At 66.7% G+C, this 56,334-nt stretch carries 52 protein-coding genes, 3 tRNA genes, 1 other RNA gene and 3 pseudogenes (2 of these 59 cut by a window edge); 26 read left to right on the top strand and 33 right to left on the bottom strand.

Annotated features, from left to right (window positions below):
• Positions 1-1,194, bottom strand: partial view of an immune inhibitor A domain-containing protein gene (locus MF407_RS05605; RefSeq protein ID WP_275578446.1) — the 5' portion only. Its footprint begins 606 nt before the window's first position; 1,194 of the gene's 1,800 nt are visible here — the first part of the coding sequence; it begins with the start codon at positions 1,192-1,194; the stop codon falls past the left edge of the window.
• 261 nt (positions 1,195-1,455) lie between these two features.
• Between MF407_RS05605 and MF407_RS05600 the strand changes: the two genes are divergently transcribed.
• Together MF407_RS05600 and panB are read left to right on the top strand one after the other, a co-directional pair.
• Positions 1,456-2,538 (top strand): IS110 family transposase, encoded by a 1,083-nt coding sequence (locus tag MF407_RS05600; protein WP_192912052.1) that lies wholly within the window; start codon positions 1,456-1,458, stop codon positions 2,536-2,538.
• Positions 2,539-3,293: 755 nt separating this feature from the next.
• Positions 3,294-4,171: pseudogene (panB, locus tag MF407_RS05595) on the top strand (3-methyl-2-oxobutanoate hydroxymethyltransferase).
• 12 nt (positions 4,172-4,183) lie between these two features.
• On the opposite strand, the gene MF407_RS05590 reads toward panB, so the two are convergent.
• Positions 4,184-5,362 carry an MFS transporter gene (locus MF407_RS05590; protein WP_129626689.1) on the bottom strand — a complete coding sequence of 393 codons (1,179 nt, stop codon included), beginning with the start codon at positions 5,360-5,362 and terminating at the stop codon, positions 4,184-4,186.
• A gap of 3 nt (positions 5,363-5,365) precedes the next feature.
• A complete protein-coding gene (locus tag MF407_RS05585) occupies positions 5,366-6,424 on the bottom strand; it encodes an NAD(P)-dependent alcohol dehydrogenase (RefSeq protein WP_129626687.1) in 1,059 nt (352 codons plus the stop codon).
• A gap of 114 nt (positions 6,425-6,538) precedes the next feature.
• On the opposite strand from MF407_RS05585, the gene MF407_RS05580 reads away from it, so the two are divergent.
• A complete protein-coding gene (locus tag MF407_RS05580; protein WP_129626685.1) occupies positions 6,539-7,726 on the top strand; it encodes an MFS transporter in 1,188 nt (395 codons plus the stop codon).
• Positions 7,727-7,800: 74 nt separating this feature from the next.
• Here the strand turns inward: MF407_RS05580 and MF407_RS05575 are convergent, their stop codons facing one another.
• Positions 7,801-7,977, bottom strand: a complete 177-nt coding sequence (locus tag MF407_RS05575; protein ID WP_129626683.1) for a methionine aminopeptidase — start codon at positions 7,975-7,977, stop codon at positions 7,801-7,803.
• Positions 7,978-8,075: 98 nt separating this feature from the next.
• Between MF407_RS05575 and map the strand changes: the two genes are divergently transcribed.
• Both map and MF407_RS05565 read left to right on the top strand, forming a co-directional pair.
• Complete coding sequence (gene map, locus MF407_RS05570; protein ID WP_129626681.1) at positions 8,076-8,936, top strand: type I methionyl aminopeptidase; 861 nt, start codon at positions 8,076-8,078, stop codon at positions 8,934-8,936.
• A 20-nt stretch (positions 8,937-8,956) separates the two neighbouring features.
• Positions 8,957-9,721, top strand: coding sequence for an ROK family protein (locus MF407_RS05565; RefSeq protein WP_129626679.1), 765 nt, complete (start codon positions 8,957-8,959; stop codon positions 9,719-9,721).
• A 60-nt stretch (positions 9,722-9,781) separates the two neighbouring features.
• Here MF407_RS05565 and MF407_RS05560 read toward each other — a convergent pair whose 3' ends face one another.
• The 3 genes from MF407_RS05560 to MF407_RS05550 all read right to left on the bottom strand — a co-directional run bounded on the left by MF407_RS05560 (position 9,782) and on the right by MF407_RS05550 (position 11,919).
• Complete coding sequence (locus MF407_RS05560) at positions 9,782-10,921, bottom strand: peptidoglycan bridge formation glycyltransferase FemA/FemB family protein (RefSeq protein WP_141928778.1); 1,140 nt, start codon at positions 10,919-10,921, stop codon at positions 9,782-9,784.
• 102 nt (positions 10,922-11,023) lie between these two features.
• Positions 11,024-11,200, bottom strand: a complete 177-nt coding sequence (locus tag MF407_RS05555; protein WP_168990280.1) for a hypothetical protein — start codon at positions 11,198-11,200, stop codon at positions 11,024-11,026.
• A gap of 59 nt (positions 11,201-11,259) precedes the next feature.
• Positions 11,260-11,919, bottom strand: coding sequence for an MBL fold metallo-hydrolase (locus MF407_RS05550; protein WP_141928779.1), 660 nt, complete (start codon positions 11,917-11,919; stop codon positions 11,260-11,262).
• A gap of 144 nt (positions 11,920-12,063) precedes the next feature.
• Between MF407_RS05550 and MF407_RS05545 the strand changes: the two genes are divergently transcribed.
• Positions 12,064-13,506: a GuaB1 family IMP dehydrogenase-related protein gene (locus MF407_RS05545; protein WP_141929536.1), complete on the top strand. Its 1,443-nt coding sequence runs from the start codon at positions 12,064-12,066 to the stop codon at positions 13,504-13,506.
• A gap of 157 nt (positions 13,507-13,663) precedes the next feature.
• Here MF407_RS05545 and rnpB read toward each other — a convergent pair.
• Both rnpB and MF407_RS05535 read right to left on the bottom strand, forming a co-directional pair.
• An RNA gene (rnpB, locus tag MF407_RS05540) (RNase P RNA component class A) lies at positions 13,664-14,013 on the bottom strand.
• Positions 14,014-14,044: 31 nt separating this feature from the next.
• On the bottom strand, positions 14,045-15,484 hold the full coding sequence (locus tag MF407_RS05535) for an RNB domain-containing ribonuclease (RefSeq protein ID WP_239701701.1): 1,440 nt from the start codon (positions 15,482-15,484) through the stop codon (positions 14,045-14,047).
• Positions 15,485-15,566: 82 nt separating this feature from the next.
• On the opposite strand from MF407_RS05535, the gene MF407_RS05530 reads away from it, so the two are divergent.
• Positions 15,567-16,316 carry a peroxide stress protein YaaA gene (locus MF407_RS05530; RefSeq protein ID WP_239701700.1) on the top strand — a complete coding sequence of 250 codons (750 nt, stop codon included), beginning with the start codon at positions 15,567-15,569 and terminating at the stop codon, positions 16,314-16,316.
• Entirely contained in the window at positions 16,309-17,373 is a 1,065-nt protein-coding gene (locus MF407_RS05525) for an SLC13 family permease (RefSeq protein WP_239701699.1), read from the top strand. The genes MF407_RS05530 and MF407_RS05525 overlap by 8 nt, the downstream gene beginning before the upstream one ends.
• Before the next feature lie 48 nt (positions 17,374-17,421).
• Here the strand turns inward: MF407_RS05525 and MF407_RS05520 are convergent, their stop codons facing one another.
• From MF407_RS05520 to MF407_RS05490, 7 genes are all read right to left on the bottom strand, one after another.
• A complete protein-coding gene (locus MF407_RS05520) occupies positions 17,422-18,606 on the bottom strand; it encodes an O-succinylhomoserine sulfhydrylase (RefSeq protein ID WP_129626663.1) in 1,185 nt (394 codons plus the stop codon).
• A gap of 7 nt (positions 18,607-18,613) precedes the next feature.
• Positions 18,614-19,816: a bifunctional RNase H/acid phosphatase gene (locus MF407_RS05515; RefSeq protein ID WP_129626661.1), complete on the bottom strand. Its 1,203-nt coding sequence runs from the start codon at positions 19,814-19,816 to the stop codon at positions 18,614-18,616.
• Between the two features lie 7 nt (positions 19,817-19,823).
• Positions 19,824-20,564, bottom strand: coding sequence for a C4-type zinc ribbon domain-containing protein (locus MF407_RS05510; RefSeq protein WP_129626659.1), 741 nt, complete (start codon positions 20,562-20,564; stop codon positions 19,824-19,826).
• Positions 20,561-21,445 carry a Nif3-like dinuclear metal center hexameric protein gene (locus MF407_RS05505; RefSeq protein ID WP_129626657.1) on the bottom strand — a complete coding sequence of 295 codons (885 nt, stop codon included), beginning with the start codon at positions 21,443-21,445 and terminating at the stop codon, positions 20,561-20,563. Before MF407_RS05505 ends, MF407_RS05510 begins: the two co-directional genes overlap by 4 nt.
• A 316-nt stretch (positions 21,446-21,761) precedes the next feature.
• Positions 21,762-21,834: transfer RNA gene (locus MF407_RS05500), tRNA-Val, on the bottom strand.
• A 46-nt stretch (positions 21,835-21,880) separates the two neighbouring features.
• Positions 21,881-22,348, bottom strand: coding sequence for a peroxiredoxin (locus MF407_RS05495; protein ID WP_129626656.1), 468 nt, complete (start codon positions 22,346-22,348; stop codon positions 21,881-21,883).
• Positions 22,349-22,361: 13 nt separating this feature from the next.
• A complete protein-coding gene (locus MF407_RS05490) occupies positions 22,362-22,781 on the bottom strand; it encodes a DUF3052 domain-containing protein (RefSeq protein WP_129626654.1) in 420 nt (139 codons plus the stop codon).
• A 201-nt stretch (positions 22,782-22,982) separates the two neighbouring features.
• Between MF407_RS05490 and aceE the strand changes: the two genes are divergently transcribed.
• A complete protein-coding gene (gene aceE, locus MF407_RS05485) occupies positions 22,983-25,769 on the top strand; it encodes a pyruvate dehydrogenase (acetyl-transferring), homodimeric type (RefSeq protein WP_239701698.1) in 2,787 nt (928 codons plus the stop codon).
• Between the two features lie 73 nt (positions 25,770-25,842).
• Here the strand turns inward: aceE and MF407_RS05480 are convergent, their stop codons facing one another.
• On the bottom strand, positions 25,843-26,964 hold the full coding sequence (locus tag MF407_RS05480; protein WP_239701697.1) for a glycerophosphodiester phosphodiesterase: 1,122 nt from the start codon (positions 26,962-26,964) through the stop codon (positions 25,843-25,845).
• A 103-nt stretch (positions 26,965-27,067) separates the two neighbouring features.
• Here MF407_RS05480 and MF407_RS05475 point away from each other — a divergent pair, with 103 nt between their 5' ends.
• From MF407_RS05475 to MF407_RS05445, 7 genes are all read left to right on the top strand, one after another.
• On the top strand, positions 27,068-28,030 hold the full coding sequence (locus tag MF407_RS05475) for a hypothetical protein (RefSeq protein WP_239701696.1): 963 nt from the start codon (positions 27,068-27,070) through the stop codon (positions 28,028-28,030).
• On the top strand, positions 28,030-28,221 hold the full coding sequence (locus MF407_RS05470; protein ID WP_239702854.1) for a helix-turn-helix domain-containing protein: 192 nt from the start codon (positions 28,030-28,032) through the stop codon (positions 28,219-28,221). The genes MF407_RS05475 and MF407_RS05470 overlap by 1 nt, the downstream gene beginning before the upstream one ends.
• An 82-nt stretch (positions 28,222-28,303) precedes the next feature.
• Complete coding sequence (locus tag MF407_RS05465) at positions 28,304-29,479, top strand: acyltransferase domain-containing protein (protein ID WP_345770833.1); 1,176 nt, start codon at positions 28,304-28,306, stop codon at positions 29,477-29,479.
• Positions 29,479-30,528, top strand: coding sequence for a beta-ketoacyl-ACP synthase III (locus MF407_RS05460; RefSeq protein WP_129626644.1), 1,050 nt, complete (start codon positions 29,479-29,481; stop codon positions 30,526-30,528). Before MF407_RS05465 ends, MF407_RS05460 begins: the two co-directional genes overlap by 1 nt.
• A gap of 89 nt (positions 30,529-30,617) precedes the next feature.
• The gene (locus MF407_RS05455; RefSeq protein ID WP_129626642.1) at positions 30,618-30,866 is read left to right on the top strand and encodes an acyl carrier protein; all 249 of its coding nucleotides are present in this window, start codon (positions 30,618-30,620) and stop codon (positions 30,864-30,866) included.
• Positions 30,867-30,982: 116 nt separating this feature from the next.
• Positions 30,983-32,227: a beta-ketoacyl-ACP synthase II gene (gene fabF, locus MF407_RS05450; RefSeq protein ID WP_129626640.1), complete on the top strand. Its 1,245-nt coding sequence runs from the start codon at positions 30,983-30,985 to the stop codon at positions 32,225-32,227.
• The gene (locus MF407_RS05445; RefSeq protein ID WP_239701695.1) at positions 32,227-33,675 is read left to right on the top strand and encodes a carboxyl transferase domain-containing protein; all 1,449 of its coding nucleotides are present in this window, start codon (positions 32,227-32,229) and stop codon (positions 33,673-33,675) included. Before fabF ends, MF407_RS05445 begins: the two co-directional genes overlap by 1 nt.
• A gap of 57 nt (positions 33,676-33,732) precedes the next feature.
• Here the strand turns inward: MF407_RS05445 and MF407_RS05440 are convergent, their stop codons facing one another.
• Both MF407_RS05440 and MF407_RS05435 read right to left on the bottom strand, forming a co-directional pair.
• Positions 33,733-34,245, bottom strand: a complete 513-nt coding sequence (locus MF407_RS05440) for a DUF3145 domain-containing protein (RefSeq protein ID WP_129626636.1) — start codon at positions 34,243-34,245, stop codon at positions 33,733-33,735.
• Between the two features lie 174 nt (positions 34,246-34,419).
• Positions 34,420-35,886, bottom strand: coding sequence for a protein kinase (locus MF407_RS05435; RefSeq protein WP_239701694.1), 1,467 nt, complete (start codon positions 35,884-35,886; stop codon positions 34,420-34,422).
• 288 nt (positions 35,887-36,174) lie between these two features.
• On the opposite strand from MF407_RS05435, the gene MF407_RS05430 reads away from it, so the two are divergent.
• A tRNA-Ile gene (locus MF407_RS05430) sits at positions 36,175-36,248 on the top strand.
• Between the two features lie 346 nt (positions 36,249-36,594).
• Positions 36,595-37,026: a DUF4145 domain-containing protein gene (locus tag MF407_RS05425; protein ID WP_239701693.1), complete on the top strand. Its 432-nt coding sequence runs from the start codon at positions 36,595-36,597 to the stop codon at positions 37,024-37,026.
• Positions 37,027-37,043: 17 nt separating this feature from the next.
• On the opposite strand, the gene MF407_RS05420 is transcribed toward MF407_RS05425, so the two are convergent.
• From MF407_RS05420 to MF407_RS05400, 5 genes and pseudogenes are all read right to left on the bottom strand, one after another.
• A complete protein-coding gene (locus MF407_RS05420; protein WP_239701692.1) occupies positions 37,044-37,505 on the bottom strand; it encodes a tyrosine-type recombinase/integrase in 462 nt (153 codons plus the stop codon).
• A pseudogene (locus MF407_RS05415) lies at positions 37,502-37,678 on the bottom strand (transposase); the annotation flags it as partial. The gene MF407_RS05420 and the pseudogene MF407_RS05415, both read right to left, overlap by 4 nt.
• A 58-nt stretch (positions 37,679-37,736) precedes the next feature.
• On the bottom strand, positions 37,737-38,768 hold the full coding sequence (locus MF407_RS05410; RefSeq protein ID WP_239701690.1) for an HNH endonuclease: 1,032 nt from the start codon (positions 38,766-38,768) through the stop codon (positions 37,737-37,739).
• A gap of 5 nt (positions 38,769-38,773) precedes the next feature.
• Positions 38,774-39,043 carry a hypothetical protein gene (locus MF407_RS05405; RefSeq protein ID WP_239701688.1) on the bottom strand — a complete coding sequence of 90 codons (270 nt, stop codon included), beginning with the start codon at positions 39,041-39,043 and terminating at the stop codon, positions 38,774-38,776.
• A 238-nt stretch (positions 39,044-39,281) separates the two neighbouring features.
• Positions 39,282-39,824 carry a hypothetical protein gene (locus MF407_RS05400; protein WP_239701686.1) on the bottom strand — a complete coding sequence of 181 codons (543 nt, stop codon included), beginning with the start codon at positions 39,822-39,824 and terminating at the stop codon, positions 39,282-39,284.
• A 345-nt stretch (positions 39,825-40,169) separates the two neighbouring features.
• On the opposite strand from MF407_RS05400, the pseudogene MF407_RS05395 reads away from it, so the two are divergent.
• Positions 40,170-40,535, top strand: a pseudogene (locus MF407_RS05395) (DUF1349 domain-containing protein); the annotation flags it as partial.
• Between the two features lie 85 nt (positions 40,536-40,620).
• Here MF407_RS05395 and MF407_RS05390 read toward each other — a convergent pair.
• The 3 genes from MF407_RS05390 to MF407_RS05380 form a co-directional block, all read right to left on the bottom strand.
• Positions 40,621-42,054: an HNH endonuclease signature motif containing protein gene (locus MF407_RS05390; protein WP_239701683.1), complete on the bottom strand. Its 1,434-nt coding sequence runs from the start codon at positions 42,052-42,054 to the stop codon at positions 40,621-40,623.
• 202 nt (positions 42,055-42,256) lie between these two features.
• Positions 42,257-43,444: an acyl-CoA desaturase gene (locus MF407_RS05385; protein ID WP_239701681.1), complete on the bottom strand. Its 1,188-nt coding sequence runs from the start codon at positions 43,442-43,444 to the stop codon at positions 42,257-42,259.
• Positions 43,445-43,468: 24 nt separating this feature from the next.
• Positions 43,469-44,554, bottom strand: a complete 1,086-nt coding sequence (locus MF407_RS05380) for a ferredoxin reductase (protein WP_129626620.1) — start codon at positions 44,552-44,554, stop codon at positions 43,469-43,471.
• A 95-nt stretch (positions 44,555-44,649) separates the two neighbouring features.
• Here MF407_RS05380 and MF407_RS05375 point away from each other — a divergent pair, with 95 nt between their 5' ends.
• The 6 genes from MF407_RS05375 (at position 44,650) to MF407_RS05350 (ending at position 49,064) form a co-directional block, all read left to right on the top strand.
• Positions 44,650-45,834: a PucR family transcriptional regulator gene (locus tag MF407_RS05375; protein WP_239701679.1), complete on the top strand. Its 1,185-nt coding sequence runs from the start codon at positions 44,650-44,652 to the stop codon at positions 45,832-45,834.
• Between the two features lie 114 nt (positions 45,835-45,948).
• Positions 45,949-46,503, top strand: a complete 555-nt coding sequence (locus tag MF407_RS05370) for a DNA starvation/stationary phase protection protein (RefSeq protein ID WP_239701677.1) — start codon at positions 45,949-45,951, stop codon at positions 46,501-46,503.
• A gap of 86 nt (positions 46,504-46,589) precedes the next feature.
• Positions 46,590-46,943, top strand: coding sequence for an FAD-dependent oxidoreductase (locus tag MF407_RS05365; protein ID WP_239701672.1), 354 nt, complete (start codon positions 46,590-46,592; stop codon positions 46,941-46,943).
• Complete coding sequence (locus MF407_RS05360) at positions 46,882-48,177, top strand: NAD(P)/FAD-dependent oxidoreductase (protein ID WP_239701670.1); 1,296 nt, start codon at positions 46,882-46,884, stop codon at positions 48,175-48,177. The genes MF407_RS05365 and MF407_RS05360 overlap by 62 nt, the downstream gene beginning before the upstream one ends.
• Positions 48,178-48,224: 47 nt before the next feature.
• A complete protein-coding gene (locus tag MF407_RS05355; protein WP_239701668.1) occupies positions 48,225-48,674 on the top strand; it encodes an SRPBCC family protein in 450 nt (149 codons plus the stop codon).
• 150 nt (positions 48,675-48,824) lie between these two features.
• The gene (locus MF407_RS05350; RefSeq protein WP_239701666.1) at positions 48,825-49,064 is read left to right on the top strand and encodes a hypothetical protein; all 240 of its coding nucleotides are present in this window, start codon (positions 48,825-48,827) and stop codon (positions 49,062-49,064) included.
• Here the strand turns inward: MF407_RS05350 and MF407_RS05345 are convergent.
• Complete coding sequence (locus MF407_RS05345; protein ID WP_345770832.1) at positions 49,058-51,094, bottom strand: PhoX family phosphatase; 2,037 nt, start codon at positions 51,092-51,094, stop codon at positions 49,058-49,060. The two genes, MF407_RS05350 and MF407_RS05345, sit on opposite strands and share 7 nt — an antisense overlap.
• Positions 51,095-51,301: 207 nt before the next feature.
• On the opposite strand from MF407_RS05345, the gene MF407_RS05340 reads away from it, so the two are divergent.
• Positions 51,302-52,354, top strand: coding sequence for a nitronate monooxygenase (locus tag MF407_RS05340; RefSeq protein WP_239701665.1), 1,053 nt, complete (start codon positions 51,302-51,304; stop codon positions 52,352-52,354).
• Between the two features lie 43 nt (positions 52,355-52,397).
• Here MF407_RS05340 and MF407_RS05335 read toward each other — a convergent pair.
• The 5 genes from MF407_RS05335 to MF407_RS05315 form a co-directional block, all read right to left on the bottom strand.
• Positions 52,398-52,470 (bottom strand) — tRNA-Asn (locus MF407_RS05335).
• A gap of 75 nt (positions 52,471-52,545) precedes the next feature.
• Complete coding sequence (locus MF407_RS05330) at positions 52,546-53,076, bottom strand: hypothetical protein (RefSeq protein WP_239701662.1); 531 nt, start codon at positions 53,074-53,076, stop codon at positions 52,546-52,548.
• Positions 53,077-53,111: 35 nt separating this feature from the next.
• Entirely contained in the window at positions 53,112-54,989 is a 1,878-nt protein-coding gene (gene dnaG / locus MF407_RS05325; RefSeq protein ID WP_129625681.1) for a DNA primase, read from the bottom strand.
• Positions 54,990-55,086: 97 nt separating this feature from the next.
• Positions 55,087-56,316 (bottom strand): deoxyguanosinetriphosphate triphosphohydrolase, encoded by a 1,230-nt coding sequence (locus MF407_RS05320; protein WP_239701660.1) that lies wholly within the window; start codon positions 56,314-56,316, stop codon positions 55,087-55,089.
• Positions 56,313-56,334: the final stretch of a hypothetical protein gene (locus MF407_RS05315; RefSeq protein WP_205744736.1), read on the bottom strand. 455 nt of this gene lie beyond the right edge of the window; 22 of the gene's 477 nt are visible here — the last part of the coding sequence; its start codon lies beyond the right edge, outside the window — the gene reads right to left on this strand; it ends in the stop codon at positions 56,313-56,315. The genes MF407_RS05320 and MF407_RS05315 overlap by 4 nt, the downstream gene beginning before the upstream one ends.

Raw genomic sequence — 56,334 nt, 5'->3', positions numbered from 1 at the left:
GGTGGTGACGATGTCGTCCAGGAACGCGCCGGCCTCGTTGTAGGCCTCGTCGGTCACGTAGGCGAAACGGAACTTGATCTTCTGTCCCTTGTACGCCGACAGGTCGACCGTCTTGGTCGCCCAGTTGAGGTTCTTACCCGTCAGCGGCGCGGCGACGTTCTTCCACGTGGTGCCACCGTCGGTGGAGACCTGCGAGTACAGGTAGTCGTAGTTCGTCTCGATGTCGTAGGCGACAGCAGCCGAGACGGACGCGGTCGAGGCGTTGGTCAGGTCGATGTCGCGGGTGAGCGACGTGGTGGTGCCATCGGTACGACCGCTCCACCATTCCATCGTTCCGGTCTTGGGCTTGGTGTACTGCTCCACGAGCGTGCGGTTCGGCAGGTTGACGGCGACAGCCTGCGGAAGCTTCTTGTCGTCCAGGTCGGCCGGTCCAGTGGTGACAGTCTGGCTCGTACCCTTGGCGTAGTTCACCGTCTTGGTGTCGGACCAACCGAGGAACATCTTCTCCCAGGCACCCATATAGCCCGGAATCGTGCCGATGCCGTCGGGGCCACCGTCGTTGAGGTAGGAACCGGCGCTCATCAGCGACCAGAACGCGGTGCTGTTGTCGCCACCCGCGGTGTCGTACAGGTCCGGCAGGCCGAGGTCGTGGCCGAACTCGTGCGCGAACACACCGAGGCCACCGTTCTCCGGCTCGGTCGTGTAGTCGCGGATCCAGATGCCGGTGTTACCGATCTGCACACCGCCGGCCTTGAAGTTGGCCGGACCGGTGGTGCCGGTACCCGACTGGACGGACCAGCGGTGGGACCAGATCGCGTCCTCGCCCTGTGCGCCGCCTCCGACTTCTTCGCCCTGGCCGGCGTGGATGGCCTGGAAGTGGTCGATGTAGCCGTCCGGCTCATCGAAGTTGCCGTCACCGTCGTAGTCGTAACGGTCCCACTTGTCGAACTGCGCCAGGTAGGTCTTGATCTGCTGGTCGGTCTTGCCGGCAGCCTTCTGCGCGTTGTACCACGCGGTGGCCGAGTCGCCGATGAACGACCAGTAGCCCTCGGCCTCGCTGGTGCCGTCGCCCGGGACCGGATTGTGGCCGTAGCGCGCCTCGTTGTAGGGCAGCTTGACCCAGTCGCTGACGTCACCGGTGACGTTGAAGCGCCTGTAAGTCTTCGTCTCGGCTGGCCTGGGGCTGGCTGGCAGGGTTGGCGTCGGTCACCCGGTGCGCGTTGTGACTCCTGAATCGCCTGACCCCCTTGGGGGTGTCATGCCTGGGATCTGTCCAGCGTGCGCTGGGTGCCGGCGCCGACCCTGGCCCACAACGATGGCTTGATCAGAAGCATGTCCACCAACGGGATTGCCGTCCCGGTGGTGTGACTCATTACAGGCCCGCCTCGTCGTGACTTCTCACCCGGGCTGACGCCGGCAACGACGTCCAACCCGAACAAGTGAGGAGAACATCGCATGCCCAGTCTGCCGGTCACGGTGGCTGAGACCTACCGCTACGTCGTAGGGGTCGACACCCACGCCGCAACCCACAGCTACGCCGTCGTCGATGACCGCGGGGCACTGCTCGACCAAGCCACCTTCCCGACCTCCCCGGCCGGGCTGCGTCGCGCGAGGGACTGGATCGGTCGCCGCACCCAAGGTGATCTCGACTCGGTGCTGATCGCCGCCGAAGGAACTGGCTCCTACGGGGCTGTTCTCAGCGACGTCCTGTCTGATGCGGGCTACCGCGTGGTCGAAGCACCAACCCCTCGGCGCGAACGTGGCCGCGGGAAGACCGACGCTCTTGACGCTGTCCTCGCTGCCCGTGCCAGCTTGGTCATGCCGCTGGCCTCGCTACGTGATCGCCGCGCCGGTCAAGCGCACACCGCGCTGCGGGTCCTCACCGTCGCCCGTGAGCACCTCAACGTCGAGCGGACCAGGTGCATCAACGCACTGACCTCGATGCTGCGCAGTCACGACCTCGGCGTCGATGCCCGAAAGTCTCTGACTTCCCAGCAGGTCACCACCATCGCTGGATGGCGACGTCGCGAGGAAGGGATCGGGACGGCGACCGCCCGCGCTGAGGCAGTCCGACTGGCCAAGCGCGTGCTCGTGCTCGATGAGGAGCTGTTCGAGAACCGTCAGCGACTGACCGAGATCGTCACCGCCGAGGCGCCCGAGCTCCTCGAATTGCGCGGCGTAGGCGCCGTCACCGCAGCCATCATCCTGACCGTCTGGTCCCACCCTGGACGCATCCGTAGCGAAGCGGCCTTCGCCGCGATCGCCGGCACTGCACCAATCCCCGCCTCGTCCGGCAACACCGTGCGTCACCGCCTCAACCGCGGCGGCGACCGCCGGCTCAACCGGGCACTGAACACCATCGTGCTGACCCGCATGCGAACTGACCCAGACACCCGGGCCTACGTCCAACGGCGCCTGGCCGAGGGCAAGACCAGCAAGGAAATCCGACGCTGCCTCAAGCGCTACGTCGGACGGCAGATCTTCCGCACCCTCGCCGCGACCCACCCAGGACCAGAAGTGCTCGCGCCAGCTGCTTGACACGACATAGAAGCATCCCTGGGACTGCGCCTTGTAGAAGTGCTGCATCGAGTTCGTCGGACCGAACATGAGGTCCTGGAAGTGTGCCCGGTCGAAGTTCGGCTTCCAGATGGTGCTGTTGTCGACCGAGCGGTCGGGCTGCTCGATCTGGTTGTGCATCGGACCTGCGCCACCACCCTGGGCCGGCTTGGTCTGGTCTCCGAACTCGGCGAGGATCGTGAAGATCGAGGCGGTTCGGTTGACGTCGTACTGGACGTACTTGCCCTTCTGAGCGCCCTTGGCCTTCTTCATCTCGACAACACGCTTGCCGTTGATGGTCTTCAGGTTGGCCTTGCCGGCGACGACCTGCTTGACGGCGTCGTTGCGCAACTTGCCCTGCGCCTCGTGCATCGGGTCGGGCAGGTTGTCGCGCTGGACCTTCGAGGGTGCGTCGTCACCGGGCACCGCCGAAGTGGCCACCTGGCCCACGACCGGGGCCGCGGTCGCTGCGCCTCCTGCGCATGTCATTGCCGTCACGGCAGCTGTCGTGCCCACCACGGCACGGAAAATCCGTCGGTTCACTGTTCCTCCAGGGGATCCCGGGCTGCGGGGGTGGAGCCCGGTCATCCAGGAAGTTTGGCTCCAAATCATCGCCACAGCGATAGGCGATCTGATTTCTTTAACATCTTCTTACCTTTCCCCACCCGTAGAGGTGGAACTTTCCCGCACGTGGGCTCGTCCGTGCACACGGCGGCACGCTCGCTAGCCTTGCGGCCATGAGCGAAGAGCCCGCACCCTACGGTGGCAGCCCGGCCAAGTCCTCCGATGCTCCACAGGGCGACGGCATGCGTCCCCGCCGTCGCACCCGCACCGTCCATCTGCACCAGATGAAGGAGCGGGGCGAGAAGTGGTCGATGCTCACCGCGTACGACCAGTACGCGGCCGAGATCTTCGACGAGGCGCAGATCCCGGTGCTGCTGGTCGGTGACTCGGCCGGCAACAACGTGTTCGGGTACGAGACCACTCTTCCGGTGACTCTCGACGAATTCGTTCCGCTGGTGCGCGCGGTGTCCGGCGCGGTCAAGTACGCGATGGTCGTCGCCGACCTCCCGTTCGGCACCTACGGAGGCAGCGTCCAGCAGGGCTTCGACTCCGCGGTCCGGTTGATGAAGGAAGGGCGTGCACACGCGGTCAAGCTCGAGGGGGTGCCGCGATGGCGCCGCTGGTGCAGACCCTCACGGCCGCAGGCATTCCGGTCATGGCGCACATCGGGTTCACTCCACAGAGCGAGCACAATCTCGGCGGCTATCGGGTCCAGGGGCGAGGCGAAGCGGCAGCCAAGATGATCGCCGACGCGCGAGCGCTGCAGGACGCGGGCGCATTCGCGATCGTGATGGAGATGGTGCCGACCCCGGTCGCCGCAGAGGTGACCAAGGCGTTGCGTATCCCGACGATCGGCATCGGTGCCGGGCCGGAATGCGATGCCCAGGTGCTGGTCTGGCAGGACTTCGCCGGTTTGCGTGGCGGCAAGGCTCCCCGCTTCGTCAAGCGCTACGCCGACATTCGCAGCACCTTGCTGGAGGCCGCGCGTGAGTACCGTGAGGACGTCGCCGCCGGCACCTTCCCCAACCAGGAGCAGTCCTTCGCCGAGTGATGCCCGCCTCGATCAGCGAGACGGGTGGTTCGGCACGTAACGCCACAGCACGGCCGCCGCGGCGAGTCCGACCGCCCCGGTGGCTGCGATCGCCGGACCGAGGGCGAGCGCCGCGGTGACTCCGGAAAGCAGCGCCGGTCCCCCGACGGCTCCCAGATCCGACAGTTCTCGCCAGATCCCGAGGAACTGTGCCCGTCCGACGTCCGGGGAGAAGTCCGCGCCGAGCGTCATCACCATGCCGGCGCCGATGCCGTTGCCGAAACCGAGGACGCAGCACACGATCGTGAAAGCGATCGGGTTGTGCGTCAACGGAATTGCCAGCAATGACACAGCCATCACGATCATCGACGGGATGGCCACCCAGCGACGTCCGCGCACGTCCATCAACTTGCCGGCCGGATAGAAGACCAGCATGTCGATTCCACCGGAGATGCCGTAGATCACCGAAGCCTGCTGCGGGCTGAGACCGAGGCGTTCGGCCCACAAGGGGATGACCGCTTGCCGGGAGGCACGCACGGCGGCGATCAACAGGACACCGAGACCGACGGTAAGGAAGACGCGCGCGTGCTCGTGGAGCACGTGGGCGACGGTCACCCGGGATTGTCCGGTCGAGGCAGAACCCTCGAGGTCGGGCAGCGTCATCGCGAGCACACCGGCCAGCAGCAGTCCCACCGAACAGACCAGGTACGCCGCCGGCAGGCCCCACACCCCGATCGCCGCGGCGCCGAGGAACGGACCGGCGAAGACTCCGATGCGCATGACCCCACCGAGCGTCGACAGCGCGCGTGCCCGGTAGGCGATGGGGACGGCTTCGGTGAGGTACTTCTGCCGAGCCAACATGAAGACGGAGGCCGCCGCGCCGAACACGAGTACTCCGACGACCAGGTGCCACAACTGGCTTGCGCCCCAACAGATCCCACCGGCGACAGCACCGAGCAGGGCGGCTGCGACGATCGCCTTGCGCTCCCCCACCCGATGGGTGATCACGGACGCCGGCACGTTGCAGACCAGCGACGAGACGTACGTCAGCATCACCATCAAGGCCGCGACCGGGACGCTCGCCCCGAGCGAGCGTGCGGTCAACGTGACGACCGGGAGAATCGCGCCTTCCGCGAGCCCGAACAGCAGCGACGGGCCGTACGCCGGAACAGCGAGCCGGCGCAGGTCGAAACCTGCGCCGGACTCACTCACGGGTCAAGCCTTCTCCGATGCGCCGATGGTGGCGGTGTCGATGACGAAGCGGTACCGGACGTCGCCGTCGACGACCCGCTCGTACGCCTCGTCCACCTGGTCGGCGCTGATCGTCTCGATCGTCGCGCCGATACCGTGCTCGGCGCAGAAGTCGAGCATCTCCTGGGTCTCGGCGATGCCGCCGATCATCGAGCCGGCCATCGCGGTGTTGCCGCTGAACGCGCGCGGCGGCAGTTCGTACGTGCCGTTCGGCAGACCGACGTTCACCATCACACCGAACGGCTTGAGCAGCTTCATGTAGTCGAACATCGGCAGGTCCGCACTGACGGTGTTGAGGATGATGTCGAAACTGCGCTTGTGGTCGGAGAAGGTGCGCTCGTCCGAGGTGGCCAGGTGCGCGGTCGCACCCAGCGCCTCGGAGTCCTCGGCCTTGGCCATGCTGCGCGAGATGCCGTACACCTGCGCACCCATCGCGGCCGCGATCTTCACGCCGAGGTGTCCCAGGCCGCCGACGCCGACGATGCCGACCTTCGTACCCGGACGCGCACCCCAGCGCTTCAGCGGCGAGTACGTGGTGATGCCGGCGCACAGCAGCGGCGCAGCTGCATCCAACCCGATCTCGTCGGGGATGCGGCAGGCGAAACGCTCGGTCACGACGATCTGCTGGGCGTAGCCGCCCTGGGCACGCTCACCGTCATAGTTGAGGGAGTTGTAGGTGAAGACCGCAGGCTTGGTGCAGAACTGCTCGTGGTCGTTCTTGCAGTTCTCGCACTCGCCGCACGAGTCGACCATGCAGCCGACGCCGACGCGGTCGCCGACCTTGTACTTCGTCACGCCGTCGCCGACAGCCGAGACCACACCGGCGATCTCGTGACCGGGGGTGATCGGAAACTCGATGTCGCCCCACTCCTGGCGCACCGTGTGGATGTCGCTGTGGCAGATGCCGGCGAACTTGATGTCGATTCGGATGTCGTCGTCGCGCAGGGCGCGGCGGTCGAGGGAAATCGTTTCGAAGGAACCGTTGGCCTGGGTCACCGCGAGCGCGGGTGTTTGCGTAGTCATCGCCTCCCACCGTACGACTGCGAGCGCCCGCCGGAGGACTTTCATAGTCCGACAATGCAGTGGCGCGCGCCACTCGATTCGTCGACGCCGCTGATCGGGTGATGAGATGACCCGGTGCTGTCGACGTACACCCCCTTGCTGAAGGACTCCGCCACCCGCCGTTTCATGATCGGCTCGGCGATCGGACGCCTCGGCGGTGCGATGTTCGGCATGTCCTTGGTGGCGATGATCTCCACCCGCACTGGTTCGTTCGCGCTCGCCGGGGCGGTGTCGGCGACCGGTCTGGTGCTCCTGGCCTTGACCGCGGTCGTCGCCGGACGGCTCACCGACCGGTTCGGTCAGCGCCGCGTGACCTACCCGTTGTTGGTCTGGTCGTCGGTGTGGTGCGCGGTGATGGTTGCGGCGTCAGCGCTGGAATGGCCGACCTGGACGTTGTTCGGGGCCTACGCGATGGCGACGATCGTGGCGAACGTCGGCACGCTCAGCCGCGCACGCTGGGCGCACAAACTGCGCGACGAGCCGAACAAGTTGCACACCTCCATGTCGCTGGAACAGGTGGTCGACGAACTGTCGTTCGTACTCGGCCCTGCCCTCGCCATCGCGCTGGCCACCCTGTGGTTCCCCGAGGCCGGCTACATCGCTGCGGCACTGTTCTATCTGGTCGGCACGCTCATCTTCCTGTCCGATCGCAGTACCGAACCTCCGGTCGACGAGGTGGCCCACCACGGCAGTGCGCTGGCCATCCGCACGCCCGGGATCCTGATCCTGACCTGCGTGATGTTCATGACCGGGGCGATCTTCGGATCCAACGAGGTGACCGCGATCGCCGTCGCAAAGGACCAAGGCAACCCTTCGGCGTCCGGACTCATCGTCGCGCTCTTCGCGGTCGGTTCGGCCGCTGCCGGGCTCTGGTTCGGCAGTCGAACCCTCACGCGATCGCTGCAGTCTCTGCTGGTGGTCGGCACCGCCGGCATGTTCCTGCTCGAAGCGCCGATCCTGCTCACCGAGCATCTGGTGCCGATCGCCCTGGTGATGATGGTCGCCGGCGCGGCAACGGCGCCGACGCTGATCATCTCCATGCAACTGGCGCAGAAACTCGTGCCCTCATCGCAGGTCAACGAGGCGATGAGCGTGGTACTCACCGGTTTGATCATCGGGATCGCGGCCGGCTCGGCGCTGTCCGGCATCGTGATCGAGCAGGTCCGTCCGCACGCCGGATTCTGGGTGCCGGTCGCCGCAGGAGGCATCGCGCTGCTGCTGGCCGTGGCCGGGCGCGCGTTCCTGCGCCGCAAACGGGCCTGAGCTGCCGGGGGAAGCCCGAACAACGGTGAAGGGCGTGAGGCCGTCGCCTCACGCCCTTCAGCTCGAAGGCAGGCTCAGCCTTCCTTCCACGCCCGGTCGGCCTCGTCGGCCAACTCGTTCTTCTTGCGGGACAACTCGATCGCCGAGCGCGCCTCGTCCTCGGACGCGTACGGACCCATCAGGTGGTCCTTGCTCTCGGTGCTGCCGTCCTGCTCGATCTGGCCCGTGTTGACGTTGTACCAGTAGGCCATCATCACTCCTTCGTCCACCGTTGTCGGTTCATGTGCGGCGATGTCCGGGTCGACCGCTTAGGACGTAGCCCGTAGGTCCGCGTCCTAAGCTGAACCTTATGCCGCTACGCAGTCCGATGGTCGCCGGAACGATCAGTCCTCGCCGTCCGGTGCCGTCCTCAATCGCCCGCCCCGAGTACGTCGACCGGCCGGAACCGACGCCGTTCGAGGGATCGGAGATCAAGGACGCCGCCACGATCGAACGCATGCGGCTCGCCGGACGCCTCGGTGCGCAGGCGCTGCAGGCCGCCGGTGCTGCCGTCCGGCCGGGTGTCACCACGGACGAACTCGACCGCGTCGCACACGAGTTCCTGCTCGACCACCACGCCTACCCCTCGACGCTCGGCTACCGCGGCTTCCCCAAGTCGCTGTGTACCAGCGTCAACGAGGTCATCTGTCACGGCATCCCCGACGATCGCGAGTTGCAGGACGGCGACATCGTCAAGATCGACGTCACCGCCTACATCGACGGCGTCCACGGCGACAACTGCGCCACCTTCCTGGTGGGCGACGTCGCCCCCGAAGTACGCGACCTGGTCGACCGCACCCAGGAAGCGATGCTGCGCGGCATCAAGTCCGCGATGCCGGGTCGGCAGTTCAACGTGGTCGGACGAGTGATCGAGAAGTACGCCGCCCGTTTCGGCTACGGCGTGGTGCGCGACTACACCGGACACGGCATCGGCACCAGTTTCCACTCCGGCCTGATCGTCCCGCATTACGACGCAGCGCCGGCGTACGACGACGTCATCGAGCCCGGCATGACCTTCACCGTCGAGCCGATGATCACCCTCGGCACCCACGAATGGGAACTGTGGGATGACGGATGGACGGTCACCACGGCCGACAAGTCGTGGTGCGCACAGTTCGAACACACCGTCCTGATGACGCAGGACGGCCCGGAGATCCTCACCCTCCCGTGACGGAGAAGGAGAACGACACAATGGCAAAGGCCAAGACCTACGCCCTCGGCATCGACGTCGGCGGCAGCGGCATCAAAGGCGCCCCGGTCGACCTCGACAAGGGCAAGTTCGCGACGGACCGTCTGCGGATCGACACTCCGAAACCGGCCACCCCGGACGCGGTTGCCGAAGTCATCGAGCAGATCGCCGAGAACTTCGCGGACGAGACCAAGGGCGAGGCGATCGGCATCACCTTCCCCGCCGTCGTGATGCACGGCGTGGTGAAGACCGCGGCGAACATCGACAAGTCCTGGATCGAGACCGAGATCGAGCAGAAGCTGGAGAAGAGGCTCGGCCGCGACATCAGCGTCCTCAACGATGCCGACGCGGCCGGCGTGGGCGAACTGCACTTCGGCGCCGCCAAGGACCAGAAGGGTGTGGTCGTGATGACCACGCTCGGCACCGGCATCGGCACCGCGATCTTCAACAACGGTGTGCTGGTTCCGAATTCGGAACTCGGACACATCGAGATCGACGGTCACGACGCCGAATCACGCGCTGCCGAGAGCGTCCGCGATAAGGAGGACCTCTCCTGGGAGAAGTGGGCCGAGCGCCTGCAGAAGTACTACTCCACCCTGGAGAACCTGCTGTGGCCTGACCTCATCGTCGTCGGCGGCGGGGTGAGCAAGAAGCACGAGAAGTTCCTGCCGCTGCTCGACCTGCGTACCAAGATCGTGCCGGCGAAGCTCCAGAACGACGCGGGCATCATCGGTGCCGCATGGACCGCCCGCCACAAGCGCGACTGACCCCGAGCGCCGAATCCGCGCATCCTGCGGTGATCCGCGCACCTGTCACGGTGCGCGAATCTACTTTTCCTGCTCGGATTTGTTCGGACGCAGCTTGGCGAATGTGCCCTTCGGGTCTTTGACCGCCGACTTCACCTGCGGCACACCCTTCTTCAGCACCGTGCGCACCTTGGGCAGGGCCTTGGCGAACGCGGGGTACAGCGGCGAGAGCGGCCGGTCCCAGGTGCCGATGAGCATGTTCTCGTGCTTGGCGAACTGCCGCTTGAAGTCGCTGATGCCGTCGTTGAGCAGGCCGTTGAAGTCGTAACGGGACACGCCCTGCTCACGGACATGCTTCATCGCGTGGAACTTCAGGCCGTAGTTCAGGCGCAGCTTCATGCCGCGCTCGTTGACGCCGCCGTACAACTCGAAGGCCGTCGTCGCCGAGACCACCAGCCAGACGAACGCGACGACCTGGTCGCCCTCCCAGGCCGCGATCAGCTGGGACCGCTCCCCCATCAGGTCGCGGATGCCGCGGTGGTAGTCGTCGCTGTGCACCGCGAAGCCCGCTCGCCGCGCGGTCTCGTTGTTGATCGCCAGCACCTGGGCGAGGTCCTCGTCGGTCTCGACCAGTCCGAAGCGGACGTTCTCGGCCTTGAACGACTTGCGCACGTTCTGTCGCGCACTTGAACCGAGGCCCTTCATCAGGGCATCGTCGTCCTGGCTGCAGTCGACGACGAGGGTCCGTGGGATCAGACCGGTGTTCTCGCTGGGCGAAAAGGCCTTGGCTGCAATGTCTTTCAACCATTGCGGCGCCGGCTGCGACTGCAGCTGTGCGAGAGCTTCGTCGTCGGTGCCCTTCGGCATCGGCGAGTAGCCGGCCTCCCAGTCGGGCTCGATCGACAGTGCGATCGGCTGCCGCTCGCGCTTCACCCAGCCCGCGAGCGCGTCGAGCACCTCGGCGCGCCGAGCCTCATCCTGCACCTGGGGCCCGCGCGGGATGTAGGACAGGCTGCGGAACGGCTGCGGCAGCTTGCGGTGCAGCACCTGCGCCGACCCGACGATCCGGTCACCGTCGCGGACGACGAGCCGGTCTGCGGTCCACTCATACCTCGACTTCAGCTCACCCCAGCCCCAAAGTTGCAGCGGGTGTCCCCCGGCGGCGTCGACGAGTTCGTCCCATTCGGTCTGATCGGTGCACAGGGCGACGCTCAAAGTCATGCGGTCAGGCTATCCACCAACTGACTGCGACGGGTGGGCAGAGGCCGTGCGCGGTCGCAACAGCGGCCGACGTTCTTTACTAAGGGCGTAGTTGAAGGTTCTTCACCGGACGCGGGCGCGCTTGCGCACCTTCTTGGGCACCGACTCGGCGAGCTCGTAACGGCGGCGGTCGATCCGCTCCGCGTGTCCCCACTTGGCCAGACGCGATAGAACGACCGGGCACTTCTTGCACCGGGTGTCCTTCTTGCAGCACTTCTTCTTGGCGGTGAGTTGGGGCACCGTTCGAGCTTAGGTCACCTGAGCCCGGACGGTGAATCCGACGGCGCGAGGTTACGGCGTCAGAGGGTGAACTCGGTGGCCTTCTCCCGGCGCAGATCACGCACGGGGACGCCACCGTCCAGCCCGAAGTCGCCGATGTGCTGCAGGTACATCGCACGACCGGCCTCCGACAGGGTGCCGTCGTGGATCGGGACGACCTCGCGTGGTGCGATCCGCCGGACGAAGGCGATTGTTTCCTTGACCGCGCCCCACGGCGCGGAGACGGGCACCGCGAGGATGTCGATCCGGTCGAGGGGCTGACCATCCAGTGCGTCGCCGGGGTGGAACAGCGTCGGCTCTCCCTCCACCTGGAACATCAGGCCGAGGTTGGGGATGCGGTCGACGTACGGGTGGATCTCGGCGTGCTGCTGCCCGATCGGGGTGACCCGCACCGAGCCGATCTCGAAACTCTGACCGGCGCGGTTCTCGGTCGCTTGGATGTCGTTCTCCTGCAACGTTCTCAGCGATCCTGTGTCGGCGAACACCGAGGCGTCCGGGTTGCGTTCCAGCACACCCCTCAGCTTCGTGACGTCCAGGTGATCGGCGTGCTGGTGGGTGATCAGGACGGCATCGACGACACTGACGGCCGCGACGTCCGAGAACGAACCCGGGTCGATGAGCATGCGTGCGTCGGCGTACTCGACCAGGAGGCAGGCATGACCGAGGTGGGTGATCTTCATGCCAGCCACCGTACGAGTCGGCGCACGGACGCGGAGGCGTTCCGGGCGAACAACTGACGAGCGCCCACATCGCGAACACGACACGAACGCGCGGGTGTTCCTGGGCGCGACGTACCATTACCTCCCGTGAAACTCCTCGGTGAAATGCCCCCGTTCGATCTCACGTACAGCGACGTGTTCATGGTTCCGTCGCGGTCATCGGTGACCAGTCGCCTCGACGTCGACCTGTCCACGCCGGACGGTGTGGGCACCACCATCCCGCTGGTGGTCGCGAACATGACCGCGGTGTCGGGTCGACGCATGGCCGAGACCGTCGCTCGACGCGGCGCGATCGCGGTGCTGCCCCAGGACATTCCGGTGCACGCGGTCACCGAGACGATCGACTACGTCAAGGCGGCACACACCGTCTACGAGACCCCGGTGACGGTGTCGGCCGAGGCTCCGGTGGCGTCCGCGATCGCCCTGCTGGGCAAGCGCGCGCACAAGGCCGCCGTGGTCGTGGACGCCGACCACCGTCCGGTCGGAGTGGTCACCGAAGGCGACCTGCGCGATGTCGACCGCTTCACCACCGTCGGTCAGGTCATGTCCTGCGACCTGTTCAGCGTGACTCCGGACGCCGACCTCGACCAGGTCTACGACGACCTCGCCAAGCACCACCTCGGCCTCGCGCCGGTGGTGAAGGACGGCGAGCTGCAGGGAGTGCTGACCCGCAAGGGCATCCTGCGCAGCGCGATCTATCAGCCCGCGCTGGATGACCGGGGGCGCCTGCGGATCGGCACCGCGATCGGCATCAACGGCGACATCGCCGCCAAAGCGAAGGCGATGCTCGAAGCGGGCTCGGACGTGCTGGTCGTCGACACCGCGCACGGCCACCAGGACAAGATGCTCGACGCACTCGACGTCGTGAAGTCCGCCCGTGACGAGCACGAGGCGTCCACCGGAACCCGTATCCCGATCGCCGCCGGCAACGTGGTGACCGCCGACGGCGCCCGCGACCTGGCGAGCGCCGGTGCCGACATCATCAAGGTCGGAGTCGGACCGGGCGCCATGTGCACCACCCGCATGATGACCGGCGTGGGACGCCCGCAGTTCTCGGCGGTGCTCGAATGTGCAGCTGCGGCAACGGAACTCGGCGCGCATGTCTGGGCGGACGGCGGCGTGAAGTACCCGCGCGATGTCGCTCTCGCCCTTGCCGCCGGAGCCGGTTCGGTGATGATCGGCTCGTGGTTCGCGGGCACCTGGGAGAGCCCCGGTGACCTCAACCGGGACGCGTCCGGCAGGTTCTACAAGGAGTCGTTCGGCATGGCGTCCGCCCGTGCGGTGAGCAACCGGACGCAGGGACGCACCGCGTTCGACCGCGCCCGCTCGGCGTTGTTCGAGGAAGGCATCTCGTCCTCGAAGATGTACCTCGACGCCCAGCGCCCCGGCGTGGAAGACCTCATCGACTCGATCATCGCCGGTGTCCGCTCCAGCTTCACCTACGCGGGTGCCCGCAACATCGCCGAGTTCCGCGAGCGCGCGACGGTCGGTGTGCAGAGCGCGAGTGGTTACGACGAGGGCCGCCCCCGCGAGACCTCCTGGAGCTGAGGCCGCTACACCCGTAGTCAAGGGATCCGGTCGCAATGGCGACCGGATCCCTCCGCTGTGGCGGCTTTCAGCGGTTGCTGAGGAAACTCCGTAATCCGGCGAGGTCGTCGGTGTCGTGCGTGGGTGTTGATCCGGTTCCGCAGAAGTGGGCGTGCCGGGGATGAGCCGGCCGATACGCCGGGTTCAGTCATTGGGCGACCATCCATCTAGGACGACTGTTGCCAGTCGCCTCCAGCGGCCTACCCGCATGCTCGGGCGAGCAGCCCTCGGGCGCATGCTGTCTGGCCTTGCTCCGGGTGGGGTTTACCTAGCCGCCCCAGTCACCTGGGGCGCTGGTGGTCTCTTACACCACCGTTTCACCCTTACCTGCGCGAGCGCAGGCGGTCTGCTTTCTGTGGCACTGTCCCGCGGGTCACCCCGGGTGGCCGTTAGCCACCACCCTGCTCTTCGGAGCCCGGACGTTCCTCGGCGGGAGCGAACTCCCGACGCGGCCGCCTGGCCGGCTCATCCGTGGTCGAGTCTATCGGTACCCGTTCACTCAGGCGAGCGCGAACTCCACCTTGCCGGCCGCGATGTCGGCGGAGACCACCTTCACCTGAACGGTGGAACCGAGCTCGGCGGTGCCGGGCACCGGCTGGATCACCGCGTGCTCGGTCAGTTGCACCAGCAACCCCTCCTTGCCGTTGTTGTCGACCACGACGGCCTCGAAGGACTCTCCGACGTGGCCGGACATGAACGCCGCCTCGATGATGTCGGTCGCGGCCCGTTCGGCTTTGCGGGCCAGTTCGTCGGACTTCTTCATGTCGTCCGGAAGGGTCGCAAGGGCCGATCGCACCCATTGCGGCACCTCGGCGTCACGGCTGAGCGCCTCACAGATCACCAGGCCGTAGCGGTCCACGAGGCGCCGAAGCGGCGCGGTGACGTGGGCGTACGGCGCTGCCACCGCAGCCTGCTGAGTGACCTCGGGGATGTCGCCGTCGAAGCAGGTGTAACCGGCTCCGCGGAACAGCCCGGTGGCCTCGTAGATCAGCGCGAGGTGCTTGGGGTTGTCGCGGTCGAGGGTGCGCAGGAACTCACCGTAGGTGAGGTCCGAACGCCACTCGGCGCCGAGCGCCTGAGCGGCCCGCTTGAACCGTGCGACCGCGTTGCCCTCAGGTTCGGGCATCGTGCGCAGCACGCCGATCTGGTTGTGCAGCATCATCTCTGCGGCCGCCATGCCCGTCAGCAGCGAGATCTGTGCGTTCCAGTCCTCGGCGGGTACCGGCGGACGCATGGTCAGCTCGTACCCGTTCTCCTTGCTGGTGACGACCTGCTCGGGCATCGGCAGGCTCGCGCCGCCACGGGCACGTTCCATGTCGATCCGCTTCTCGCCGATCTCCTTCAGCAGCATCAGGGACTCGTCGGCGTTGCCGGAGTCGACCTGCTCCTGGACGAAGTTGTAGTCCAGACGCTTCTTGCTGCTCACCATCGCCCGGTACACCTCGTAGGCGGTGCAGTCGCCGGACGCGTCCAGCTTCATGTTCCACACGAACGCGGGCCGCGTCTGCCCTTCGAGCAGGCTGGCTGCGTCCTCGCTGATCGTTGTGGGGTGCAACGGAATTCGTTGATCGGGCAGGTAGATGGTCTGTCCGCGTCGGTGCGTCTCGGCGTCGAGTGCTCCCCCGGTCTGCACGAACGCGGGGACGTCGGCGATCGCGTACCTCACGCGGTAGCCGTCGCCGTCCCGTTCCAGACACATTGCCTGGTCGAGGTCGGTCGAGCCTTCCGGGTCGATGGTGAAGAACGGCACGGCGGTCTCGTCGCGCTCCGGCAACTCCGGCGCGGCGACAGCCCGCCTTGCTTCCTCCTCCACCTCGGCCGGGAACTGCGCCGGTAGCTCCAGACGCTGCCGCAGGCCGTCGAAGGCAGCGGCGAGCTCAGGGCTCTCGACCTGATCCGAGGGGACTTCGCTGGTGACCTTGATGACGCGTTTGACCATGGCTCACACCCTAGGGAGCCGGACGTAGGTCGCGCGGGTTAGTGACTGAACGGATGGAGGCGCCCGCTCGTAGACTCACCGGGTGCTCGTGCTGCTGCCTCCCTCGGAATCCAAGACTCCCCGCTCCCGAGGTGGGGCGTACCGACCGGAGGCGATGTCCTTTCCCGAACTGGTCGACGCCCGGGAGGCTGTCATCGCGCGGGCCGGCGAGCTGAGCGAATCCGACACGGCTGCAACGGTGCTCGGGGTGAGCCCGAACCTCACCGAGGAGATAGCCCGCAACACACGTCTGCGGTCCGCGCCGGCGGTACCGGTCGCGGCCCTCTACACCGGCGTCCTGTACGACGCGCTGGATCTTCCTTCCCTCGACGCTGCCGCGCTGCGACGGGCGAACCGCTGGCTCGTCGTGCAATCCGCGCTGTTCGGAGCACTTCGGATGAAGGACAAGGTGCCGCCGTACCGGCTCTCGATGGCAGTCAACCTGCCGGGCGTCGGTCCACTCGCGTCGTTCTGGAAACCCTTGCTCGACGAACCGATGACCTCGGCTGCGGGCAAGGGTCTGATCGTCGACTGCCGCTCCAGCACGTACGCCGCCGCCTGGACACCGTCGGGCGACCTCGCTGCCCGCTGGGTGCAGATCAAGGTGCCCGGAGCCACCCACATGGCCAAGCACACCCGCGGTCTGGTTGCGCGCGCCATCTGCGAACTCGGACTCGACCCCCGTCGTCCCGAACAACTCGCCGATGGCCTCTCCGAGCAGTTCGAGGTGTCATGGGACGCCCCCACGAAGCCGGGCAGGCCCTGGGTTCTGTCGACGACCACGCGTGGTTGACCTGATCGAGCGCGTCGGACCGGTCATCGGGTTCCTGGTCGCGCTCACGATCGTCGCAGAGATCTCCGAGCGGGCCGGCGTCTTCGACGTGGCCGCCCACTGGGCCGCACGAGTGGCGCGCGGAAGCGTTCTTCAACTCTGGCTGCTGATCGTCGTGCTGGCTGTCGCGAGCACCATCGTGCTCAGCCTCGACACGACGGCTGTCCTGCTCACTCCGGTGGTACTCGCGGTCGCCCGCCAGGCCAAGCTCGATGGCACACTGTTCGCGCTGACCACCGTGTGGCTGGCGAACACGGCGTCGCTGCTGTTGCCGGTCTCGAACCTGACGAACCTGCTTGCGTTGCACAGCTTTTCCCGGATCCCCGACCATCCGTCCTACCTGAGCGTGATGTGGCGTCCGGCTCTCGCGGCCATCCTCGCGACGGTCGTCGTAGCCGCGATCCTGTACCGCAGACAACTACGTGGACGGTACGTGACCGCGCGTCCTGCGGACCCGCACGACCGCGTTCTGCTGCTCACCGCAGCCGGGGTCTGTGTCGCCCTCGGCCCGCTCTTCGTCAGCGGGATCATGCCGGTGTTCCCGGCGGCTGTCGCGGCGGCGTTTCTGCTGGTCGTCCTGGCGGTCCGAGACCGTCCCGGGCTGCGCGCGCTCGACCTGCCGTGGCGCACCGTCGCAGCGCTCGTCGTGCTGTTCGTGGTGGTCGACCTCGCCGGACGACACGGCCTCACCGACGCGATCGGAGCACTCACGGGCCAGGGTTCGTCGGTGACTGATCTCATGCGGCTCTCGGGTGTTTCCGCAGTACTCGGCAACCTCGGCAACAATCTGCCCACGTACCTCGCGATCGAGCCGGTCACCGGATCGCTCGATCGGCACGCTGCCCTGCTGGTCGGGGTGAACACCGGATCGATCGTCACGGTCTGGGGCACCGTCGCGACGCTGTTGTGGCGGCAACGCTGCCGCCGTGCCGGGGTGGAGGTGCCCCTGCGCACCTACACCTGGCAGAGCGCGCTGGTCGCCGTGTGCGCGGTCGTTGCAGCAACCCTCGTGATTTGAGGGGGAGACCGCCTCCGCGCTCCTCGGACCACCGGTCGGACGCCTGTGTCAGGTCGCCTTGTCGAGAGCCTGGGTGAGGTCACGCACCAGGTCGGCGGCGTCCTCCAGGCCGACCGAGATGCGTAGGACGCCGTCGGTGATCCCGATCGCCAGCCGCGCTTCCTCGCCCATGCGGCGGTGAGTGGTGGTGGCCGGGTGGGTGATCAGCGACTTGGAGTCGCCCAGGTTGTTGGAGATGTCGATGATCTGCAGCGCGTTCATCAGCTTGAACGCCTCGGCCTTGCCGCCGGCCAGGCGGAAAGTGACGACCGTGCCGCCCCCACCCATCTGCTTGCGTGCCAACTCGTACTGCGGGTGCGATTCCAGGTATGGGTACCAAACCTGTTCCACCGCAGGGTGATTCGCCAAGGTGCGCGCAACCTCGATAGCCGACCGGGCCATCTGATCCACGCGCAGACGCATGGTCTCCAGACCCTTGACCAGGACCCACGCGTTGAAGGGCGACAGCGACGGGCCGGTGTGCCTGATGAGGTTCTGGACAGGACCTTCGATGTAGTCCTTCGGCCCCAGGATCGCGCCACCGAGGACGCGTCCCTGTCCGTCGATGTGCTTGGTCGCGGAGTAGACGACGATGTCGGCGCCGTGCTCGAGCGGCTTGGAGTAGACGGGCGTGCCGAACACGTTGTCGACGACCACCTGGGCGCCGGCAGCGTGGGCGAGATCGCAGACTGCGCGGATGTCGACGAGTTCCTGCATCGGGTTGCTCGGCGTCTCGAAGAAGACCGCCGTCGTAGGAACGCTGAGGGCCTCGCGCCACTGATCGAGATCGGGACCGTCGACGAACACGGTCTCGACGCCCCAGCGCGGGAGGATCTCGTCCAGGATCACGAAGCAGGAGCCGAACAGTCCGCGGGATGCCACGACGCGGTCGCCGGCACCGAGCAGAGCCGCGAGTGCCGTGAAGACCGCGCCCATGCCTGAGCCGGTCGCGTAACAGGCCTCGGCGCCCTCCAACTGACGTAGGCGCTCCTCGAACACGGCGACGGTCGGGTTCCCGTAACGGCTGTAGACGAACCGATCCACCTCTGCCTTGAACGCCGCCTCGGCGTCCTCGGCGGTCTCGTAGACGAAACCCGACGTCAGATAAAGGGCTTCCGCCGTCTCCTCGAAACCGCTGCGGGACAAGCCTCCTCGTACCGCGACGGTGTCGGGGGCAAACTGCTGGTCGTCCATCTCGCTCCTACTGCGCTCGAGCACCGCGCGTCGCGCGAAGGTGATTCGTATCGTTCACGAAGCTCACCGAGCCGTGCCCGTCGGCCCAGAGTTCGAGACCTGTGAACGAACCCGGACCGATCGCGAGCATCCAGGCGTGTGCCAGATCGAGGCCGAGCACCTCGGCAAGCACGACCATGATCGGCTTGCGGTGCGTGGCCACCACGACCACACTCCCGTCGGACGCCGACTCGACGGCCCGGCGCAGGGCGTCCCGGACGCGGGACGTGAGTTGCTCGTGCGTCTCTCCCCCGCCCGGCGCCGCGTAGGTCGGGTCGTCACGCAGTCGCGCGAAGTCCTTGTGCTGCACCAGATCCCGCACGAGCTCGCCGTCCCACTCGCCGAAGTTCTGTTCGTCCCAGTCCGGGTCGATCTCGACCTGCCGGCCACGAGCTTCAGCCGCCGGACGGATGGTTTCCTGGGCGCGCGACAGGTCAGATGCGATGAACCGCACCGGCAGGTCGCCCGTCTTGGCGGCGATGCCCGCAGCGACCGATCGGGCTTGGGCGAGCCCTTGCTCGTTGAGGTCGGGGTTCGGTCCGCCGCGACCGTCGAGTCTTCCCTCGACGGTGAAGTCGGTGACTCCGTGGCGCACCAGCAGGACGCGAACCGGACGACCTGCCTGCGCAGGCGCCGGTGCGGGGGCAGCGGCTGCCTCGGCGTCGGTGGCATCGACGGCGGGCTCACTTACCTCGGCGGGGTCGTCGCGGTCGTCGGGTTCGGTTGTCCGCCAAAGATTCCGGACGACCGTTTCGCCGTCCATCGCCACATTGGACAGCTTGTCGGCGTCCTTGTTCTTCTCGCGCGGGATCCACGTCCAGGTCACGGTGCCGCCCGCGGTCGTCAATGACCGGACGATCTCCTGCGCCTCGAGGGCGAGGCGCTTCATGTCCTCGTGCTTGATCTTCCAACGACCGGCCATCTGCTCGACGACCAGCTTGGAATCCATCCGCACCTCGACGCGCGCGGACGGGTCGATCTCGGCGGCAGCCTCCAACCCGGCGATCAGACCGGAGTACTCGGCGACGTTGTTGCTGGCCGAACCGAGCGGCTCGGCGCGTTCGGCAAGCAGTTCTCCGGTGGATGCGTCCCGGACGAGGGCGCCGTATCCGGCCACCCCCGGATTGCCCCGAGAGCCGCCGTCGGCCTCGACGATGAGAGCCCGTGCCATCGAGCGCTTACAGCCCCGACTCGGATGTGCGGACGACGATCCGGCGGCAGTCCTCGCAGCGCAGGATCTCGTCCTCGGGTGCGTTCTTGAATTTCGCCAGCTCGGTCGCGTTCAGCTCAAGACCGCAGCCGCCGCACCGACGCTGCGTGAGCGCCGCTGCTGCGAGTCCGCCGCACTGCTCGCGCACCTTCTCATAGAGGCCGAGCAGATCGGTGCCGAGTCCGGGCGCGATCTGATCACGCTGCGCTGCAACGCTGTTCGACTCTTCGTCGATCTCGGCGATCGCCTGGTCGCGGTCGTTCGCGAGGGAGACGATCTTCTCGTCGAGCTCCGCCTTCTGTGCCTCGCGCCGGGCGAGAACGGCGCGCAGCTCCTCGGCACGCTCCATCACGGCGATTTCCTCGTCCTCGAGTTCGGCCTGTCGGCGCGCGAGGGTCTGCAGTTCGTGCTGCATGCCCTGCAGGTCCTTCGGCGAACCCTGGCCGGCGTCCAGGCGCTGCTGGTTGCGAGCGGCACGGTCGCGGACGAGCTGGACGGCGTCCTCGGCCTTGGTGATCTCCCGCTCGACGTCCTGGGCGGCCGTGCGAGCGAGCACGACCTCCTCGAAGAGTTCGTCCTGCTGCTTGGTCGCCTTCTCGATCTCGGCGAGCACCGGCAGCGTGCGCTTCTTGTGGGCGAGCTGCGTCAGGCGCGTGTCGAGCGCCTGCAGGTCGAGCATGCGCCACTGCTTTGCGAGGTCGGCTTTCATTCCTGGCTCCCAGAGTCCGGTGTCGAGTCGGTTGTCGAGTGGGTGCTGCCGACGAGGAAATCCCACGGATCGGTGCGCACTGTGCAGATGTCGGTGTCAACTGTAAGTCCGTCGCAGGCCAGGCGCTCCCGCAGCCGGTCGGCGGCTGCGTCGAGCCAGAGCGATTCGGTGGCCCAGTGGCCCGCGTCGATAAGGTAGGGCGGCCCGCCTCGCGCCTCTTCGCGCGCCTCGATGGCGGGGTGGTGACGCAGGTCGGCGGTCACGTAGACGTCCGCACCCGAGCGTCGCACGGCCTCGAAACGGTCGTCGCCGGCACCACCCAGGACGGCGACCCGACGGACCTGTGCTTTCGCTTCCCCACTGACCCGGATGCCGACCGGGGCAGGCGGCAGTGCGGACGCAAGATGCTCGGCGAAAGCCTTGAGCGACAACGGTTGCGGCAGGTCGCCGACGCGCCCGATGGGCTGGCCGTCCTCGTCGTCGAGGGCCTCGCAGTCATCCGGTAGACCGCACGCGGCCGCCAGCGCGTCGTTGACGCCGGGCCGCGCCACGTCGGCGTTGGTGTGCGCGCAGTACAGCGCCATGTCGGCGACCACCAGGGAGGTGATCGCCGCACCCTTGGCCGTGGTGGTGGCGACCGAGTTGATGCCGCGCAGCAGCAGAGGGTGGTGGGTGACCAACAGGTCGATGACGTCGTCCCGCGCTTGTTCGATGACGGCCAGCGTCGGGTCGACCGCGAACCTGATGCGCTGCACGGGTTGTTCGGGGTCTCCGGTCACCAGGCCGACGCGGTCCCAGGAGGCGGCGGTCGAGCTCGGGAAGAACTCCTCGAGCACCGAGATGACCTGCGCCAGAGTGGGACTCGTCGGGTCGGAAGTCATGGGTTCCTTCGAGCGGTTCGGGTTTGCGGGCGTCGCCAAGCCTACGGGTCGGGTGGCCGTCGAGTGTCACCGTGGTTTCGACACCGGACGCTGCTCCTTCGTCGCTGCATCCAGGCTCAACCAGCGGGAAAGGTGGGCCCCTGCGCCACGGAGCAGCGAAGGTGTGTGTAGCGAGCGAGGTTGGACCGCGAAGCCGGTGGTGGCACCTGGGCGACCACACTGGAAGGCTCAAGCCGCGGAACGGCGAAGGCGGGCAGCCGCCACGAAGTGAGCGGCTGCCCGCCTTCACGCCGAGGGAGCGGCAAATGTCATCGAGTGGGCCCGGCCGGCCTCGAACCGACGACACCCGCGGTGTAAACGCGGTGCTCTACCAACTGAGCTACAGGCCCTCGCCACGCACCGTCGGGTGCGGAGCTCGGTCAAGGGTAATGGGGTTCAGGACAGCTTCGCGACGGCCTCGTCGTAGCCGGCGAAGTCGCGGGCTTCGCCCGGGCCGTTGACCTGCGACCAGGTGATCGTGGCGCTGCCGTCGATGAGGAAGGTGCCGCGGATGGCCATGCCGGCGTCCTCGTTGAACACCCCGTAGTCCTGGGCGATCGAACCGTGCGGCCAGAAGTCGGACAGCAACGGAAAGTCGTAACCCTGGTCGTCCGCCCAGGCGCGCTGGGTGAACATCGGGTCGCAGGAGATTCCGACGACCTGCACCTTGTCGTTCGCGAAGCGCGACAGGTCATCGCGGATGGAGCACAGTTCGCCGGTGCAGATGCCGGAGAACGCGAACGGGTAGAACACCAGGAGCAGTGCTTTTTCGGAGGTCAGACCGGTGAGGGTCTGCTCCTGGCCGAACTGGTCCTTGGCGGTGAACGCGGCAGCCTGTTCGCCGACCTGCTTGGGGGAAGTCATGTGTCGCCTCTTCTCAGCGTTGCTTCTGGTGGCCGCCCTGGACCAGTTTGGTGGCGATCCAGTCGCCGGCTTTCGCGGTCGAACTCGCCTTGAGTCCAACGGTTTTCGCCGCCTCTTCGATGTCTGCGGCCTGAACGTGTTCCGGGTGGCCGGCCTTCGGCACCAACACGACCAGGAAACCCTTGTCGGCCAGCATGGCGAGTGCGTCGACACAGTCGTCGATGAGATCACCGTCGCCGTCGCGCCACCACAGCAGTACCGCGTCGACGACGCCGTCGAACTGGTCCTCCTCGAGGGCCGATCCGATGAGGTCCTCGACGTTCTCCCGGAGGGCGTCCTCGACGTCCTCGTCCCAACCGATCTCGAGTACGACCTGTCCTTCGGTGAACCCGATGCGGTTCGCCCAGGTGCCGCCGCCTGCGTCGTTAGCCATGTTCCTTCCCAGAGTGTTCGATTGCACCACCCGCTCGATCGTGCGCCGGTGATGCCGCCCCACGGTAGTGGACGCGCGGCGCCGACTGCGATCACCGCACGAATCGGGTCAGATGCGGGCATATATGCCCACGTACTAGAAGGTAACCGGACTCGCTTGTACGTACACGCCTTCCGCGGTGTTTGATGGAGATTGCGAATCATGTACGCGAAGGAGCCAATCGTGTCACCAGAGCCTGCCAAGGGCCCGATCCTCAACGGTCTACCCAGCCAACTTCCGGACGTCGATCCGGAAGAGACGCAGGAATGGTTGGAGTCCCTCGACGGGATCATCGACGCCGGCGGTCGCAACCGCGCGCGTTACGTCATGCTCAAGTTGCTTGAGCGAGCTCGCGAACGCCAGGTGGGCATCCCGTCGTTGACGACGACCGACTACATCAACACCATCCCTCCGGAGGGCGAACCGTGGTTCCCCGGTGACGAGGAGGTCGAGCGCCGCTACCGCGCCTGGCTGCGCTGGAACGCTGCGATCATGGTGCACCGCGCCCAGCGTCCTGAGATCAGCGTCGGTGGACACATCTCGTCCTACGCATCGGCCGCGACGCTGTACGAAGTGGGCTTCAACCACTTCTTCCGCGGCAAGGACCACCCCGGCGGCGGCGACCAGGTCTTCTTCCAGGGCCACGCCTCCCCCGGCATGTACGCCCGCGCCTTCCTCGAAGGCCGCCTGTCCGAGGACCAGCTCAACGGATTCCGCCAGGAGAAGTCGCACTTCATCGACGGCAAGCCGTTCGGTCTGCCGTCGTACCCACACCCGCGGAACATGCCCGACTTCTGGGAGTTCCCGACGGTGTCGATGGGTATCGGTCCGATGAACGCGATCTACCAGGCGCAGTTCAACCGCTACCTGCACAACCGCGGCATCAAGGACACCAGCGACCAGCACGTGTGGGCGTTCCTCGGTGACGGCGAGATGGACGAGCCGGAGTCGCGCGGTCTCCTGCAGCTGGCGGCCGGCGAGGAGCTCGACAACCTGACGTTCGTCGTCAACTGCAACCTGCAGCGGCTCGACGGCCCGGTGCGCGGAAACGGCAAGATCATCCAGGAGCTCGAGTCGTTCTTCCGCGGCGCCGGCTGGAACGTCATCAAGACGGTCTGGGGACGCGGCTGGGACCCGTTGCTCGCTGCCGACCGCGATGGCGCCCTGGTCAACCTGATGAACACCACGTCCGACGGCGACTACCAGACCTTCCGCGCCAACGACGGAAAGTACGTCCGCGACAACTTCTTCGGACGCGACCCTCGTACCAAGGCGATGGTCGCCGACTGGAGCGACGAGGACGTCTGGTGGCGCCTCAAGCGTGGTGGCCACGACTACCGGAAGGTCTACGCGGCGTACAAGGCGGCGACCGAGCACCACGGTCAGCCGACGGTCATCCTCGCCAAGACGATCAAGGGCTACAGCCTGGGCACCCACTTCGCGGGGCGCAATGCGACCCACCAGATGAAGAAGCTCACGCTGGACGACCTCAAGATGTTCCGCGACTCGCTCAAGATCCCGATCTCGGACGCGCAGTTGGAGGAGAACCCCTACCTGCCGCCGTACTACCACCCGGGTGAGAACGACGAGGCGATCAAGTACATGCGTGAGCGCCGCGCTGCCCTCGGTGGTGGCCTGCCCTCGCGCCGCACGAAGTCGAAGGAGATCAGCCTTCCGGCCGACTCTGCGTACGCCCAGGCCAAGAAGGGCTCGGGCAAGCAGATGGTCGCAACGACCATGGCGTTCGTCCGCATCCTGAAGGACACGATGCGCGACAAGGAGTTCGGCAACCGGATCGTGCCGATCATCCCGGACGAGGCACGTACGTTCGGCATGGACGCGTTCTTCCCGACGCTGAAGATCTACAACCCGCACGGCCAGAACTACAAGTCGGTCGACGCCGAGCTGATGCTCGCGTACAAGGAGTCGGAGCAGGGACACATCCTGCACACCGGCATCAACGAGGCGGGTTCGGTGGCTGCGTTCACGGCTGCCGGCTCGGCCTACGCGACGCACGACGTGCCGATGATCCCGATCTACATCTTCTACTCGATGTTCGGGTTCCAGCGCACCGGAGACAGCATTTGGGCGGCCGCCGACCAGATGGCGCGCGGGTTCATGATCGGCGCCACCGCCGGTCGTACCACGCTGACCGGCGAGGGTCTGCAGCACGCCGACGGTCACAGCCTGCTGCTGGCGTCGACCAACCCGGCCGTCGTGGCTTATGACCCTGCGTACGCGTACGAGATCGCGCACATCATGCAGAACGGTGTGGAGCGCATGTACGGCGACGAACCGGAGAACGTCATTTACTACATGACGGTCTACAACGAGCCGATGCAGCAGCCGGCCGAGCCGGACGACCTGGACGTCGAAGGTCTGCTCAAGGGCATCTACAAGGTGTCCGAGGGCAGCACCGAGGGTGTCGGTGACGACGCACGTCGCGTGCAGTTGCTCGCGTCCGGTGTCGGTGTGCCGTGGGCGCTGGAGGCGCAGCAGTTGCTCAAGGACGACTGGGGCGTCGTCGCCGACGTCTGGTCGGTGACCTCGTGGGGCGAACTGCGCCGCGACGGCCTGGCCGCCGACGAGCACAACTTCCTGCACCCGGACGAGGAACCGCGGATCCCGTTCATCACGCAGAAGTTGCAGGGTGCTCCGGGTCCGGTCGTGGCAACGTCCGACTGGATGCGCACCGTGCAGGACCAGGTTCGCCAATGGGTTCCTCAGGAGTTCGCCTCGCTGGGTGCCGACGGGTTCGGTTTCTCCGACACCCGTCCGGCTGCACGACGTTTCTTCCACATCGACGGTCCGTCGATGGCGGTGCGTGCGCTGCAGATGCTGGTCGAGCGCGGTGAGCTGGACGAGAGCTACCCGAAGAAGGCCGCCGAGAAGTACCAGCTGCTCGACGTCCGCGCGGGTACCTCCGGCAACGCGGGCGGCGACGCCTGACTTCGCGACACCGATCGATGAAGCCCCCCGGCACATGCCGGGGGGCTTCATCCCGATCGACCGGGACCGGCGGTCAGGGTGCCTCGATGCCGAGCGTCAGTTCACGCGAGAGCACACCGAGGTCGGGGTTGTCGGTGAAGATGCCGTCGATGCCGGTCTTCCACAGTTGCGCGAAGAAGTCGAGCACGCGACCGTAGTCGGCCGGGTTCGTGCCGATGCGGTAGTCGGCGGGAAGGAAGGTGTTCTCCGCGCGGACCGTCCACGGGCAGACCGTAAGGCCGTTGGCGTGCGCGTCGGCGACCAGCGAGGTCGGCTTGCCGAGGGTGCCGTCGGAGTTCCAGGAGATGACGCGCTTGGTGTCCGGGCCGACGCCGTCGATGTACTTGGCCCACTCCTTCATGCCCGAGCGGGACAGCAACTGGTCGTAGCTGCGGGTGTCACCGTACGGCGTGCCCTTGACCGTGGCCAGGAAGACCAACGGAGCCTTGACCCGCATCTCGGTTCGCAGATCGATCAGGTTCTGCAGTTCGAACGACTGGATGAAGATCGGGGCATTGGGCGAGTCGAGACGGAAACGACGGATCAGACGAACAAGCTTCTCCTCCAACGGGTTTCCCATCTCCCGGAAGTACGTCGGGTGCTTGGTCTCGGGGTAGACCCCGATGACACGACCGAGCTCACGCGACAGTTTCTCGCGCAGCTTCAGCACCTCCTCGAAGGTCGGGATCTGCCACAGACCGTCGTACGCGGTGTTCTCCTGCCGCAGTTCCGGCAGGCGCTCCACCGCTTGCAGCGTGCGTAGTTCGGCGAGGGTGAAGTCCTCGGCGAACCATCCGGTGACCGGGACACCATCCAGACTCTTGGTGGTCTTGCGGGAGGCGAACTCCGGGCGTTCGGCAACGTCGGTGGTGCCACCGATCTCCGGCTCGTGCCGACAGACCAGCACACCGTCCTTGGTGATGACCACGTCGGGCTCGATGAAGTCGGCGCCCATCCGGGCGGCGAGGGTGTACGCGGCAAGAGTGTGCTCGGGGCGATAGCCGGACGCACCTCGGTGTCCGACGACGATCGGACCCTTGCGGCGGGGTCCACGTCGACGACCGGAGTCGGCGTACGCGCGGTCGGTCAAGGCGGGGGCAGCAACAACGGATGCGGCGCCGGCGGCGACGAGGCCGGCGAAAGAACGTCGATTCATGAATCCATGCCAGCCCATCAAGTCGCCGTAGGGGTGACATCGAGGTGTCCAATCGACGAACGGTCGCCCGTTTTGGTAAAGGTTCTACAAATAAGCTGGCCCCATGCCCCAGCCCCGCAGCACCCAGCGCCGACTCGAGGCCGCAGCCGGTGGTCTCGCAACGACCGCGGTGCAGCGGATGGAGGACGAACTGCCTTGGTACCGGGCGCTGCCCGCCGAGGACCGGTCCTGGGTGGGCATGGTCGCCCATGCGGGCATCGCGGCCTTCATCGCCTGGCACGCCGACCAAGACACGTTGCCTCCGATCGCGGCCGACGTCTTCGGCACCGCGCCGCGTGAACTCACTCGATCGATCACGCTCCAGCAGACCCTCGACCTCGTCCGCACCACGATCGATGTCGTCGAACAGGCCGTGCCCGAGGTCGCTGAGCCGGACGAGCGAGTCGAGATGCGCGCCGCGGTGCTCACCTATTCACGCGAAGTCGCGTTCGCGTGCGCCCACGTATACGCGCAGGCCGCCGAGACCCGCGGCGCGTGGGACGCGCGACTGGAGTCGTTGGTGCTCGACGCGGTGCTGCGCGCCGAGGCCGACGAGGCGTTGCGCTCGCGGGTGTCGGCGCTGGGCTGGGACGAGGTCAAGGACATCGTGGTGATCGCCGGGAACGCACCCCCGGTGCGGGCAGCGAGACGGTGGACGCCGTTCGCCGGGTCTCGACCCGGATCGGTGCCGAAGCGCTGGCCGCTGTGCAGGGACGCAGGCTCATCGCCATCCTCGGCAATGTCGCCGACCCCATGCCGGTCGCCGGTGACCTGGCCGACCTCTGGGCGCCCGGCCCGGTCGTCGTCGGCCCGCTGGTTCCGCATCTGTACGCGGCCGGACGCAGTGCCAGGGCCGCGCAATCCGGGTATGTCGCGGCGGCCGCCTGGCCGAATGCACCGCGTCCCTGTCACGCCGAAGAACTGCTCGCCGAACGCGCACTCGGCGGCGACCACCGCGCCCGGCGACAGCTCACCGACCGGGTCGACGAAGCACTCGAACGACGTGCCGGCACCCGACAAACCGTGATGGCCTACCTGGAGAACGGCAGCCTCGAGGCGACCGCCCGTGCGCTGTTCGTGCACCCCAACACGGTCCGCTACCGGCTCGGCAAGTTCGAGCAGGACAGCGGCTACGACATCACCGATTCCCGTGACGCCTTCGCCGTCCGGCTCGGTGCCATGTATGCCGTGTTGCCATCTCCGTCCGAGCGTCGTTGACGATTCCTACAAAGACGGACCGCCGACTTTCGTCGGTTTCGGTGACCTGCTCCCCCACGGTCGGCAAGGGAGAGTTGAGGACGTGCTCGCAATCGTCTGCCCTGGACAGGGCTCCCAGACCCCCGGCTTCCTGGCTCCCTGGCTCGAACTGCCCGGCTTCCAAGACCGTCTGAACTGGCTCTCCGCCGTCGCCGCAATGGACCTGGTGGAGCACGGCACGACGTCCGACGCCGACACCATCAAGGACACCGCGGTCGCGCAGCCGCTCATCGTCGGCGCCGGCCTGGTTTCCTTGTTGGCCCTGTTCAGTCACCCGGCCGACGGCTTCCGCCTGGTCGGGGCCGGCGCCGGTCACTCCGTCGGTGAGATCACCGCCGCATCCGCTGCGGGCGTGCTGTCGGCGGAGCAGGCAATGGTGTTCGTCCGTGAGCGCGGCAAAGGCATGGCAGCTGCGAGCGCCGTCCTGCCGACCGGGATGGCCGCCGTCGTCGGTGGCACAGAGGATGATGTGTTGTCGGTGCTCGACAAGCACGGGCTGACACCGGCCAACCGCAACGGTGGCGGACAGATTGTCGCCGCCGGCACGATGGAGCAGTTGGACGCGCTGAAGGCCGACCCGCCGGCCAAGGCTCGCGTGATCCCGCTGCAGGTCGCCGGTGCATTCCACACCGAGCACATGGGGTCGGCCGTCGAACAACTGGGCGGATACGCCCGTGCGATGTCGACCCACGATCCCCGCGTCGCCCTGGTCTCGAACAAGGACGGGCAGGTCGTGCACAGTGGCGTCGACGTGCTGCGCCGCCTGGTGACCCAGGTCAGCAGCCCGGTGCGCTGGGACCTCACGATGGAGACGATCGTCGGGATGGGTGTCACCGGCATCATCGAGATCCCGCCGGCAGGCACCCTGGTCGGTCTCGCCAAACGCGGCATGCCGGGCGTCGAGGCACTGGCCCTGAAGTCGCCCGACGACCTCGACGCCGCTCACCGGATGATCCGGGAGCACGGGGACCCGCAGCAGGCGATGGACCCCACCTGGCGCCTGGTCATCTCGCCCGCCAAGGGCACGGTCACGATCGCCGACCTCACCGCCGGCGAGGACGTCCGACCCGGCACCGAGATCGCGACGGTCAACACCCTGCGCGACTCCTACCCGGTCAGCGCACTGCACGGCGGACAGGTGCTGGAGTGGCTGGTCGACGACGGCGATCCCGTCGCACCCGGCCAACCGATCCTTCGCCTCTACCCGACGGAACTGTGATGAATTCCCCTGTGTCCCAACCCAAGAAAACCGGCAAACTCCAGGTCGCCGACAGCGTCCGACACTCGCGCATCCTCGGAGTGGGCGCCTACCGCCCCGACCGAGTGGTCACCAACGACGAGATCTGCCAGTTCATCGACTCCTCCGACCAGTGGATCCGCGAACGCTCGGGCATCATCACCCGACGCATCGCCGGTGACCACGAGACCGTCACCTCGATGGCCGAAGCCGCATCACGCGAGGCGGTCGCGAACGCCGGGATGGACATGAGCCAGATCGACGCGGTGCTGGTCGCAACGGTCAGCCACCCGTACCAGACACCCGCCGCGGCACCGTTGATCGCGACGAACCTGGGAATCAACGGTGTGCCGGCCTTCGACATCTCCGCCGCGTGTGCCGGGTACTGCTACGGCATCAGCCTGGCCAACGACATGGTGCGCTCGGGCAGTGCCCGCAACGTCCTGGTGATCGGCGTGGAGAAGCTGTCGGATTTCACCGACAAGTACGACCGCGGCACCGCCTTCATCTTCTCCGACGGAGCCGGTGCAGCGGTGGTCGGCGCGTCCGACACCCCGGGCATCGGACCCACCGTCTGGGGATCGGACGGGGAACAGTGGGATGTCATCTCCCAGCGTGAGTCCTGGCTCGACATCCGGCGTTCGTGGGAGAACGAACCCGGCGACCAGCGCACCTGGCCGACGATCGGAATGGCCGGCCAGTCGGTGTTCCGTTGGGCGGTGTGGGGCATGGCCCCGGTTGCTCAGAAGGCATTGGACGCCGCCGGCATCACCGCCGACGACCTGGACGCATTCATCCCGCACCAGGCGAACATGCGGATCATCGACGCGATGATCAAGCAGTTGAAGCTGCCTGCCGACATCCCCGTCGCCCGCGACATCGCCGAGCAGGGCAACGCGTCCGCCGCCTCGGTCCCGCTCGCGACCGAGCGCATGCTGCGCGAGGGCGAAGCCCCCCACGGTGGGCTGGCATTGCAGATCGGATTCGGTGCCGGTCTGGTCTATGCCGCCCAGGTGATCGAACTCCCGTAAACCCCCGTCGGCTCGGCGGGCAAACCGGGTCAGCCCCGAGTTTCCCTGAACCACAGGGAAACACATCACGAAACAAGGAGTTGTCGAAGATGGCACAGAGCGACCAGGAGATCCTCGAGGGCCTCGCTGAGATCGTCAACGAGGAGACCGGCCTCGACACCAAGGAGGTGCAGGTCGACAAGTCGTTCACCGAGGACCTCGACATCGACTCGCTGTCGATGATGACGATCGTCGTCAACGCCGAGGAGAAGTTCGGTGTGCGCATCCCCGACGACGAGGTCAAGAACCTCACCACCGTTGGCGACGCCGTCACCTACATCAAGAACGCCCAGGGCTGACCGGTCGGGGAGCCGGTCGGCGTCTTCGGGCCGGCTCCCCCACCCGCTGCCGCACCACTCACCGAACCACGCACAGCACTCGCACGCGCGCCACAACCACGAGGAGTACGCACCCCATGAGCGCAGACAAGCGCATCGTCGTCACCGGAGTCGGCGCCACCACACCCCTGGGTGGCACGGCGACCGAGACGTGGGACGCACTGCTGGCCGGACGTTCCGGAGCCCGCACCATCGAAGCCGACTGGGTGCAGCAGTACGAGCTGCCCACCACTTTCGCCGCGTCCATCGCCCAGGATCCTGGTGAGGTGCTCGCGCGTGTGGAGACGCGCCGCATGGACCCGTCCGCGCAGTACGCACTCGTGGCGACCCGTGAGGCCTGGGCCGACGCCGGCGAGCCCCAGGTCGACCCGGAGCGTCTCGGCGTCGCGATCGGCACCGGTATCGGTGGCGTCCACACGCTGCTGTCGCAGTACGACGTGATGAAGGAAAAGGGCGCGCGTCGCATCTACCCCCTGACGGTTCCGATGCTGATGCCGAACACCGCGTCCGGCAATGTCTCCCTCGAACTCGGCGCGCGCGCCGGAGCACACACCACGGTTTCCGCCTGTGCGTCCGGAGCTGAGGCGATGGGTTACGCCGCGGAGATGATCCGTGCGGGCCGCGCCGATGTCGTCGTCGCCGGTGGCACAGAGGCCGCGATCCACGCGTTGACCATCGGCGGTTTCAGCGCGATGCAGGCATTGTCCAAGCGCAACGACGACCCGGCGGCTGCATCGCGGCCGTACGACGTCGATCGTGACGGCTTCGTCATGGGTGAAGGTGCTGCGGTGATCGTGCTGGAGACCTACGAGCACGCGAAAGCACGCGGCGCGAAGATCTACGCCGAGTTCGCATCCATCGGGATGTCCGCCGACGCACACCACATCACCGCACCCGAACCGGAAGGTTCCGGCGCCAGCCGTGCGATGAACGAGGCTGTACAGCGAGCAGGCCTGTCGCACAAGGATGTTGCGCATATCAACGCGCACGCCACCTCGACTCCGGTCGGTGACATCGCCGAGTCGAACGCGATCCGTCGCACCTTCGGCGACGCGACCGACAACATCGCCGTCACCGCCACCAAGTCGATGACCGGACACCTGCTGGGTGCTGCCGGCGCACTCGAAGGACTGCTGACTGTCCTGTCGGTGCACCACCGCCTGGTTCCGGCCACGATCAACGTCGACAACCAGGACCCCGAGATCGTCCTCGATGTCGTCAAGGGTGAGCATCGCAAGCTTCCGGACGGCGACATCGCTGCCCTCAACAACTCGTTCGGATTCGGCGGTCACAACGTCGCCATGATGGTGAAGAGCCTCTGATGGCACGTCAGCCCAACGAAGCGTCCGCCGCCGCGTCCGCCTCGGCCAAGCCGAAAGTCGACCGGGAGAACGATCCCCGTAACCCGCGCAAGCGTCTGGAGCAGTTCTTCGACGCCGGCACGCTCGAACTGATCACCGACGAGGACACCAGTGGTGTGTTGGTCGGTGTCGGTGACGTGGAGGGTGCGCGCGCCGTGGCTTTCGCCTCTGACGCCACCATCCAGGGTGGCGCGATGGGCGTCGAGGGTTGCAAGGCGATCCTGGTGGCCTACGAGCGTGCGCTGGCCGACGAGGTGCCGGTCGTGGGGTTGTGGCACTCCGGCGGCGCCCGCCTGGCCGAAGGCGTCGTATCGCTGCACGCGGTGGGCGAGGTCTTTGCGATCATGACCCGCGCGTCCGGCAAGATCCCGCAGATCTCGATCGTGATCGGTCCTGCTGCGGGCGGTGCCGCGTACGGTCCCGCGCTCACCGACATCGTGATCCTGGGGCCCGACGGACGCGTGTTCGTCACCGGCCCGGATGTCGTGCGTTCGGTGACGGGCGAGCAGGTGGACGCGCTACGCCTGGGCGGCCCGGAGCCGCACGGACGTCGTTCCGGTGTCGTCCACGTCGTCACCGACTCGACCGAGGAGGCGTACGAGCGTGGCCGCCAGCTCGTGGATCTGCTTGCCGCACAGGGCGAGATGGACGTGGACAGCGTGGAGGACCGCGACCTCGCTGCCACGCTGCCTGAGTCTGTGAAGCGTGCGTACGACGTTCATCCGCTGATTGCGGACCTGCTGGACGAGGGTGCCGATTCCCTCGAGTTGCATCCGCGTTGGGCACCGAACATCGTGACGACCCTCGGCCGCCTCGGCGGTCGGACCGTCGGTGTCATCGCGAACAACCCGATGCGCTTGGGCGGGTGCCTCGACTCCTCCTCGGCGGAGAAGGCGGCCCGGTTCGTGCGGATGTGCGACGCGTTCGGCGTGCCGCTGGTCGTGCTGGTCGACGTGCCCGGCTACCTGCCCGGCGTCGGCCAGGAATGGGATGGCGTCGTGCGCCGCGGAGCCAAGCTGCTGCATGCGTTCGCCGAAGCCGTGGTGCCTCGGGTGACGCTGGTGACCCGCAAGACCTACGGCGGCGCGTACATCGCGATGAACTCCCGATCGCTCGGTGCGACAAGGGTTTTCGCCTGGCCCGACGCCGAGATCGCGGTCATGGGCCACGTCGCCGCAGTACGCATCCTGCACCGCCGCCGACTGGCGGAGGTCGACGAGGCCGAGCGCCCCGTCGTCGAGAACCAGTTGGCCGACGAGCACGCCAAGCTCGCCGGCGGGCTCCCCCGAGCGATGGAGATCGGCGTGATCGACGAGGCGGTCGAGCCGTCCGCGACCAGGTCTGCGCTGGCTGCGGCCATCGCGTCCGCACCGGCCCGGCGGGGGCAACACGGCAACATCCCGCTCTGAGTCATTGCACACAGAAGCCCTGCACCGGATCTCGGTGCAGGGCTTCTGTTTTCACGCTCAGCTCACGCGGTGCAGCCAGCGGACGGTCGCGCCGTCACCGGCGTACCGGAAGGGTTCGAGCTCTTGGTCCCATGCGACTCCCAGGAGTTCGGCCATCTCGGCACGGAACTGGTCGGGGTCGCCCTTGCTCGCGGCGAGCGCAGAGCGCAGCCGGTCCTCATTGACGACGGCGTCGCCGTTGGCCGAGGTCCAGGTGTGGTGGATGCCGAGGGCCGGGGTGTGAGACCAGCGCGAGCCGTCACAGCCGGGGCTGGGTTCCTCGGTGATCTCGAAACGTACGTGCTCCGAGCCGCGCAGAGCACTGGCGAGTTTGGCGCCGGTACCGGGTTCCCCCATCCAGGACAACTCGGTGCGGACGAGGCCGGGCGCCATCGGCTGGCCGGTCCAGTCGATGCGGACGGCAGAACCGAGGACGTTCTCCAACGCCCAACTGATGTGTGGGCACAACGCAGTCGGAGTCGAGTGAATGAACACGACTCCGCGCGTGACACGCGAATTCACCGCAGACATCCGGGCCTCCTAGCTGTGCGAGGGACGTCTTCCCCAACGGCCTCGCAGTGGCCCATGTCAACGGCAGTGAAGTTGTTGTGGACATTGTGCCCCAAATTCGTAACTTCCGCACCATCGGTCACAGCCGATGACCTTAACGGCGCTCAGCTCGACGCCCGATCCGGCGCGCCGACGTCAGCGTCGTTTGGCGAGCGAGGCGATGGCGGTGCCGAACACCACCAACCCCGCAATCCCGCAGAACGTGAGTCCGGCCCCGGCATCGAGCGGACTCGGTTCGTCGTCCGTGCCGGTCACGTATCCCATCATCGCCGCCCACAACAGTCCACCCAGCAGGCACACGAACAGCGCGACGATGCCCCACGCCAGATGTCCCTTGCCGAGTGCTTGCGGCAAGCCCAGCATCAGCAGAACGACCGTGACGCCGAGTAGTACCTCTGCCAGCCCTGCGGACGCCGGCTCGACGTTGTAGTTGAGCTCGGCCCATTCGAGATTGAATGCGTTCCAGCTCTGCCCGTTCATCGACGCCCACGGCATGAACAGGCTGGCGAGGATCACCACACACATGATGATCCAGGTCCAGCCGATTCCCTTGGCCGTGCCGTCGGCCGGGCGCTCCCGGTTGATCGGTGGAGCGAATCCGTACGCCGGTTGCCCGTACGGTGCGCCGTACCCGTGGCTCGCAACGGCCGAGCCGCCGTGCATTCTCGGATCCGATGACGGGCGGTAGGTCTGCGCCGCAGACGGCGGCATGGACGACGGCATGGACGACGGCATGGACGGCGGTCCGGCGTACGGCGCATGGGTCGGCTGCACCGGAAACCGGCCGGGCGTCGAACTGAGGCCACCCCGCAGTGCGCGGGCGTACTCCCCCACCCCGTGTGGACGCTGGTAGGCGCCCTTGGCGAGACCGTGCATGACCGCGTCCCGGACTCCGGACGGGACGTGCGCAGGCAACTGCGGCGGCGATTCGTTGATGTGCTTCATCGCCAGTGTCACAGCCGAATCGGCCTGGAACGGTCGACCGCCGGTGAGGGCCTCGTACGTGACGACCGCGAGCGCGTACAGGTCGGCCTGGCCGTCGACGTCGTGTCCGAGCGCCGCCTCCGGCGCGAGGTACTGCGCGGTGCCGAGCACCTCTCCGGTGCGGGTCATCTTCGCCTCGCCGAGTGCGCGGGCGATGCCGAAGTCGGTGAGTTTCACCGTGCCCTTCTCGGTGACCAGGATGTTGGCCGGCTTCACATCACGGTGGACCACACCTGCCTCGTGCGCCGCCTCGAGCCCTGCGGCTGCCTGGCCGACGAGTGACACGACCTGCTCGGGCGGTAGTCCACCTCGGCGATCGATGAGGTCTGCGAGGGATGTACCGCGGACGTACTCCATGACCAGGTAGTCGGTGCCGGCGTCACGTCCGAAGTCGTGCACTTGCGCGATGTTGGGGTGGCTCAGCCGAGCGGCGGTGCGGGCTTCGTGATGGAAGCGCCGTGCGAACTCGGGGTCTTCGGCAAGCTCGCGTCTGATGACCTTCACCGCGACCGTGCGATCGAGCACGGCGTCGTGCGCCACCCAGACCTCGCCCATGCCACCGCCGGCGATCCGCGAACGCAACTCGTACCGTCCGCCGAGCGTCTCCCCCGGTCTCACGATCGCGCCTCCCCGTCGTGGCTGTCTTTGTGCCCAAGCATGCACCACGCGGGCGTGCCTACCCGGCGGCACGCTGAGACCGCAAACCGATTGAGCTCCTCCGTTGCGAGCTGTGCTCGACGCCCCGACCCGACGCCGCCTGACCTGGGATCCACCGCACGGCACCGGCTGACGTCCGCCGTCGGCGCTCCCGTACCCTCGTCTACCGGTCAGGTTCTCGTCGGCTCATCAACGCACCGGCTGTCCCGAGGTGGACGGAGGATCTGACCGGCCCGGATCTCCGGGCGCGGGGCGGTAGCTCAGCCGGTCAGAGCAGCGGACTCATAATCCGTCGGTCCTGGGTTCAAGCCCCAGTCGCCCTACAGCGTTTCCGCAGGTAGCAGGCTTGCGAACCGGAAAGTGCCCCTCCATTGGCCCTCCGGCGTTTCGAGGGCTCAACGGCTGTCGGTGCCCGCTGACACACTTGGCCTTATGTCTGAAGATCGAACTCCGGTATGGGGACGCGAGGCGTTTCACTGTCCCTCCTGCGGGGTATACGCTGCCCAGCACTGGGCCGAGGTTGCCCTGTACTACCACCACTCGCTCCCGAGCACGCGGGTCGACGGCCTGTCCGGCGCTACCTGCGCGTCATGCGACGAGACGAGTCTGTGGAAGCGCGATCAATCCATCTATCCGCTGCCACGCGTCGGCGTGGCGCCCAACGAGGACATGCCCGACGAGGTGAAGGCGATCTACAACGAGGCGCGGGAAGTCGCGCCAATCAGCCGTAAGAGTGCGGCGGGATTGTTACGACTGGCGTTGCAGATGCTCGTCGACGAACTGGTGCCGGGACGGCAGAACATCGTCACAAAGATCGGCAAGCTGGTCAGCCAGGGCCTCGATCCGCGAGTCCAGCGAGCGATGGACACCTTGCGGGTGGTTGGTAACGAGTCGGTGCATCCTGGCCAGATCGACCTCGACGCGGATGCCGACCTCACGGCGGCGTTGTTCGGCCTCTTGAACATCATCGTTGAACAGGTCATCACGCGCCCCAACCACATCGACGCGTTGTACGCGAAGCTCCCCGAGACGAAGCGCGAAGCCATCGAACGACGTGACGGGCCGGTCGCAAGCATCGAGCCACCTGCCTCCGCGTCATAGAGGCGTCGCGCGTTGGGTCAGATTCTCTGTAGCGTCCGCTGCGGACGAGCCAACAACTCCATGTCGGCTGCGCGGTCACCTTCGAGGATGTGGGCGTAGATCTTCAACAACACGTCCAGCGAGTGCCCGAGGTATTCGGCCACCCGGTACGGCTCGATCTCGGCACGGAGCATCAGGCTCCCGGCGGTGTGCCGGAGGTCGTGCAGGCGCATCGTCTGGGGCAGGTTCGCGGCTTTGAGCGCGGGCTTGAAATGCCTGCGGTAGAACGCATCCCGTTCCCACGGCTGGTCGTAGGTGATGCGACCCTTGGCCCCGGTGGAGCGGTCTTGCCCGCCCATCACCCGACCAGGGAACAGCGGCGCGTCGGCGTCGCCTGAGCGCGGGTGCTGGGCGAGGTACACGCGCAGGTCCCCCACCAGCCAAGCAGGCAGCCCGACGACGCGCGCTTTGCCGGCTCTTCGCCGTTGAGCGTGGGTCATAGGTTGAGTCCGCCGCCGATGAGGAGCATGCGGAGGCGGTAGTTGTCGCGGTTGCGGAAGCCGCGGGCGAGACGGCGGTGCAGTTCGATGAGACCGTTCATGGCTTCGCTGCCGCCGTTGCTCGCACCACCGGTGTCGAAGTAGCCGAAGAACTCGGTGCGCCACTGGTCCAGTGCCGACTGACGGAGGCCAATTCTCCTCAGAGACAGCAGTATTGACGCCACTCGCAGGCTACTTCGTCGCAGAGTCCGCCTTCGCGAGTTCCGCCGCAACCTTGGCGCCCTTGCGCACATTGCAGATCCAGTGAGCAAGCTGGGTGTTGGCTCGTGAGTGTTCGCCGTTCGCAATTAACGGGGTGACGTGATCCAAGCTGGGCGACATCAGATCGGGCCAACGCAGCGACCGATCCACGGCCTCGCCGCACAGTCCACAGACCCAGCCGTCCCGCTCGTACACCTCGCGCGGATCGAATCGTTCAGCTGTCGCAGCCAGCTCCCGCATTCGTCGAAGATGACGTGCCGTGGAAGACGACTCCCGCTTTCTGCGTTCGCTCAATGCCGTACGCTCCGGCGTCCACCAAACCGGCTTGTAAGGCGAGTCCGTCGGCGCTGCGACTATCGCCTCCCAGGTGTACTCGCGACCGTTGTCCGTGCACGCTGAGACGATCTCACAGTGCCACCGGCATCGCACGCCACCGGCAAGGAAGGTGTCGTCGTAGGTGAGGCCACCGTCCGGACTGCAGTAGAGCAGCGAGACGGCGGTGAGATTCCCGTCAGAGTCCGCTCCCCACAGCGCCTGCTGACCACTCTCGCGCTCTATCGCCACCATCACATGTTCTGGCCACCAATTCGGCCACGTTGGCTCCTGATCACGGTGGAGCAAGGCGTATTCAACGACGATGCCGTACCGCTCGACCACATCGCCGGGCACAACTCCGAAGCCCTCCCACTCGAAGGGAGGTACAGACCCTTCGTTGGTCACGAACGGGCGCGGTCCAGTGGTTCGCGGATTGGGAAGCCTCTGCGGGCTTCCAGCCGCGCGGCCGTGGAGATCTGTTAGCACGCCCGCGCGCATTCGCCGGTTGAACTGGCGGCTGAGGTTCCCGTTGCACCTGGCGCTGCAGACATGGCGGTCGCGGTGCGTCCAATGGGCATTGGATGGCACAGGCTCCCCGCACTTCACGCAAGGCTCGCCAGTCGCGCGGCCTTCGGGATGAAGCAGGAGCATGTCGCGCCAATCCCAGTATCCGTGCTCGTCAGCCATGACCGTTACGGCTGAGCCTTCTTGACGGCTTCATCTTTGCCTGGACGAACGACGCTCACCTTGAACATATCCCCGCTGTCCACCGCGTAAAACACGGTGGCAGCGCCATCCTGGAACTGCTGCGGCGAAAGCTCCACCCCCGGCTGGGTGCCAGGTGTGATCCTGACGGCTGCCTGTGCAGCAACCGGAACCTCATAGACATAGGAGCTGAAGACCGCATTTTCGACACAGCCCTGCTTCGGCTCAACCGTTATCGAGTAACCGGCTCCATCCACTTTCAGCGGAGTGAACTTGGTGCCAGGGAACTCCGGTAGTCGCGAGCATGAGAGTGCAGTTGCCAGGTAGACCGTTTGGACACGAGCTGGCACAGACTGACTCGCGGCGGGCGACTGTTCCGCCTCGGAACCTCCGCCCGAGCACCCTGCGGTCACTGCCATTAGCACGAACACCCCACCGAACCTTCTGAATGCCCCCATGGCTCGGAAGCTAGCAGGGCTGTCCGTCTCCCGCGAGCTATTCCCCGGATTCCACGCCGTAGTCCATGCCCACTTCAGAGGCGCTGTCCGAGTGACGCCTGCCAAGTTCACTCGTCCACGTGACGTGATAGCGCAAGACGCCGCTCGGCAGCCGCGGGTAGAAGCCCGCCACGTTCGGAAGCTGCAATCCGTAATTGCCCTGCGGCGTCCGGGCACGTGCCTGTGCTCGCAGGCGCTCCTCTAGCTCTGTGATCACTTCGCCAGCCTCCTGGCGAGCGTCAACCGCAATGAAGCCTCCAGCCTCCACCTGTGGACGCTGAATCCGGATGCCGCGGCCGCCCACGGTGATGTCCAGCAAGACGGAGTGCGCCGTGTCGTTGCCCCGGTTATGTAGCCGATAATCGCCAGGGCCGCTCCAGTCACCCTCCCACCGGACGTAATGATCCTCGTTCTGCTGGTCAAGGGCCTTTTGGGCAATGCCGTTCGCACGACCAGCCCGGAGCCATGCACCGACCGCTGCGAGCGCACCAACAATGCTCGCCCCGAGGCCCACCCACTGCATCACCTCCACCACCGACATGCGCTGACACTAGTTGCGGCGACTTCAACCCATCTGCATTGACGAGCGTTCACCGGCGGATTGCGCTCACCCATTGAGAAGGGAAAGTGGCCCTCCGTTGGCCCTCCTGCGGTCGTCATCCACGGGCAACCATCCTCGACCAGACAAGACCGAAAACGTGCGCTGACCAGGACTTATGCAATCCGATGGCAACCAGCGTCGACCGAACGAGACCACCGGAAATCGGCAGACTCGCCGTTCTCATAATCCGTCGGTCCTGGGTTCAAGCCCCAGCCGCCCTACAGACATCGCATTGCGACGTTTGGTACCTGCCGTGCGGTCTCCGGTTGATGCAAGCAGTTCGACCAGGCCCGGATCTTCGTGCGCACCGATGAGGCGACCTGGATCAAGGCAGGCATCGAACACAGCGACGGGACGAACTGCGTCGGCGCCGTCGTCACTGGCAACGTGTCCGACTGGTCGCTCGCACGGGTCCCCGACTGGGATGGCCGAGAGGTGACCATCCGCGCCAGTCGATCCGGCGATGCACTCACCGTGCGTGCACGCGCCGACGACGAACGCTGGCAACTCGTCCGCGTCGCCCCACTGGATCCTCAAGCGGTGCTGTCGGCCGGACCGTACTGCTGCGCGCCTTCGCGGGAGGGCTTCACGGTTCAGTTCACCTCGTGCAGGGTCACTGCCGCGGACGCCAGCCTGCACCCGGAGCACTGAGAACCACCGTCTGGTGACTCATCGCACTGTCCGTACCTGCCTGGCGGAAGCCTCGAGCCGTGGGGTCGACGAACACGTCGCTGCCCTAAGCGGCGATGTTGCCGTCTTCGTCGACCCAGAGTGCGCCGCCATCGACCCAGTCTCGGAACTGTTGCCAGGCTTGATCGTCTCCTGGCGGCGGTGGACCGAACCAGGGTCGCTGATCCTGTTGGGCCACAACCGAATCGGCTTGTAGGTCAGGGGGCGGGTGTTGTTCCCGCCATTCGTTCAAGCGACGGTCGTAGGAGCCGGCGGTGTAATCCCACACCACCTGTCCGTCGATGAGACGGCCGGCGAGCCGGTCTCGATGCACGACCGTGTGGTGACCGCCGCACAGCAGGGCTGAGTTGTCCAGGCTGGTCGGGCCACCGTCGGCCCAGTGGATCAAGTGGTGACCGTCGCACCAGAACGCCGGCGCGGTACAGCCGCCGAAGGTGCACTGCTGATCACGTACCCACAAGGCCTTCAACATCTCGCGCGTGATGTATCGCTGCGAACGGCCCGCGTCCAGAATCCGCCCGAACGCGTCCCGCACCAACGGCATCACGTGACCGTCGCACGCCAGCTTGCGGACGGTCTCCGACCCGAGCAACATCCCGGCATCAACGCCGCCGAGCACCCGCCCGGCGCCACGGCCGTCGCGCAACCGCTCCTCGTCCACCACGACGACCACAGTGGACTTCGTCGAGGATCCCGGGAGCACCGCCGACGACAACCCACGACGCAGAGCCTCGATCAAGGCCTGACCGCGACGCTGGGCGAACGTACGCGTGTCCCGTTCACCATCCGGACCAGGGACCGGTTTGCTCAGCGGCCCTATCGCCGCTTCGAGGATTGCCCGTGACTCGTTGTCGAGCGCCAGGTCGTACTCGGTGATGCCGTCGTTCTCCACACCTCGGCTGAGTTCCACCCGGGTCCGACGCTTGTCCTGATCCCGCTGGAACTCCCGCGACCCGAACCTGGACAACAGTTCCGGGCGCACCATCTTCACGCCGTCCGGACCGTGTCGGCGCCCCATAATCAACAGAGCTTCGGTGACCGACTCCATCGCACCGGGGATGACCTCGGCCCGCAGCTTCTCCATCTCGCGCAGGATCGTCGCGCCCGTCCTGGCAGAGAACTCCGCATCGATCACCGCTTTACCGACGCGCTGCCGATCCCCTCGAGTGTTCGCGGCCAGGGCACACGCCGCCACGTCCGCTGCACCACCCTCGGCAGTCGTCGGTGCGTGTTCCCGCACCCACGCCGTCGTCCCCGGTGAGGTCGATGCGACGATCTCACCCCGCGCCGCAGCCTCCGCCGTAGCAGCGACCCGAGCAGCCGCAGCGACCCGCATCAGGTCGTCGAGGTCGCCGACGAACTCGGTCAGCTCCGCACCCGATGCCTGGAAAAGCCACGCCGCGACATCCCTCAGGGCGACCCGGGCATCGCCGATCGACTCGCGTCGATCCGCGAAACCGGTGACCTGTCCGACCTGCATGAAACCACCCTAGGCGCCACCACCGACAACCTCCTGACCTGCGAAAACGCATCTCCACAGCCAAGCTGCGCCGCGCAGAACATCGTCCGTGACTCGTCCCATTTCGGCGTCCGTCAGCAGTCGCTCGATGCGTCCGGAGTCCAGGTCACGATCGGCGCTCCGTGCTCCACCCCACCCGATCGTCACCGAGCATGAGGACGAATCAGGCTGCGGCTGAGGCTTTTTCGGCATCGCGCAAATGGCTCGGCAGCGCGGTCGGCTCGACCACCGAACGACGCGGCGCCGGGGCGAACTTGGCCGCGATGTGGTTCGGCAGCGACAGGCGGATGACCTTGCCCCACGCCGAGGCGACCTGCTTGTGCAGCGGACCGGTGACGTACTGCAGGCCGTAGCGTTCGCAGATGTCGCGGATCTTCGGCGAGATCTCCTGGTAGCGGTTGCTCGGCAGGTCGGGGAACAGGTGGTGCTCGATCTGGTAGCTGAGGTTGCCGGTCGCGATGTGCATCGCCTTCGAACCGTCGATGTTGGCCGAGCCGATCATCTGGCGCAGGTACCAGTCTCCGCGGGTCTCACCGTCGATGGACGTCTTGGTGAACGTCTCGACACCCTCCGGGAAGTGGCCGCACATGATCACCGAGTGCGTCCACAGGTTGCGGCCGAGGTTGGCGATGTAGTTGGCCAGCAGCGTCCGACGCGCCGAGCCGAGCGGCAGTGCGAGCACCGGGTGGATGACGTAGTCCTTGGTCATCTGCTGGCGGATCTTGTTGAGCACCTTGCGACCGTCGGTCTTGAACCGCTCCTTGTCCTTGCGCCCGGCGAAGTACTTGCCGATCTCGAGGTCGTACGCGGCGATGCCGTATTCGAAGAAGCACGCGTTGATGAAGTTCCAGGCCGGCTGGCCGAGGTAGAACGGCGCCCACTTCTGGTCCTCGTCGACGCGCATGATGCCGTAGCCCAGGTCGTTGTCGCGGCCGAGCACGTTGGTGTAGGTGTGGTGCAGTTCGTTGTGGCTGTGCTTCCACAGGTCCGCGGGCGAGGCGTTGTCCCACTCCCAGGTGGTCGAGTGGATCTTCGGGTCACGCATCCAGTCCCACTGGCCGTGCATCACGTTGTGCCCGATCTCCATGTTCTCCAGGATCTTGGAGACCGTGAGCCCGACGGTGCCGAGCACGAACGCCGGCTTGTACTTGGAGAACAACAGCAACCCGCGCGAGCCGAGCTCGAGCTTGCGCTGGACGTCGATCGTGCGGCGGATGTACGCGGCATCGCTCGCGCCACGCTGGCAGATCACGTCGTCGCGGATCGCGTCCAACTCCTTACCCAGGCACTCGATGTCGTACGCGGTGAGGTGCGCGATCGGGTTGGTTTCCTTCTTCTGCAGCGCAGTCATGAGTTTCTCCTGATCGTTCGTGGACTAGAGGTCGATGTCGCAGCGCCCGGCCGCGGCCGAGATGCAGGTCTGGACGAGCACGCCGTCCCCGGGACTCGCCGTGGTGAGCTCACCGGTGCGCAGGTCGCGGACGGCTCCTTCGCGCAGGGGCAGGACGCAGCCGTAACAGATGCCCATGCGGCAGCCGGACGGCATGAGGATCCCGACGTCCTCGCCCTGGTCGAGGATCGGTCGTGCACCGTCACATTCGAGCTCGCGGTCGAGTCCGGTGAAGTGGACTGTGCCGCCCTCTCCCGGTTCGACGAGCGCGGGACGGAAGCGCTCGGTGTGCAGCTTGTCGGCGAGTTCGGCCGATTCCCAGTGGGATTCGACCATCTCCAGCATTCCTGCCGGGCCGCACGCCCAGGTCTCGCGCTCACGCCAATCGGGCACGAGACGCTCGAGTTCGTCGGTGTCGAGCATGCCGTGGACGTCGGTGTGCCTCTCCTGCAACGAGATTCGGCCTGATGCAGCCAAGTCGCGCAGCTCGGAGGCGAAGATGACGTCCTCGGGACGCGGCGCCGAGTGCAGCAGGACGACGTCGTCCATCTCGTCGACGGCGTGACGCAGGATTCCCATGACAGGGGTGATGCCGCTTCCTCCGGTGAGCAACAGGATCTTGGCCGGAAGCGTCGCAGGGAGCACAAATGTACCGTCAGCCTGCTCCATCTGGACGATCTGACCGACCCTGAGGTGCTCGACCAGATATGTGCTGACCGCTCCACCCGAGATCGCCTTGACAGTGATCGAGATGCAGCCGTCGGTACGCGGACCGGACGTGATCGAGTACGCCCGCCACATCCGGACGCCGTCGATGTCGACTCCGATACGCATGTACTGACCGGGCGTGTGCCCACGCCACCGCTTGCCAGGACGGATCGTGACGGTCAGTGCGTCCTGGGTCTCCGATCGAAGATCCTCCACCCGCCCGCGCAACACAGTGCTGGTGCGCAGTGGGTCGAACAGATCGACGTAGTCCTCGGGAAGCAACGGCGTGGTGACTGCCTTCGCCAATCGGAAAGCGCGCGAACGCCACGGCGAGGGCGCGGCATCGGGCGTCGTGATCGGCATAGGTCCAGCCTGCTTGACGATGAGAGTTAATCTCTTGACCAGGAGACGTGAAAACGTCGCTCTGATTTGTTCGAGTCGAACAAGAACGGACCGAAATGGCTCAGTTCAATCCGCCCCGGCTCCCTGATGAGGCTGTTGCCGGCCTTGCCGACCAGCTCCCTGAGGTCGCCGAACGCTGTGTCGCAGCCATCACGGCCGAGGTTCCGGGGTACGCCGGCGCCCTGAGTGGCGAACCCGGCGAACTCATCGAAGACGCCGTCCAGCAGGCGCTGGCCGGTTTTCTACGGCTGGCCGGCGGTCCACAGGGCAGCGACCCGTCCACCCCGATGCGCCCGGCCCTCGACGGTGCCTATGCCTTGGGTCAGGGCGAGGCACGCAGCGGTCGTTCGATGGACGCTTTGCTCGCCGCGTACCGCGTCGGCGCCAGAGTGTCCTGGCGCGAACTGTCCACTGCAGCAGTCGACGTCGGTATCGATGCTGCGACGATCGCGCGCTTCGCCGAGTTGGTGTTCGCCTACATCGACGGGCTCTCGGCGGCCAGCGTCGCCGGGCACTCCGACGAACTCGCCACCGAGGGACGCGTCCGCGAACGCCGGCGGGAACGACTGGCGGGAGAACTGCTCGCCGGGCGTGAGGAGGAGGTGCTCGTGACGCTCGCCGAACGCGCTGAATGGCCGCCGCCCCTGTCACTGACCGCAGTCCTGTTGCCGGCCGACGCAGCCGCATCCGTGATGTCGACGTTGGGCGCGAACTGCCTTCGGGCAGCGGACGATTTGTCGGACGCCGACCTCGCCGTCCTGCTCGTGCCCGACCTGCACGGTCTCGCACGTCGGCGCTTGCTGAAAACATTGCGCCACACGTCCGCGGTCGTCGGCCCGACCAGACCCTGGACACACGTCACGTCCTCGTGGCAGCGCGCCGTGAAGGCACACGAACTCGGTCTCGCCACCGGACAGACACCGCTCGACACCGAGGACCACCTGGCCGACCTCGTCCTCCAGTCGGACCGGGATGCATTGCAGGACCTGAGGCTTCGTGCGCTCGCTCCGCTGACTGACCTACCGCCGGCCACCGCCGATCGGCTCGGGGAGACGCTGCGTTCCTGGCTGTTGCACCAAGGACGTCGCGACGCCGTCGCAGCCCATCTGCATGTTCACGCTCAGACGGTGCGCTACCGGATGACGCAGATCAGGGAACTGTTCGGTGACCGTCTGGACGATCCGTCAAAGGTCCTGGACATTCTGATCGCGCTCCAGCCGAAGACTGTCGACAACCCCTGATCGAGTAATCCCACCCTGATGAGTCAGCCCGGGGAGGCCATGACAGCCGTTCGTGGTGCTTTGATGAAAACAAGTGCCTGACCGGCACATAGTCGATCAACGGAAGGACATCTCGTGGTTGAGAAGTCGACCTTCACATTGCCCGGTCTGACGAAGAAGAAGTCGGACGAGATCATCAAGATCCTGCAGGTTCGCCTGTCGTCCTACAACGACCTGCACCTCACCCTGAAGCACGCGCACTGGAACGTCGTCGGCGCTCACTTCATCGGCGTCCACGAAATGATCGACCCGCAGGTGGAGCTGGTACGCGGGTACGCCGACGAAGTGGCCGAGCGCATTGCCGCAATGGGCGCCTCCCCCGGCGGCCGCGTCAGCGACATCGAGCGCGACCGCACGTGGGACGACTACGCCATCGAACGTGACACCGTCGGTGCACACTTGGGCGCCCTCGACAAGGTGTACGACGGAGTCATCACCTCCAACCGCAAGGCGATCGAGGAACTCGACGACCTCGACCTCGTCACTCAGGACCTCATCATCGGACAGACCGGCGAACTCGAGAAGTTCCAGTGGTTCATGCGCGCTCACCTCGAGTCGTTCGCCGGAGAGCTCAAGGACGCCGGTACGGCCACCGAGAAGGACGCTGCCGCAAAGACCCGCAAGGTCTGAGCACGGCTGATCACGTCTGAGAACCATCTGAATCACCGGTCGCACTCGCGGCCGTCCACCGCCGACCCGATGAGAGTTCGTTCCGCATGAATGCATACGACGCAGTCGTGGTCGGCGGTGGCCATCATGGCCTAGTCGCCGCCATCGAACTGGCCGACCACGGCCGTCAGGTTCTGTTGTGCGAGAGTCGGCCGGAGGTGGGCGGCGCTGTTGCCGACCGGACGATCGGCGACTTCGTCGTGGACGAGTTCAGTGCCTTCCACCCGCTGGCTGCGGCATCACCCGTCATCCAGGGGCTCGGCCTCGACAAGCACGGGCTGCAGTGGGCGCGCAGCGAGCGGGTCGTCGCCCATCTCGGCCGGCCCGACGACACCTCGGGTGCCTTGCTGCACGCCGATCCCACACACGGCGGCCCGTCTGGACGCGGACGCTCCGGGTGACGGAGCAGCATGGCTCGAACTGGTCGACAGCTTCGCCTCGCTCAAGGAACCGCTGCTCGACGCCCTCCTGCTGTCCTGGCCGCCGGTTCGCCACGCACCGAAACTGGCGAAGGCCGTCGGCGCGACGAATCTGCTCGACTTCGTCCGCTTCGCGCTGCTACCCGTCGAGCAACTGTCCGTCGAACGATTCCGTGGTCGAGCGGCGCGAGATCTGCTGTCCGGCAACGCGATGCACGCCGACATCCCACCTGAAGCGCCCGGCAGTGGCGTGTACGGCTGGATCATGACGATGCTCGCCCAGGACGTCGGTTTCCCGACCCCGGTCGGGGGCGCCGGCGCCCTGGCCCGCTCACTGCGTTCCCGTGCTGAAGCCGCCGGCGTCGAGATCAGAACCGGTACGCCTGTCGTCCGGATCAGAGCCGAGCACGCACGCGCCTCCGGCGTCGACCTCGCGTCCGGAGAGTTCATCAAGGCACCGGTCGTCATCGCCGACACCAGCGCACCGATGCTGTACGGCACGTTGCTCGAGGACGTACCGGCCGGACTCCGGGCACGGATGGAGCGCTTCACCTGGGATCTGCCCACCATCAAGATCAACCTCGGTCTGTCGGGTGCGATGCCGTGGACCGCGGAAGCCGGGCGGTCAACCTCGGTGGTCCACGTCGGCGGTAGTCATCGCGACCTCGTGCGCTGGAGTGCCGATCTGGGCTCCGGACGCATCCCTGAGCACCCGTTCGCCCTGGTCGGACAGATGACGTCGACCGATCCACTGCGCTCCCCCGCCGGCACCGAGTCGATGTGGGTATACAGCCACCTCCCGCGCGGCATCACCGACGACGACGGCACCGAACACTTGATCCGCAACTGCGAGCGCATGCTCGAGGAGTTCGCGCCGGGGTGGCGTGATCTGGTGGTCGAACGCTGGGACCAGACACCGCGATCGCTACAGGACTCGAACGCCAACCTGGGTGAGGGTGCAGTGGGCGGAGGCACCATGCAGTTGTTCCAGCAGGCGTTCTGGCGACCCGCCACCGGACTGGGTGGACCCCGCACATTTTTGCCCGGGCTCTACCTCGGCAGCGCCGCGATCCATCCCGGCGGCGGCGTGCACGGCGGGGCCGGCCACATGGCGGCACGCGCCGCGTTGGCCGACAGCGCTCTCGCCGGCAAAGTTCGAGGCGCACTCGAACGCCGTGTGCGCCGCTCCATCGACACCACCCTGCCCCGATTCTGAACCCCCCGCTAAACCACGCTGAACCACGCTGAACCACAGGAGACTCCATGCGCACCATCTCGGTCGAACACACCACGCCCGCTTCGCCGGAAGCCGTCTGGTCGGTGCTCGCCGACGGGTGGGCCTATCCGTCGTGGGTGGTGGGAGCCTCGCGCATGCGCGTCGTGGAGGCCGGATTCCCTTCACCCGGAACAAAATTGCATCACAGTGTCGGCAACTGGCCGTTGCTGCTGGATGACGAGACCGCGGTACGGGACTGCGAACCGGGCAAGTCCTTGCGGCTGGAGGCGAAGACCCGTCCGTTCGGCACCGCCATCGTCGCCATCCGCCTCATCGCCACTCCGGACGGTGGCACCGTGATCAGCATGGAGGAGGACGCGGTCTCCGGGCCGCTCGCGCACACGCCCAAGCCCGCACGGCAGGTGGGCATCGCCGCTCGCAACAGGGAGACTCTGCGCCGCCTGGCTCTACTGGCCGAACGCGCCGACCAGGTCTGAACCGAACACGGCACCAGCGGGCTCTTGCGACTACCGGCGCCGGCCGAAAGCCCGCTGCTTGGGCAGGAGGTCGTCCTGGCGACCCGCGGTGCTGTTCACCGACGCCGGCTCGCCATCGGCATGGCCCTGCAGCAAACAGCAAGCAGCTTCGTGAACGTCAACGACTCGATCTGCCCCACCGAGAACTGTCCCCCGGTGATCGGGAACGTGCTGGTCTATCGCGACGACAAGCACGTGTCCAAGCTGTTCGCCGACTCGATGCTTCCGATCGTGCGGGCACGGCTGGTGCCCCATCTGGCCGCCGCAGCGAACACTCGCCAGTCCCTGCACCACATGCGTTCGGCCCCGCCCACCACGACGGTGAACGGGGCCGAATGTCGGCCTCAGTGACGTCCCGGCTTGCCCGGTCGCCCCTGCTTGCCCGGCTTGCCCGCCTTGTCACGGAACACCTGGATCACCGACGGACGCGGCTGACCGGTGCCGTCGTACGGGAACAGGCTTGCGGGCGCCGACGGGCTCGCCCCGTCGACCTCACCCGGGTGCTGAACCGCGCAGAACACCGTCTTGTCGTCGACGATCAGCGGGCCCGCCGACTCCGCACCGTGAGGCACGGTGTGGAACTGCTTGAGGTGACCAGCGTCGGCACCGTCGAGCGGCATCATGAAGAACGCGTCCGCGTTGCCCAGAGCGTTGCCGTCGGTCGAGATCCACAGGTTGCCCTCGGAATCGAAGGCCACGTTGTCCGGGCACGAGATCGGGCTGACCTCGCTCTTGTCGAACCCGTCGAAGTACGTGGTCGGGTCCTCCGGGTCACCGCAGATCAGCACGAGCTTCCAGGTGAACGTCGTACCGGTGTGGTCGCCGCGGTCCTCGACCAGCTCCAGCACCTGACCGTGCTTGTTGCTCGGACGCGGGTTGGCCTCGTCGACCTCGGCGGCGGTGCGCTTGGAGTTGTTGGTCAGCGCGACGTAGACCTTGCCGGTGACCGGGCTGGGCTCGACGTCCTCGGGGCGGTCCATCTTGGTCGCGCCGGCCTTGTCGGCGGCCAGACGCGTCCAGACCAGGACCTCCTCGACCGACATGCCGGCGATCTTCGACTTGCCGCCGACCACCAGCGGCAGCCAGGTGCCGGTGCCATCGCAGACGCCGTCCTGCTGACCGTCGCCGGTGAACTTGGCGACGTAGAGGTCGCCCTCCTCCAACAGCGTCATGTTGTGGCGACGGTCGCCCTCGCGGTACTTGCGCTTGGAGACGAACTTGTACAAGTAGTCGTAGCGCTCGTCGTCACCGGTGTAGGCGACCACGTGTCCGTTCCGCGCGATCTGGACGTTGGCGCCTTCGTGCTTGAGGCGGCCGAGGGCCGTGTGCTTGCGCGGGGTGGACGTCGGGTCGGTCGGGTCGATCTCGACGACGTAGCCGAATCGGTTGACCTCGTTGGGCTCCATCGAGGTGTCGAAGCGCGGGTCCACGGAGTCCCAGTTGCGGCCCTTGCTGCCGGTGATGCCATACCGCTTGTACGCGGCTTCCTGCCCGGCCGGCGCGGACGCCGTTTTGAAGTAGCCGTTGAAGTTCTCCTCGCCGGAAAGGACGGTGCCCCACGGAGTGGTGCCACCGGCGCAGTTGGCGAACGTGCCGTACACACGGCGGCCGCTCGGGTCGGCCTTGGTGCGCAGCAGCTTGGATCCGGCAGCAGCGCCGGTGATCGCAAACTCGGTGTTCGGGGTGATGCGGCGGTTCTTACGAGCGCCCATCTTGGCTTCCCACTCGCGTCCCTTACGGGCGACCTCGACCACGGACATGCCGTGCGCGGCCATCGCGATCTTGATCTGCTCCTTGGTCATCGAGGAGTAGCCGGTGAATCCCCGGAACATCAATTCGTCGTTGGTGTACTCGTTGTTGACCACCAGCAACCCGCGACCCGAGCGCCCGTGCCGGACCAGGCCGACGTAATCGCAGTTGTAGCCGAACTGCTTCTCCTGAGCGGCCGCCGTCTGGTTGTCGAAGTCGAACTCCGGCGCGCCGGCGATGATCGGGTCGCCCCATTTGACCAACGGCTTCCAGGTGAATCCCTCAGGGGTGACGACCTTGTCGGTCTCGAACGGGATCGGCGGCGTCGACTCGAACTCGTAGACCTTGTGACCGAGGGCGTGACCGCGTCCTTCACCGGCGGCAGCGGGACCCGCGACGGCTACGGCGGCGCCGGCCACGGCGGTGGTGGCACCGACGGCCTTGAGGAAGGTACGGCGGGAGGTGCCGGCGACGATATCGCCGAAGTACTCGTTGTCGCTCTCGTTGGCGACGGGCTGGAAGCAGCTGTCGGCGCAACGGTAGTGACAGGTCATCAGCGACCGGCTGCCGTTGTGGGGGCGATCGGTGGCAAGCGGGATCAGGCGCCGGTGTTCAGGCTGTGCAGGGGTCAAGGTTCACACCTTCCAGGCGGATCGTTCGATGCGTCCGCGGCGGGGTGCACGGACGCGTGGCCGCCGCGAGGACGGGCCGCCTCCCGACGCTATGAGCGGGTGCCACCGACGGGGTGACGCTCGGGTGAACGAACGATGATGGTTCGGTCAAGGAATGGCAAGAGCGCCCGGGCTCAGGCGGGATCGCGCCGCTGTCAGGATGGAACGGTGAACTCGTTCGAAACACTCGCCGCTCGTCTCACTGTTCCGATCATCGCTGCCCCGATGGCCGGTGGGCCCTCCACGCCGGCTCTCGTCGCTGCTGTTGCCGATGCGGGAGGTTCCGGGTTCCTGGCTGCCGGGTACCGCACCGCGCAGGAGATGAGTGCGCAGATCGCCGAGGTGCGGTCGCTGACCGAGCGCCCGTTCGGCGTCAACCTCTTCGTGCCGAACGAGGACCCGGTGGACGATGCGGCACTGGAGGTCTACCGCCGCTCCTTGCTGCCCACGGCGTCCGAATTCGAACTCGACGAGCTCCCGTCCCACAAAGCTGAGACGGAGGACTGGGACGCGAAACTTGCTGCGCTGCAGGAAAATCCGGTGCCGATGGTCTCGTTCACGTTCGGCCTCCCCGACGCGGACGTGGTCGGCGCCTTGCAAGCCGTGGGCACCTGCGTCCTGGCCACGGTCACGTCCTTGTCGGAGGCTCGTGCTGCCGAGCAACTCGGGTACGACGGGCTGGTCGTGCAGGGTCCGGACGCCGGCGGCCACCGGGGCACTCACCACACGTCGACCGAACCCGACCGGACGCCGCTACTGTCGCTGCTCGCGCACATCGTCCAGTCCGTCGACCTGCCGATCATCGCCGCGGGTGGCCTGTCGGCCGGCTCATCCATCGCCGACGCCCTGGCTTTCGCGGACGCCGTCCAACTCGGGACCGCCTTCCTGGACGCCGACGAGGCCGGCACGTCCGCCATTCACCGCGCCGCGCTGCGCGACCCGCGTTTCACCGAGACGGCGGTGACGCGCTGCTTCACCGGGCGCTTCGCCCGCGGTTTGCGCAACGATTTCATCGACCGCTTCGATCACGACGCGCCGGCGGCCTATCCCGCGGTTCACCAGGTCACCCAGCCGTTGCGGAAAGCGGCAACGGCAGCCAACGATCCGCGGTTCGTCCACCTGTGGGCCGGCACCGGGTGGCGCGACCTGCCGAGCGGCGGTGGCGCGCAGATCACGAACGACCTGTGGCGAGCTGCGCAGGAACAGATGCACGATGCGTAGGCACGAAGAAGCCCCGACCAGCGAACTGGTCGGGGCTTGTGCGCTCCCCCGGTTGGACTCGAACCAACAACCTGCCGGTTAACAGCCGGCTGCTCTGCCAATTGAGCTACAGGGGAATGTGTCCCTGGTGGGCGCGCGACGAAACTGTAGCAAATCGGGCGCCCAACCACCGAATCGAGTCAGGCACCGATTCAGCTGCGCTCCGGTGGGAGTCCTACCTGGTCGCGCAAGTGCGCGATGAACTGCTCGACGGCCTGTGCGACGGCGGGATCGGACGGTGCGGTTCGGCGTCCGAGGACGACCTGCTCGAACAATTCCCCCGTGCGCAGATCCTTGCGAATCACCACTCGTCCGGACTGTCCCGGACCGGTCGTCGGCAAGGCCGCGGACAGCACGACGGACGCCTGCACGCGTTCGTGGAAGACCTCGGGCAGGCGGGTGTCGGTGTCCTTGAAGGTGAACTGGACACCTTTGCTGCGATCGATCCAGGTGATGGTCAACGTCCAGGTGTCCGGGCTCCATTGACCGGTGTCGACGCAAGACCAGGGCTTGCGCCAAAGCACCTCCGTGTCACGGACGACCGCAAGTTCGGCGGTGCACGCCGCGACGGTGTGGCCGGTGTTGTCGTCGACGGCATACGCCAGCACCTTGTGTCCGCGCGGCAGGTCGAGCGCATCGGTCAGATCGGCGGGAGCTTTGGGGTCGCGCCCGAACATGCGCATCAGGTTCTCCTCGGTCGTTGCATGTGGTCGATGGGTCACTCGGTGGCCATGCGCGCGTGTGCGGCCTGCAACTGCAGCAGGCGCGCTGACAACTGCCGGGCCATCTCGGCGTCGCCGGAGTGTTGACGTAGTTGAGCCATCACGTCGTCGATCCGGCGCCGCATCGCCGCATCGCGCACGCGGGCGATCAGCGAAGCGGCAAACCGCGGTTCGGGCAGCCCGGTGTTGCGGTCGATGCGGGTGGGCAGTTCGGTGACCGAGAGTCGCGCCACGTAGCCGCCGATCTCCTCGGGGGCGGCGGCTCGCACCGCATCACTCCACGCCCGCAGCGACTTCGTCGACGGGTCGCCGACCTGCATCACCGCTTCGAAGATCTTGCCGTGCGCCGGCGCGAGGAAGTCGTCGACGGACAGTTCCATCAGCTGCGGGCCGGGCACCGCCGACGGGAACTGGAGCATGCACGAGAGCAACTGCATCTCCGCGACAACGAGCGGGTTCCTGAAGTCGGGCAACGCGATGCCCGGCGTCTCCTGCTCGGGCTCGGGCTCGGGTTTACGGGCCGGACGTTCGTCGACCTTGATCGCGGAGGCCTTGTGCACCTCGAGTTCGAGCTGGTCGAGCGGCACACCGATCCATCCGGCGACCTCTCGGGTGTACGCCGGACGCATAGCGGAGTCGCGAATTCCCTTGATGATCGGGGCAACTGCACGCATTCCGCGGACGCGGCCCTCGACGCTGCCGAGGTCGAACCGGTCGAGCGTCGTGCGCACCGCGAACTCGAACATGGGGATCGCCGACTCGATCAGCGACTCCACTCCCGGCGTGCCTTCGGCCAGTCGAAGCTCACACGGGTCCATGCCGTCGGGGGCGACGGACACGTACGACTGCGCAGCCCACTGCTGGTCCATGTCGAAGGCCTTCATCGCCGCCTTCTGCCCGGCGGCATCGCCGTCGAAAGTGAACACCACACGTCCGGGCGCCTGTCCCGCTTCGTCGCGGATCAGCCGGCGGATCGACTTGATGTGGTCGGTACCGAACGCGGTGCCGCAGGTGGCCACGGCATGCGGCACCCCGGCAAGGTGACAGGCCATCACGTCGGTGTAGCCCTCGACGATCACGGCTCGACGGTCCGACGAGATCGACTTCTTGGCCAGGTCGAGACCGTAGAGGACGTGGGTCTTCTTGTAGATCGGCGTCTCGGAGGTGTTGAGGTATTTGGCCTCGATGCGGTCGTCGTCGAAGATCCGTCGCGCGCCGAACCCGATCGTGTCCCCGGTGATGTCGCGGATCGGCCAGACCAGGCGTCCGCGGAACCGGTCGTACAAGCCCCGTCGACCCTGCCCGACCAGCCCGGCAGTGACGATCTCCTCAGCGGTGAAACCCTTGCGGCGCAGGAGATCTGCGAGCGCCTCGCCGCTTCGCGGTGCGTAGCCGACCCCAAACGGTTTGCACTGCGCGCTGTTGAAGTCGCGGGCGCGTAGGAAGTCGCGGGCGGTTCGTGCCTCGCCCGACGAGATGAGCGACTCCTGGTAGAACTCGTCCGCAACCCGGTGCGCCTCGAGCAGCCGGGTCCGTCGGCCGATGGATTCCGGACGTGGCCCGACGCCCTGCTCGTAGTGCAGTTCGACGCTGTATTTCGCGGCCAGCCGCTCGACGGTCTCGGCGAAGGTGAGGTGCTCGACCTCCATCACGAAGTTGATGACGTCGCCGCCCTTGCCGCAGCCGAAGCAGTTGTAAGCGCCGACGGCCGGCCGGACGTAGAACGACGGGGTCTTCTCGTCGTGGAACGGGCACAGGCCCTTCAGCGAGCCGGGACCGGAACGGCGCAGCGTGACGTGTTCGCCGACGACCTCGTCGATCGCCGCCTTCTCCTTGACGAGAGCGATGTCGTCTTCCTTGATCAAGCCCGCCATCGTTCACCACCTCTCGTCGTTCGCTCGCGACTTCGAAGTCTATGTCGCTGCCTGCCTGCGCTCGACCGCCCACCGCAGGGCCCGAGCAACAGGTGAATCAGAGTTGGGTGCGTGCCAGCAGCCGAGCCCGCAGGTCGGTCATCGACGCCACCTGGTCGACGATCACCCGCAGGCGGGCGCCATCGTCCGTCGCCAGGTCGTACTCCTCGGCGAACAGCGGATCCAGCAGGTCGGGGCGGGCGCTCAGCAGATCGACCAGTCCGGTCAGTTCATCGCGCTGTCGAGCCATCAGTTCATTGCGCTCGTCGGTGAACATCACGAACCGCGCAGCGGTCGCCTTGAGCAGGACGCACTCCGCGACCACGTTGTCGGGCACCACCAGATCGGCGTCGTATCGCAGCAGCCTGCCTTCGCCGTGGCGGTCGGTGGTGGCTCGCACTGCCTCGCGCACGAACCATCCGATGAGCCTGCTGGTCATGTCCTTCAACGAGGCGACGGCGGCCCGGCCGCTGCCTCGCTCCGCGGGCACCGCGCCGCTACCGAGCAATGCCGTTGCCGCACTTTCGATCTCGGCGACCGACAGGTGTGGTGCGTACAACCGCTGCGCCAAGTGGGCAAGCTCGTTGACCTCGGTCGCCGACCCCAGCACTCGCAGGTCGATGAGGCCCGAGGTGACGCCGTCCTCGACGTCGTGCACCGAGTAGGCGACGTCGTCCGCCCAGTCCATGACCTGCGCTTCGAGACAGCGAGCCTTCGACGGGGCATCGGCTCGCACCCAGCCGAAGATCTCCCGGTCGTCGGCATAGCAGCCGAACTTGCGGGTCCGCGCCGGCCCGTCGCCGCGCGTCCACGGGTACTTCGAGGCCGCGTCCAGGCTGGCGCGGGTGAGGTTGAGGCCCACCGAGCGTCCCTGCGGGGTCGAGCGTTTCGCCTCGATACGGGTCAACAACCGAAAGGTCTGCGCATTGCCCTCGAAGCCACCGATGTCGGACGCGATCGCATCCAGTGCGGTCTCACCGTTGTGGCCGTACGGCGGGTGACCGAGGTCGTGGGCCAGACATGCGGTGTCGACGACGTCCGCGTTGCAGCCGAGCGCGGAGGCGATCTCGCGTCCGATCTGCGCGACCTCGAGCGAATGGGTTAACCGGTTGCGAATGAAGTCGTCCGAATCCGGCTGTAGCACTTGTGTTTTGGCAGCCAACCGACGCAAGGAGGCCGAATGCAGGATCCGGGCCCGGTCGCGCGCGAAATCGTCGCGGTCGGCGCTCTTCTGCGCAGGATCCTCCCCGACGAAGCGTTCGCGATCCTGGGGCGAGTACCCACTCATCGGCCTCTCCTGCCGGCG

Origin of the sequence: Yimella sp. NH-Cas1, from assembly GCF_022359705.1 — a bacterium.
GTDB classification, from domain to species: Bacteria; Actinomycetota; Actinomycetes; order Actinomycetales; family Dermatophilaceae; genus Yimella; species Yimella lutea.
The sequence above is the reverse complement of the archived record's forward strand: the minus strand, read 5'-3'. Positions and strand labels throughout refer to the sequence as shown.

What these genes read in the sequence shown, in the direction of transcription:
- MF407_RS05600 (WP_192912052.1), top strand. Translation starts at nt 1,456, where the DNA reads ATGCCCAGTCTGCCGGTCACGGTGGCTGAGACCTACCGCTACGTCGTA.
- MF407_RS05585 (WP_129626687.1), bottom strand. Translation starts at nt 6,424, where the DNA reads ATGACTACGCAAACACCCGCGCTCGCGGTGACCCAGGCCAACGGTTCC.
- MF407_RS05575 (WP_129626683.1), bottom strand. Translation starts at nt 7,977, where the DNA reads ATGGCCTACTGGTACAACGTCAACACGGGCCAGATCGAGCAGGACGGC.
- map (WP_129626681.1), top strand. Translation starts at nt 8,076, where the DNA reads ATGCCGCTACGCAGTCCGATGGTCGCCGGAACGATCAGTCCTCGCCGT.
- MF407_RS05565 (WP_129626679.1), top strand. Translation starts at nt 8,957, where the DNA reads ATGGCAAAGGCCAAGACCTACGCCCTCGGCATCGACGTCGGCGGCAGC.
- MF407_RS05560 (WP_141928778.1), bottom strand. Translation starts at nt 10,921, where the DNA reads ATGACTTTGAGCGTCGCCCTGTGCACCGATCAGACCGAATGGGACGAA.
- MF407_RS05550 (WP_141928779.1), bottom strand. Translation starts at nt 11,919, where the DNA reads ATGAAGATCACCCACCTCGGTCATGCCTGCCTCCTGGTCGAGTACGCC.
- MF407_RS05545 (WP_141929536.1), top strand. Translation starts at nt 12,064, where the DNA reads ATGCCCCCGTTCGATCTCACGTACAGCGACGTGTTCATGGTTCCGTCG.
- MF407_RS05535 (WP_239701701.1), bottom strand. Translation starts at nt 15,484, where the DNA reads ATGGTCAAACGCGTCATCAAGGTCACCAGCGAAGTCCCCTCGGATCAG.
- MF407_RS05520 (WP_129626663.1), bottom strand. Translation starts at nt 18,606, where the DNA reads ATGGACGACCAGCAGTTTGCCCCCGACACCGTCGCGGTACGAGGAGGC.
- MF407_RS05515 (WP_129626661.1), bottom strand. Translation starts at nt 19,816, where the DNA reads ATGGCACGGGCTCTCATCGTCGAGGCCGACGGCGGCTCTCGGGGCAAT.
- MF407_RS05510 (WP_129626659.1), bottom strand. Translation starts at nt 20,564, where the DNA reads ATGAAAGCCGACCTCGCAAAGCAGTGGCGCATGCTCGACCTGCAGGCG.
- MF407_RS05505 (WP_129626657.1), bottom strand. Translation starts at nt 21,445, where the DNA reads ATGACTTCCGACCCGACGAGTCCCACTCTGGCGCAGGTCATCTCGGTG.
- MF407_RS05495 (WP_129626656.1), bottom strand. Translation starts at nt 22,348, where the DNA reads ATGACTTCCCCCAAGCAGGTCGGCGAACAGGCTGCCGCGTTCACCGCC.
- MF407_RS05490 (WP_129626654.1), bottom strand. Translation starts at nt 22,781, where the DNA reads ATGGCTAACGACGCAGGCGGCGGCACCTGGGCGAACCGCATCGGGTTC.
- aceE (WP_239701698.1), top strand. Translation starts at nt 22,983, where the DNA reads ATGTACGCGAAGGAGCCAATCGTGTCACCAGAGCCTGCCAAGGGCCCG.
- MF407_RS05480 (WP_239701697.1), bottom strand. Translation starts at nt 26,964, where the DNA reads ATGAATCGACGTTCTTTCGCCGGCCTCGTCGCCGCCGGCGCCGCATCC.
- MF407_RS05475 (WP_239701696.1), top strand. Translation starts at nt 27,068, where the DNA reads ATGCCCCAGCCCCGCAGCACCCAGCGCCGACTCGAGGCCGCAGCCGGT.
- MF407_RS05470 (WP_239702854.1), top strand. Translation starts at nt 28,030, where the DNA reads ATGGCCTACCTGGAGAACGGCAGCCTCGAGGCGACCGCCCGTGCGCTG.
- MF407_RS05460 (WP_129626644.1), top strand. Translation starts at nt 29,479, where the DNA reads ATGAATTCCCCTGTGTCCCAACCCAAGAAAACCGGCAAACTCCAGGTC.
- MF407_RS05455 (WP_129626642.1), top strand. Translation starts at nt 30,618, where the DNA reads ATGGCACAGAGCGACCAGGAGATCCTCGAGGGCCTCGCTGAGATCGTC.
- fabF (WP_129626640.1), top strand. Translation starts at nt 30,983, where the DNA reads ATGAGCGCAGACAAGCGCATCGTCGTCACCGGAGTCGGCGCCACCACA.
- MF407_RS05445 (WP_239701695.1), top strand. Translation starts at nt 32,227, where the DNA reads ATGGCACGTCAGCCCAACGAAGCGTCCGCCGCCGCGTCCGCCTCGGCC.
- MF407_RS05440 (WP_129626636.1), bottom strand. Translation starts at nt 34,245, where the DNA reads ATGTCTGCGGTGAATTCGCGTGTCACGCGCGGAGTCGTGTTCATTCAC.
- MF407_RS05425 (WP_239701693.1), top strand. Translation starts at nt 36,595, where the DNA reads ATGCCCGACGAGGTGAAGGCGATCTACAACGAGGCGCGGGAAGTCGCG.
- MF407_RS05420 (WP_239701692.1), bottom strand. Translation starts at nt 37,505, where the DNA reads ATGACCCACGCTCAACGGCGAAGAGCCGGCAAAGCGCGCGTCGTCGGG.
- MF407_RS05410 (WP_239701690.1), bottom strand. Translation starts at nt 38,768, where the DNA reads ATGGCTGACGAGCACGGATACTGGGATTGGCGCGACATGCTCCTGCTT.
- MF407_RS05400 (WP_239701686.1), bottom strand. Translation starts at nt 39,824, where the DNA reads ATGTCGGTGGTGGAGGTGATGCAGTGGGTGGGCCTCGGGGCGAGCATT.
- MF407_RS05390 (WP_239701683.1), bottom strand. Translation starts at nt 42,054, where the DNA reads ATGCAGGTCGGACAGGTCACCGGTTTCGCGGATCGACGCGAGTCGATC.
- MF407_RS05385 (WP_239701681.1), bottom strand. Translation starts at nt 43,444, where the DNA reads ATGACTGCGCTGCAGAAGAAGGAAACCAACCCGATCGCGCACCTCACC.
- MF407_RS05380 (WP_129626620.1), bottom strand. Translation starts at nt 44,554, where the DNA reads ATGCCGATCACGACGCCCGATGCCGCGCCCTCGCCGTGGCGTTCGCGC.
- MF407_RS05375 (WP_239701679.1), top strand. Translation starts at nt 44,650, where the DNA reads ATGGCTCAGTTCAATCCGCCCCGGCTCCCTGATGAGGCTGTTGCCGGC.
- MF407_RS05365 (WP_239701672.1), top strand. Translation starts at nt 46,590, where the DNA reads ATGAATGCATACGACGCAGTCGTGGTCGGCGGTGGCCATCATGGCCTA.
- MF407_RS05355 (WP_239701668.1), top strand. Translation starts at nt 48,225, where the DNA reads ATGCGCACCATCTCGGTCGAACACACCACGCCCGCTTCGCCGGAAGCC.
- MF407_RS05330 (WP_239701662.1), bottom strand. Translation starts at nt 53,076, where the DNA reads ATGCGCATGTTCGGGCGCGACCCCAAAGCTCCCGCCGATCTGACCGAT.
- dnaG (WP_129625681.1), bottom strand. Translation starts at nt 54,989, where the DNA reads ATGGCGGGCTTGATCAAGGAAGACGACATCGCTCTCGTCAAGGAGAAG.
- MF407_RS05320 (WP_239701660.1), bottom strand. Translation starts at nt 56,316, where the DNA reads ATGAGTGGGTACTCGCCCCAGGATCGCGAACGCTTCGTCGGGGAGGAT.